Genomic DNA, 55,485 nt, shown 5'->3' with positions numbered 1-55,485 from the left:
CACAGCGTCAGAGAGGCTGACCCGACCATGTCCAGACTCCTTGCGGCAGCGCTGACCATCGCTGCCGCCGCCGCACTCGCCGTGGGCGCGGCCTTCGCCATCGTGGCCCTGCTGAACGCCACCCCGGACCAGCCCAATGTGCCGCTGATCAGTTACGAGTCGGCGACGCCACGGAAGTGACCGCAGTGGACGGGGGACGCAGCATGGCCGACGCCTCGGCGTGGGACGACGTACCCCGGCTCCAGTTACGCCGGTTCACCGACCGCGCCATGCGCGAGGTCCCCTCGCTCGCCCAGGAAATCCTCGACGCCATCCGCCGCGAATACCCACGGCTGCCTGTCGTCCACGACGAATCCGGCGAGCTCATGGCACTCGTGGGCATCCGCCGTGCCCTCGAAGACTTCGTGCAGCACCTCGTCCAGGGGGAAGGCCGTCCGCGCGTCCATCTCGAAGTCTTCCAGGAGTTCGGCCGCGGCGAAGGGCTGCACGGCCGCTCGCTCGACTCCCTCCAGGCCATCTACCGGCTCGGCGTCCGCCTCGCCTGGCGGCGCCTTGCCGAAATCGGCCAGCAGGTACGTATCCCGCCACCCGCGATGTACGAACTCGCCGAATCCGGATTCGCCTATCTGGACGGCCTGGTGGACCAGTCGGTACGCGGCTACGCCGAGGCCGCCGCCCGTGAGGCCGGTGAACGTCTGCGTCTGCAAAGAAAGTTGACGCAGGCGCTGATCGACGAGCACCGCCTGCCCAACGACCCCGCCCGCACCCGCTCCCTCGCCGAGCACGCCGCCCGCATCCGCTGGACGCTGCCCGAGCGCGTCGCCGTCGGCGTGCTCCTGCGCCCGGCCCGCGAGTCCGTCGCACCGGCCGTGGGGCAGGGCGTACTGCTCGACATGGAGAGCGAGCAGCCCCTCGTGATCGTCCCCGACCCGTCCCTCGCCGGGCGGCCCGAACTGCTGCGCCGGGCCATGAAGGGCTGGTCGGGGGCGATCGGGCCGACCGTACCGCTGACGGAGGCGGCGAAGTCGCTGCGCTGGGCGGCGGCCGCCGTACGCCTCATGGAGCGGGGGCTGCTGCCGTCGGGGCGGCTGCTGCACTGCACCGAGTACACGGAGGCGCTGGTCCTGCTGCCGCCCGAGGAGCTGATCGAGGACCTGACGCGCCGCTGCCTCGCACCCCTCGCCGACTGCGGGCCCACGCAGGGCCGCCGGCTCGCGGAGACACTGCTGGCCTGGCTGGAGACCAGGGGCGGAGCGCCGGAAGTGGCCGCCAGGCTCGGCGTACATCCGCAGACCGTGCGCTATCGGATGCGGCAGATACGTGAACTGTGGGGCGACGAGGTCGACGACCCCGACCGCCGCTTCGAGCTCGAACTGGTGCTGCGGGCCCAGCGGTTGCGCGGTGAGCTGTCGGAGCCGATCCGCTGAACCGGCTCCGAGAACACCTCCGCCCCCGGTTCTGTGCGGTACCGGGGGCGGAGCTGTGAGAGCGGGCCGGACTCAGCCGCGCAGCTGCTCGTACGCGGGCAGCGTGAGGAAGTCCGCGTAGTCCTCGTCGAGCGAGACCGTCAGCAGCAGGTCGTGCGCCTGCTGCCACTTGCCGGCCGCGAAGGCCTCCTCGCCGACCTCCGCGCGGATCGCTGCCAGCTCCTCGGCGGCGATCCTGCGGGCCAGCTCCGGCGTGGCCTCCTGGCCGTTCTCGAAGACGACACCCGCGTTGATCCACTGCCAGATCTGGGAGCGGGAGATCTCCGCGGTGGCCGCGTCCTCCATCAGGTTGAAGATCGCGACGGCGCCGAGACCGCGCAGCCACGCCTCGATGTAGCGGATGCCGACCTGGACCGCCGAGACCAGACCCTGGTACGTCGGCCTGGCGTCCAGCGAGTCGATGGCGATCAGGTCGCCGGGCGCCACCGACACGTCCTCGCGCAGCCGCTCCTTCTGGTTCGGCTTCTCGCCCAGCACCGCGTCGAACGAGGCCATCGCGATCGGCACCAGGTCCGGGTGGGCCACCCAGGAGCCGTCGAAGCCGTCGGCGGCCTCCCGGTCCTTGTCGGCCTTGACCTTCTCGAAGGCGACCTTGTTGACCTCGGCGTCGCGCCGGGACGGGATGAAGGCCGCCATGCCGCCGATGGCGTGCGCGCCGCGCTTGTGGCACGTACGCACCAGCAGCTCGGTGTACGCCCGCATGAAGGGGGCGGTCATCGTCACGGCGTTGCGGTCGGGAAGAACGAACTTCTCCCCGCCGTCACGGAAGTTCTTGACGATGGAGAAGAGGTAGTCCCAGCGCCCGGCGTTGAGCCCGGCCGCGTGGTCGCGCAGCTCGTAGAGGATCTCCTCCATCTCGTAGGCCGCCGTGATCGTCTCGATCAGGACGGTCGCGCGGACGGTGCCCTGCGGGATCCCGACATAGTCCTGCGCGAAGACGAAGATCTCGTTCCACAGGCGGGCTTCGAGGTGCGACTCGGTCTTCGGAAGGTAGAAGTACGGGCCCTTGCCGAGCTCGATGAGGCGCTTGGCGTTGTGGAAGAAGTACAGCCCGAAGTCGACGAGGGCGCCCGGAACCGGGCGGTCGCCGAACCTGAGGTGACGCTCGTCGAGATGCCAGCCGCGCGGCCGCATCACGACGGTCGCAAGCTCCTCGGCCGGCTTCAGGGCGTACGTCTTGCCGGACGCGGGGTCGGTGAAGTCGATCCGGCGCGTGTACGCGTCGATCAGATTGCGCTGGCCGAGGACGACGTTCTCCCAGGTGGGAGCCGATGCGTCCTCGAAGTCGGCGAGCCAGACCTTCGCGCCCGAGTTGAGCGCGTTGATGGTCATCTTGCGGTCGGTCGGACCGGTGATCTCCACGCGGCGGTCGTTGAGCGCGGCCGGGGCCGGCGCGACCTTCCAGTCGCCCTCACGGATCTGTGCGGTATCCGGGAGGAAATCGAGCGTGGATGTGCGGGCGATCTCGGCGCGGCGCTCGGCGCGGCGGGCGAGTAGCTCGTCGCGGCGGGGCGTAAACCGCCGGTGCAGCTCGGCCACGAAGGCCAGGGCCGCATCGGTCAGGACCTCGTCCTGCCTCGGCAGGGGCTCGGCATCGACGATGGCCAGCGGGGACGGCGCTGGTGCGGACATGAGCTGTCACTCCTTCGCAGGCGACGCCTTACGGCCGCCGGGTCGCCTGCGAACGGCACAGAGTGCCATGGCTCCGAGGTACGGTCGCGGGCGCCGCTGGTGGTACAGGGCGCTTCTGACGTGTGGATACTAGTTTCCTCATGGTGGAAGTTCAACGGTCTGTTGATATCGAGATTCTCCGGATCGACAGAAGTCGTCTCTGAGTGCCAGGTCGGTCACTCCAAGTGGAACAGGTCCTCGGCGGTGTCGATGTCGTACGCCTCGGCCACGTCGCCGCACTCGACCGGCGTGATCGAAGCCTCGTGCTCCTTCAGATAAGCGCGTGCCCCGCGGTCGCCCGTCGCAGTCGCCGCGACCGCCGCCCACCGCTGGGCGCCGAAGAGCACCGGATGCCCGCGCTTCCCGTCGTACGTCGCCGCCACGAGGCTCGCGGGTGAGCGGTACGCCGCCACCACCCGGCCCACCGCCGCCGCGCCGATCCCCGGCTGGTCGACCAGCGAGACGAGCGCCGCAGGCGCCCCCGTACCGGCCAGGGACGCGAGACCCGCGCGCAGCGACGACCCCATCCCCTCCTCCCAATCCGGGTTGTCGACCAGTACGCACCCGGTCAGGTCGGCCCGTTCCCGTACGTCCGCTGCCGCCGCCCCCAGCACCACATGGACAGGGCCGCAGCCGCCCTCGCGCAGTACCCGTACCGCGTGCTCGACCAGCGGCCGGCCCCGGTGTTCGAGCAGCGCTTTCGGCCGCCCGCCGAGCCGCCGTCCACCGCCCGCGGCGAGCAGCAGCCCCGCGACAGCCGGAACTTCATAATCCGTCATATGCGCCATGGGTCTTGGATACCTCAAGTTGGATAGGGTGCCGTTCGATATCGGCGTTCAGTGTGGGAGACATGAGTTTGATGAGTGGTCAGCAGTCGGACCGGGGCAGTGCCTCTCAGGTATTCCAACCGCTGGAAGGGGACGACCCGACCACCATCGCCGGATACCGGCTGGCGGCCAAGCTCGGCGCGGGCGGTATGGGCAAGGTCTACCTCTCGTACACGCCCGGCGGCCGCCCTGTCGCCATCAAGGTGATCCGTCCCGAATTCGGTGAAGATGCCGAGTTCCGGCGCCGGTTCGCCCAGGAAGTGCAGTCCGCGCAGCGGGTTCAGGGCCTGTACACCGCACCCGTCATCGACGCCGACACCGACGGCGCGCAGCCCTGGCTGGCCACCGCGTACGTGCCCGGGCCCTCCCTCGCCGACGCCGTTGTCGCCCACGGGGCACTGCCCGTCGAGGCCGTGCTGCTGCTGATCGCGGGCATGGCCGAGGCGCTGCACGTCATCCACGGTGCGGGCATCGTGCACCGCGACCTCAAGCCGTCCAACGTGCTGCTCGCCGCCGACGGCCCCCGCGTCATCGACTTCGGCATCGCCTACGCCGCCGACGCGACCTCGCTCACCGGCAGCGGCGTCACCATCGGCACCCCCTCGTTCATGGCGCCGGAACAGGCGGCGGGGCGGAAGGTGACCCCGGCCACCGACATCTTCGCGCTGGGCCAGGTCGCGGCGTACGCGGCGACCGGCAGCCCCGCCTTCGGCGAGGGCACCTCGCACGGGGTGCTCTACCGCATCGTCCACGAGGAGCCCGACCTCACCGGGGTCCCGGAGCGGCTGATGGAGCTGGTCACCCGCTGCCTCGACAAGGACCCGGCGGCCAGGCCCTCGGTCGCCGAGGTCATCGGGCTGTGCCAGTCCGCCAACGCCGAGACGGTGCTGCGCCGCCCCGAGGACTGGCTGCCGGGCGCGGTCGCCGCCGACATCACGGTACGGGCGGCCGCCCCCGCACCGGCCCAGACCCCGCCGCCCCCGGCGGCGGCCCCCGCCACCGCCCCGCCCGCGGCCTACTCGCCCACTGCGGCCGCGGCGCCGGCCACCCCGCCCCCCGGTTTCGGCCCGGCGGCGGCCCCTCAGCAGCCGCACCAGCCCCAGCCCCAGCCCCAGCAGCACCAGCCCCAGCATCACCAGCGGCCGTACCAGCCCCAGCCGCAGATGCATGCGCAGGCCCCCACTCAGGTGCCGACGCAGGTGCCGATGTACAACCAGGGGCACCCCATGCACCACACGCCCCCGGCCGCCCCCAAGCGTTCGGGCAAGCGGGGAGTCGTCATCGCACTGGTGGCCGCACTTGCCTTCGGCGTCGCGGGCGGCGGCACGGCGTACGTCCTGCTGAAGGACGACGGCAAGGAGACCCAGGCCCAGCAGGACGATCGGCCCAAGGGTGGCGACAAGGCGGGCGGCACCGGCGGCACCGCCGCCGACCCCACCGACACCCCCAAGCCCGACGCCGACCCGTCGAAGAACGAGGCTCTGCCCGACCCGGAGCCCGTCGACTTCAAGGACATCGACCTGACCGCCGGGTACCACCTGACGCTCGCGGACGAAGACGTACGGCCGCAGAAGGGCGAGGACGGGGCGTACGAAATCTCCTACGACACAGGGGGGTACCTCGACGCGGAGAGCGACGGCGGGACCCTGGTGCTGCTCGACCCCGGGCAGCAGGGATCGCTGGAGGCCTGCCGTGCGGAGACCCGGTTCACCGAGACGATCTATGTGGACAAGCTGTCGAAGGGGCGCCAGGTCTGTGTCACCACGGGGACGGGACACATGGGCCTCGTGACCATCCAGGGGTTCTCGCCCGAGGAGTCGCCGAGCGACTACATGTCCCTGGACCTGACGGTCTGGCGCCACGCGGTCACCACCTCGCCGACGGACTGAGACGGACTCAGACGGGCTGATTCGGCTGACGTCAACCGCCAAGTGGCGCACAGCGCCTCGATTGGCGTTAACTGACCCCGGCCCTGTTCTGCGACGTCCGACCAACGTCGCCGAGGGCGAAAAGAGGGGGAAGAAGCATTGTTGAGAAGTGCGGAGCAGAGGTGCGTGACCGGCGACGGTGAGGACCCGCGAGTGACGGAGCTGCGTGCTGCCGTCTCGCGACTTCGCCGGGAACTCGCCGGTCACCCCGCCGAGTTGCCCGACCGCGGCGTGGCGGAGGACGAACTGGCGTCGCTGCACGCCATGGCGCGCAGCGGCGTACCCGAGATCATGCGGTTGCGCCGGTCCTTGCTGCTGGTCGTGGGTTCGGTCGGCTCGGTGAGCGCGCTCGCGGAAGCAATGACGCAGGTGCGCAACGCCGTTGAGCTCTTCGGGCGGCGCGACTGACGCGTCACATCGCCGCACGTCGTCGGCGGCGTCGGCGGGCCAGCAGGGCCAGCGCCGTCAGGGCGACAATCCCGGCCGATTCGACCGCGATGGTGGGCTTCACCAGTTCCGCGTCGAGGGTCTCCTCGAAGCCGAAGAGGCCGGTGGTGAGGCTGACCACCAGAGCGGCCAGGGTGCCGGCCGTGAAGAGCGCTCCGAGTACGGCCACAACGCCGATGTAACGGGTGGGGGCGGCCAGCAGCGCAAGCGCCAGCAGGCCGCCGCCGATGCCGTTGAGCAGGAAAAGCACGCCGATGGTTTCGAGGTCCCGGTACCCGTCGTCCCACAGGTAGAGGTGGATCGCGGCCATCGCCACGGTCAGCGCGGCACTTACCAGTCTCAGAGCGATCATGATGCCTCACGCTCAGTAGCCATTGGTCTTCGGCGGGGTCTCGTTCACTGGCGAGTCGCCGCCACCCACGGTGATCTCCGTCTTCATGCCCAGGTCCTTGTGGCCGCCGACGGGGCAGTAGACCTCGTGCGTGCCGGACTTCAGGGTCACCTTGAGCGTCTCGGAGGCTCCGGGTTCGAGAACCTTGGTGCTGTGCTCTCCGCTGGGGCCTTCGATCTCCAGGGCGTGGTCGTGCTTGCCGTTGTTCTTGGCGACGAAGCTGTAGTCACCCGCCTTGAACGTCTTCTCCGACAGTGCGATGCGGAAGTCGGTCATGTCCGCGTTCACCCTCGTCACTCCCGGTTCGGTGTTCTGCTCCGGGGGTGGTGTGGGTGTCGACGTATCGTCGCCGTTTCCACCCCCACAGCCGGCGAGCACGCCCGCCAGCGCTCCGGCCGCCAGCCCCAGCCCCACGCGGCTCCTGGTGAGTGTCTTTGCCATGGCTCAGCCCTCCGCAGAGATTCCGCCGTGCAATGGATACGGATGAACCGCGCCAAGGGATTGGCAGGTCGGAGAATAGGAGCGTGACTTCCCGTGGAACCGGGGCAATCCCTCCGGGGAGGGCGAACGTATCCACTGGTATGCAGAGGATGGGCCTCCCCCTCGGGCGCGCAACGGACGAGGCGCTGCTGTCCGGCCTGACGACGGGCGATCCCGAGATCGCCGTGGCTTTCGTGCGCCGCTTCCAGCGCACGGTCTTCGGCGTCGCCATCGCCGTCGTCGGCGACCCCCAGCTGGCCGAGGACATCGCGCAGCAGACGTTCGAGCGGGCGTGGCGGCACGCTCAGATCTACGACTCCCGCCGCGGGTCGGTGAAGACCTGGCTGACGACCATCGCGCACAACCTGGCCATCGACGCGGTCCGCGCGCGCAGAGCCAGCCCCGTCGCACCGGAGGACCTGGAGGCCCTCCTCGACATCGTGACCGACACCCCCGAACAGCAGGCGCTCGCCGACGAGACGTCCGCCCGGGTACGTTCCGCGGTCGCGGCCCTGCCGAGGGAACAGGCCCGCGCCCTCGTGATGGCGGGGATCTACGGGATGACCGCCCAGCAGATCGCCGAGTTCGAGCGGATTCCCCTGGGCACCGCCAAGACACGGATCAGGACGGCGATGCGGAAGCTGCGTACGACCCTCGGGACCGAGGCGAGCCGACGATGAGCGACATGACCTGCGACCGGCTGAAGGAGCTGGCCCCGGAGCTGGCGCTGGGGGTTCTCCCCGCCCAGGAGCGGGCCCGGGCGGTCGCACACCTGGACCGCTGTCCCGGCTGCCGGGAGTACGTCGAACAGCTGACCCTCGTCGGAGACGGCCTGCTCGGTCTGCTTCCGGGCACCGAGCCGCCGGTCGGCTTCGAGACCCGCGTCGTTAACCGGCTGTCCCCGTCCCGGCTGCCCCCGTCCCGCCCGGCGCCGCCCCGGCGCCTGCGACTGCGTCTGCGGGTCGCGGCCGCCGCGGCTGCCCTGGCGTGCGCGTTCGGCTTCGGCGGCTGGGCCGTCGGCACGGCCCTCGACGACGACCCGGCGCCCTCGACGGCGCAGGACCAGCGGCACCCGGCTCTCCTGCAGGCGGCCCTCGTCGCGGACGGCCGCGAGGTGGGCCGGATATTCGCATACCCCGGTTCGCCGGGCTGGGTGTACATGTCCGTCGACCTGGTCGGCCTGGAGGAGGGCGCCGACGGAAAGGTCCACTGCCGGCTGGAACGCTCCGACGGCACCACCGTTCCCGTCGGCTCGTTCACCCTCAAGGGCGGCTACGGCTACTGGGGCGCCCCGGCCCCCGTGGACGCCGCGACGGTCTCCGGCGCGCAGCTGCTGGCCGCCGACGGATCGGTCCTCGCCACTGCGCACTTCCCGCCGCGCAATGCCCCGTCCTGATGCCGGCGACGGGTCGGCCGAGTCCTATTGCTTCAGTCCGATGGCTTCGGCGGCGTTGATCTCGAAGTATTCGTTGACGGAGATGCCGACCGTCGGAGGATCGACGAAATTGCGCACGTCGTCGATCGACGCTGCCTCCCACAGGCAGTGACAGCGTGTCCCGTCCACCGACGGGAGTACGTGATGGCTGGTGAGGCCCGCCGGGATCTTCCCCGACGATTCCCTGACACCGGCGAAGAACTTCTCCGGATCCGAAATGGTGTGAGTCACTCCGATCAGCATGGCTCCTCATTTCTGCGGCTTTCCGCGGCCGGACTGCGTTCACACGGTCTGAATTCAGTTTCGGCCACACCGAGCCGGGCCGCTCGTCATGCCGTCCGGGCACCCTCGTCCCGTCAGCGGCGGATCAGCCTGCGCGCCGTCGCCGCGGCCACCGCGGACGTACGCGAGTCGACGCCCAACTTGGCGTAGATATGCACCAGATGGGACTTGACGGTCGCCTGGCTGAGGAAGAGCGCCTTGCTGATCTGCAGGTTCGACAGGCCGTCCCCGACCAGCTGAAGCACCTCCAGCTCCCGTCGCGTCAGCGCCTCCGCAGGCGTCCGCATCCGGTCCATCAGCCGGTGCGCCACGGCCGGAGCGAGCGCCGACTGCCCGGCCGCCGCCGTACGCACCGCGCTCGCCAGCTCCTCCGGCGGCGCGTCCTTCAGCAGGTAGCCGCTCGCGCCCGCCTCCACCGCCGCCAGAATGTCGGCGTCCGTGTCGTACGTCGTGAGGACGAGCACCCGGGGCGAGCCCGGCCGCGCGGTGATCGCGGCGGTGGCCTCCGAACCGTGCATCCTGCCCGGCCCGAACTGGAGGTCCATCAGTACGACGTCGAAGTCGTCCAGCGCCGCAAGCTCCACCGCCCGCTCCGCCGTCGCAGCCTCCGCCACGACGAGGAAGTCCCGCTCGGTGTCGAGCACGGCGCGCAGGCCCGCCCGTACGACGGGATGGTCGTCGGCGAGCAGCAGACGTACGGGCGATCCCGGGGCACTCATACGGCGTCTCCGGCCGGAAGGGGCAGCGTGATCGCGACGGCCGTGCCCTGGCCCGGCGCCGACTCGACGCTCAGCGTGCCGCCGAGCGAGCGCGCCCGCGAGCGCATCGCGGGCAGCCCGAAACCGCCGCCCGCCCCGGGGCTCGGCGCCACCGGGTCGAAGCCCGAACCGTCGTCGACGACGTCCAGCGCCACCGAGGTGTCCATGAAACTGAGGGTGATCTCGGCCCGGCCGGCGTCCGCGTGCCGCACCGTGTTGGCGAGCGCGGACTGGGCGATGCGCAGCAGCGCCACCTCGTACGGAGTGGGCAGCTCCACCGGCGTACCGCTCACCCCGAACTGCACGTCGGGCCCCGGCGCCGCCGCGCACAGCCGCTCCAAAGCCGCCGCCAGCGAGCCGTGCTCCAGATCGGGCGGGGTCAGCGCACGTACGAAACGCCGCGCCTCGGCGAGATTGTCCTGCGCCGCCTCCCGCGCCCGGCGCACATGGACCGCGGCCGGATCGCCGTCGGGCAGCGTCCGCTCGGCTGCGCGCAGCAGCAGTTGAATGCTGGACAGGCCCTGGGCCAGCGTGTCGTGGATCTCGCGGGCCAGGCGCTCACGCTCGGCCAGCGTCCCCGCCGTCCGCTCGGCGTCGGCGAGCTCCGCACGCGTCGCGATCAGCTCGTCGATGAGCTCGCGGCGCCGCTCGCTCTCGCGGTACAGCGCCTGATAGCCGAGGACCGTGGCGACGGCGACGGCCGCGCCGAGGAGCGGCCCGATGAAGCCGCCGGGTGTGACGGCCTGCCCGTGCAGGACGAAGCCGGTGATCGCCGCGGCCGCCGTCGCGGCGACCGCGGGCAGGCCCCAGCGCATCGGCAGCAGATGCAGCTGGAGGAAGTACAGGGGGAACGCCGCCCACAGGCCGTCGGGGGAGAGGGCGAGCAGCACCAGCCAGGCGATGCCGAGCGCGCCGAGCCACAGGGCGGCCACCCGTGGAGACCGGCGCACGGCGGGGCTCAGCGCCCCCGCGCTGTAGACGGCGGCCATCGCGAGCGCTGCCGTGACCACGGCGTACGGGTGCGGGGAGCCGCCGCCCGCCACGGCCTTGACGGCGGCGAGTGCGAGCAGACCGGCGAGCAGCGCGTGCAGGCACAGGCGCAGGGCGCGCAGCACGGGAGTGAGGGCGCGGGGAGGGCGGGAGGGGCGGGGGTCCATGGCCCGTCCAGCGTAAGTGGCGGGCGCTGCCGCCTCGTCAATCGAAAGTTTGATGTCCGGGCGATCCGTGGCGCGATGTTTTCGCGGGCGAGCGCGACCAGGCTTGGGGCCATGTTCGTCGCATGGAGAGATCTCCGGTTCGCCAGGGGCCGGTTCGCGCTCATGGGCACGGTCGTGGTGCTGATCACGCTGCTCGTCGGGTTGCTGTCGGGACTCACGGCCGGGCTGGCCAGGGACAACACCTCGGCCATCACCTCGCTGCCCGTCGACCGGCTGGCCTTCGCCGCGCCGCCCGAGGGCCAGAAGGTGTCGTTCACCAATTCCTCGGTGACGGAGAGCGTCTGGCAGAAGTGGGCGCGGCAGCCCGGCATCACCGGCGCCCGGCCGCTCGGCATCCGGATGGCCAACGCCGGCGCCGGGGACCGGACGGCGGCGGTCGCGGCGTTCGGTGTCGAGCCCGCCTCGGGTCTCGCGCCGACCAGGGACTTCGGCTCAGGAAGCGTCGTCGTGTCCGCGCAGGCGGCGGAGGATCTGGGCGTCCGGGCCGGTGACAAGGTGCGGATCGGCAGCGTGGAGGAGACCGTCGCAGCCGTCGCGGGGGAGGACTCGTACAGCCACGCGCCGGTGGTGTGGACGTCGCTCGACGACTGGCAGCGGCTCGGCCACAGCGGCACCACCATGGAGGAGCAGGCCACTGTCGTCGCCCTGACGACGGGCGCAGGCGCGGATCTCGCGGCGGGCGACAAGGCGGCGGGCACCGAGACCCGCACCCTCGACGGCTCGCTGACCGCTCTCGCCTCCTACCAGGCGGAGAACGGTTCGCTCCAGCTGATGCGCGGTTTCCTCTTCGTCATCTCGGCGCTCGTCGTCGGCGCGTTCTTCACGGTCTGGACGATCCAGCGCAGCGGCGACATCGCCGTACTGAAGGCGCTCGGCGCCTCCACCCCCTACCTGCTGCGCGACGCGCTCGGCCAGGCGGTCCTGATGCTCTGCGCGGGTACGGTCCTCGGCACGGCGCTCGCGACCCTGATCGGCGGCCTGGTCGACGGCGCGGTCCCCTTCGTACTCGAACCGGCGACGCTGCTCGTCCCCGCCGCCGTCATAGTCGCCCTCGGCGTCGTCGGCGCGGCCCTGTCCGTCCGGCGCATCACCGCCGTCGACCCCCTCATCGCACTCGGGAGCGCCCGATGACCCTGTCCCTCGCGGATGTGACCCTCACCTACCCCGACGGTGACGCCCGCCTGACCGCCCTCGACGGCGTCTGTCTCGATGTCCCCGCGGGCTCGCTCACAGCGGTGGTCGGCCCGTCGGGCTCCGGCAAGTCCAGCCTGCTCGCGGTCGCTGCGACTCTCGTCTCCCCAGACCGCGGACGGGTCGTCGTCGACGGTACGGACACGGGCGCCCTGAGCCGGGCCGAGAAGGCGGAGCTCCGGCGCGAGCGCATCGGCATCGTCTTCCAGCAGCCGAACCTGCTGCCGTCGCTCACCTCGGCCGAGCAGCTCCAGGTGATGGCCCACCTGTCCGGCCGGCCGCCCCGTCAAGTGCTGGACAGGGCACGGCAGTTGCTCGATGCGGTGGGTCTGGCCGACAAGGCGGACCGCCGCCCGCACGAGCTGTCGGGCGGTCAGCGTCAGCGCGTGAACATCGCCCGCGCGCTGATGAACGAGCCCGCCGTGCTCCTGGTCGACGAGCCGACCAGCGCCCTCGACCACGAACGCGGCGCCGCGATACTCGACCTGCTGGTCGGGCTGACGCGCGAGCGCGGAACGGCGACGGTACTGGTCACCCACGACCGTGCGCACCTGGAGCGGATGGATGCCACGGTGACGATGGCGGACGGCCGGCTGCCGGCCGCCCACGACGCGGCCGCCTGATCAGGCCCGGCCGTTGCTTCAGCCCTGGCCGTTGTTGCCGTTGCCGGCGTTGGTGAGCACCACCGAGAGGTCCTTGGCGACCTCCTGGAGTATCGGGACGATCCGGTCCGTCGCCGTCTCCGTCACCCGGCCCGCCGGGCCCGAGATCGAAATGGCGGCGGCCGTGGGGGAGTCGGGGACCGAGACCGCCAGGCAGCGGACGCCGACCTCCTGCTCGCTGTCGTCCACCGCGTAACCGACGCGGCGGACGTGCTCCAGGGCCTCCAGGAAGCCCTCCGGCGTGGTGATCGTCTTCTCGGTGGCGGCAGGCATGCCCGTACGGGCGAGCAGGGCGCGCACCTCGTCCGGCTCGGTGTGCGCGAGGAGTGCCTTGCCGACGCCCGTCGAGTGCGGGAGGACGCGGCGCCCGACCTCGGTGAACATCCGCATCGAGTGCTTCGAGGGCACCTGCGCGACGTACACGATCTCGTCGCCGTCGAGCAGCGCCATGTTCGCCGTCTCCCCGGTCTCCTCGACCAGGCGCGCGAGATACGGGCGGGCCCAGGTGCCGAGCAGCCGGGACGCGCTCTCGCCCAGGCGGATCAGGCGCGGGCCCAGCGAGTAGCGGCGGTTCGTCTGCTGGCGTACGTAGCCGCAGGCGACCAGGGTGCGCATCAGGCGGTGGATCGTGGGCAGCGGCAGCCCGCTGCTGGCGGAGAGCTCGCTGAGGCCTACCTCGCCGCCCGCGTCGGCCATCCGCTCCAGCAGGTCGAAGGCGCGCTCCAGGGACTGGACACCACCGGCGGCGGCAGCGGGCTTGGAAGCGTCGGTGGTGGCGTTGGACGACGGCACGTCAACGGTCCTTTCGCGGCGGGAGGGCAAGGCAGCAGCCTACCCGGCGGCTGCGCCGGGTACAGGGTTCTCGTCAAGCCGTCCTCCCCGGTCAGAGGGCGTTTGTCCCTGTGTCGCCCGTCACTTCCGACGATCTACGGGTGCGGCCTTTGTGCATAGCTACCTTCTGCTTGTCGAAATTCTACTTCCACTTCATGGAAACCTCTAAGTGATCCCCGTGCAGGTCAGAGGCGTACGTGGTGGTCTTGACGGAGTGGACCCCGGAGTGAAGACTCCTTCAACAGTTCGTTGAATTTCTTCGTACGTCATGCGTAACGCCATAACGGAAGTAACGCCATAACGGAAGTGAGGGACAGGGTGCCCGACGTGGACCTCGTACTGCGCTCGACGCGCGTCATCACCCCCGAGGGGGCGCGCGCCGCATCGGTGACCGTCGCCGCCGGGAAGATCACGGCCGTGCTGCCGTACGACGCCGAGGTGCCGGCCGGAGCCCTGCTGGAGGACTTCGGGGACGACGCCCTGCTCCCCGGCCTCGTCGACACCCACGTTCACGTGAACGACCCCGGCCGCACCGAGTGGGAGGGTTTCTGGACTGCCACCCGCGCGGCCGCGGCCGGCGGCATCACCACGCTGCTCGACATGCCGCTGAACTCCCTGCCGCCGACCACCACCGTCGACCACCTGCGCACCAAGCAGGACGTGGCGCGCAGCAAGGCGCACATCGACGTCGGCTTCTGGGGCGGCGCGATCCCGTCCAACGTCAAGGACCTGCGGCCGCTGTACGACGCCGGGGTCTTCGGCTTCAAGTGCTTCCTCTCGCCCTCCGGCGTGGAGGAATTCCCGGAGCTCGACCAGGAGCAGCTGGCCCGCTCCATGGCCGAGATCGTCGGCTTCGGCGGGCAGCTGATCGTGCACGCCGAGGACCCGCACCACCTGGAGGCGGCCCCGCAGAAGAGCGGTCCCGCGTACGCCGACTTCCTCGCCTCCCGGCCCCGCGACGCCGAGAACACCGCGATCGAGGGCCTCATCGCGCACGCCAAGCGCCTCGGCGCCCGCGTCCACGTGCTGCACCTGTCGTCCTCGGACGCGCTGCCGCTCATCGCCGCCGCCAAGCGCGACGGTGTACGCATCACGGTCGAGTCCTGCCCCCACTTCCTCACCCTCACGGCCGAGGAAGTCCCGGACGGGGCAACCGAGTTCAAGTGCTGCCCGCCGATCCGCGAGGCCGAGAACCAGGACGCGCTGTGGGAGGGCCTGGCCGACGGCACGATCGACTGCATCGTCTCCGACCACTCGCCCTGCACCACCGACCTCAAGACCCCCGACTTCGCCTCCGCCTGGGGCGGCATCTCCTCGCTCCAGCTGGGCCTCCCGGCGATCTGGACCGAGGCGAGGCGCCGCGGACGCTCCCTGGAGGACGTCGTCCGCTGGATGGCCGCCGCACCCGCCGAACTCGCGGGCCTCACCCAGAAGGGCGCCATCGAGGCCGGCCGTGACGCCGACTTCGCGGTGCTCGCCCCCGACGAGACCTTCACGGTCGACCCCGCGGAGCTGCACCACCGGAATCAGGTGACGGCGTACGCGGGCAAGACCCTGCACGGCGTCGTCAGGTCGACGTGGCTGCGCGGCGTACGCATCGCCGACAACGGCACCCTCGCCGAGCCGACAGGCCGGCTGCTCGAAAGGAACAACTGACCGTGGCGACCCCGTCTTTCACCGGTGACGCGAACCCCTACGGCGGCGGCGACCCGTACGCCGACTACCGCACCGCCGACTTCGACTTCACGCACTTCGCCGACCTCGCCGACCGGCGGCTCGGCGCGGGTGTGATCGCCGCCAACGACGAGTTCTTCGCCGAGCGCGAGAACATGCTGCGGCCCGAGCCGGCGGAGTTCGACCCCGAGCACTTCGGGCACAAGGGCAAGATCATGGACGGCTGGGAGACGCGCCGCCGCCGCGGCGTCGGCGCCGAGCAGCCGCACCCGACGGCCGAGGACCACGACTGGGCGCTCGTACGCCTCGGCGCCCCCGGTGTCGTACGCGGAATCGTCATCGACACCGCCCACTTCCGCGGCAACTACCCGCAGGCCGTCTCCGTCGAGGCCACCTCGGTACCGGGCTCGCCCTCGCCCGAGGACCTCCTCTCCGGCGATGTGAAGTGGACAACGCTCGTACCCCGTACGGCAGTCGGCGGCCACGCGGCCAACGGCTTCGCCGTCGACGTCGAGCAGCGCTTCACGCACCTGCGCGTCAACCAGCACCCGGACGGCGGCATCGCCCGCCTGCGCGTGTACGGCGAAGTCGTGCCCGACCCGGCGTGGCTGGCCACCCTCGGTACGTTCGACCTCGTCGCCCTGGAGAACGGCGGCCAGGTCGAGGACGCCTCCGACCGCTTCTACTCCCCGGCCACGAACACCATTCAGCCGGGCCGCTCCCGCAAGATGGACGACGGCTGGGAGACCCGCCGTCGCCGGGACAAGGGCAACGACTGGATCCGCTACCAGCTGGTCGAGCAGTCCGAGATACGCGCGGTCGAGATCGACACGGCGTACCTCAAGGGCAACTCGGCGGGCTGGGCGGCCCTTTCCGTCAAGGACGGCGAAGAGGGCGAGTGGGTACAGATCCTGCCGCGCACCCGGCTCCAGCCCGACACGAACCACCGCTTCGTGCTCGCCTCGGCCCCGGCCGCGACCCACGTCCGTATCGACATCTTCCCGGACGGCGGCATATCGCGCCTGCGCCTCTTCGGCTCGCTGACGGAGGCGGGCGCGTCCCGTCTGGCGGCACGCCACCAGGAGCTCGGCGGCTGACGCGGATCGTTTGAGCCGGTTGACGGGTGGTGCCCACAGGTGGGCACCACCCGTCGCCGTTATGCGGCGTGGCCGCCGTCGACGAGGACCTCGGACCCCGTCATGTACGACGCCTCCTCGCTCGCCAAGTAGGCGACCAGCGAGGCGACTTCGTCCGCGCTGCCGAACCGGCCCAGGGCCGTCATGGCGCTCTGCGGCTCGGCGTACGGGCCGTCGGCCGGGTTCATGTCCGTGTCGATCGGGCCCGGGTGGACAAGGTTCGCGGTGATGCCACGACCGCCCAGCTCCCTCGCCAGCGCCTTCGTCAGGCCCGACAGTGCGGCCTTGCTCGTCGCGTAGAGCGTCCCGCCGGGGCCCGGCACGCGCGCGGCCATGCAGCTGCCGATCGTGACGATCCGGCCGCCGCGCTCCATCTTCGCGGCCGCCGCCTGCGAGGCCAGGAAGGCCGCCCGTACATTCACCTGCAGGACCTGGTCGATGTCCGCGAGCGTGAGGCTCTCGATCGGGCCGAGAACGCCGACACCCGCATTGTTGACCAGGATGTCGAGCCGCCCGAGCTCGGCGGCGGCCCGGTCCACGGCGGCGGTGACCGCCGCGGCGTCCGCCGCGTCGGCGCGCAGCGCGATGCCGCGCCGCCCGGCCGCCTCGATCTTCTGTACGACGTCGTGGGCGGCCTCCTCGCCCCGTACGTACGTGATCGCCACATCCGCACCGTCCTGCGCGAGCCGCAGCGCGATCGCCGCGCCCATGCCGCGGCTGCCGCCGGTCACCAGGGCGGCCGTCCTGCCGGTCATTGAAGACATCGGGGTTCCTCACATCCGTAGTGGTTACGGATTCAAGGAAACCGGTGCGAGGGGCCCGCCGCTGGCGGCAAACGGACGCGGCGATGAGTTCCGTGGGAGCGTGGAGTCAGAGCTGGTGACATTCATTGAGTCCATACCGACATACGGACATACGGACCGGAGAAGGGCGCAGGACATGAAGATCACGCTCACCACGTTTCTCACACTCGACGGCGTCATGCAGGCCCCGGGCGGTCCCACCGAGGACACCAGCGGCGGCTTCGAGCAGGGCGGCTGGCTGGTCCCCTATGCCGACGAAGGCATGGGCCGTTTCATGGAGAAGGTCTTCGACCGCGTAGACGCCTTCCTCCTCGGCCGTCGTACGTACGACATCTTCGCGGCCTTCTGGCCGCAGGTCACCGACGAGAACGACCCGATCGCGAGCCGCCTCAACAACCTCCCGAAATACGTCGTGTCCACGACCCTGGACAAGGCCGAATGGAACAACTCCACGGTCATCGGGAGCGACGTGGCGGGCGAGATCGCACGGCTCAAGCAGCAGCCCGGCCGCGAGCTCCAGATCCACGGCAGTGGCACGCTCGCCAGGTCCCTCATGACGGAGGACCTCATCGACGAGTACAACCTTCTGGTCTACCCGGTCGTACTGGGCGCCGGACAGCGGCTGTTCGAGCAGGGCTCCCGGCCGACCTCTTTCGCACTCACCGACTCCAGCACCACGGAATCCGGCGTGACGATCCAGACCTACCGGCCCACCGGGAGGCCGGAGTACGGCAGTTTCCTGCTCGACCAGTGAGGCACGCGCGGGTACGGTGATCGCTCCGCGTGCGAGCCGCCGACGTCTCCACACCACCCGTCCCGGGGGAGACCGCGCCAGTGGCCGCCGCAGCACCGACCGCCGTACCCGTCACCGTCACGCCGCCGTCGCCGAGCCGCGCGGCCTGGCTCACCGACCTGCCCGTGCTGCTGGTGGCGGTCGTCTGGGGCGCCAGCTATCTGGCAGCCAAGGGCATCACGACCACGCAGACCGTCGTAGCCGTCCTGGTGCTGCGCTTCGGCATCGTGCTGCCCGTGCTGGCGGCCGCCGGATGGCGCAAGCTGCGCGCGCTGAACGCCGCGCAGTGGCGGGGCGCGGGGGTGCTCGGGCTCGTACTCAGCGGGATCTTCCTGCTGGAGACGTACGGCGTCGTGCACACGTCGGCGACGAACGCGGGCCTCATCATCAGCCTCACCATGATCTTCACCCCGCTGGCCGAGGCGGCGGTGACCAGGGTCAGGCCGCCCCGCGCCTTCATGGGCGCGGCGGCTCTCTCGGTCGCCGGTGTGGTGCTGCTGACCCAGGGCGGCGGCTTCACGACCCCGTCGCTCGGCGATCTGCTGATGCTCCTGGCGGCGCTGGCCCGTACGGTGCATGTGCTCGCGATGGCGAGGATCAAGGCCGTACAGAACGCGGACGCGCTCTCCCTCACCACCGTCCAACTGGCCGGCGCAGTCGCGGTGTTCGCGCTCCTGGCGGCGACCCCCGGGACGGGCCCGGCCCCTTGGACGGTCGCGGCCGGCTTCGGACCGCGCGAGTGGGCGGGCCTGGTCTTCCTCTCCGTCTTCTGCACACTGTTCGCCTTCTTCGTGCAGATGTGGGCGGTACGCCGCACGTCCCCGTCCCGAGTCAGCCTGCTGCTGGGCACGGAACCGCTGTGGGCGGCGGCGGCAGGCATCGCGATCGGCGGCGAACGGCTGGGGCTGGTGGGGCTGCTGGGCGGAATGCTGGTGCTGGCCGGCACAACGTGGGGCCGGCGAGCTGCGGAACAGCGGTAGGCAACCCGCACCCCCGCTGCGCCTGCCGCACCACAGTCGTAAGCACCGTCCCGCCCGCGAGAAGTGATCGCCCCGCGTCAGCCTGCGTCGCCCGCTCCCTCGACGAGGCCCGCGTCGTGCACCAACAGGGCAATCTGAACACGGTTGTTGAGACCCAGCTTGGCCAGCACGCGTGACACGTGCGTCTTGACCGTCGCCACGCTCATGTACAGCGCGGCGGCGATCTCCGCGTTGGACTGACCGTGCCCGACGGCGACCGCGACCTCCCGTTCCCGTTCGGCGAGCCCGGACAGCCGCCGGGCCGCGCGAGTCCTGCGGTCGTCGGGGGCGCCGGAGCCCGCGACATGCGTGATGAGCTGCTGGGTCACGGCCGGGGAGAGGACCGGGTCGCCCGCCGCGACGCGGCGTACCGCCGCGACGATCTCGGCGGGCGGGGTGTCCTTGAGTACGAAACCGGCGGCGCCCACGCGCAGTGCGCGCAGCACCTGTTCGTCGGCGTGGAAGGTGGTGAGGACGATGACCTCGGGCGCGTCGGGCCTGCGGCGCAGTTCCTCGGTCGCGGTGAGGCCGTCCATGACGGGCATCCGGATGTCCATCAGGACCACGTCGGGCCGGTGCAGGTCGGTTGCCGCGGCCGCTTCGGAGCCGTCGGCCGCCTCCCCGACGATCTCGATGCCGTCGGCCCCGCCGAGCATGAAGGTGAGTCCGGCGCGGACGAGCGGATCGTCGTCGACGATGAGCAGCCTGATGGTCATGGCGCCCACGGTAGCCAGGCGCTGACACGGAATCCGCCGCCGGGAGTGAATCCGTGTTCGAAGCGACCGCCGGCGAGCGTGGCACGCTCGGTCAGGCCGATGAGGCCCTGGCCGGATCCGGGGACGGCGGGGACTTCGCGCCCGGGTGCGGGATTGCGTACCTCGATGGTGAGTCCGTCGCCCGGTGCGCCGGTGACCGTCACGGTGACTTCGGCACCGGGCGCGTGTTTACGGGCGTTGGTCAGGCCCTCCTGGGCGATGCGGTAGGCGTTGCGTCCGGTGGCGGCGGGCACGTCTGCGGGCCGGTCGATGCGGTGGTCGAGGGTGACCTTCATGCCGGCTTCGCGGGATTCGGCGACGAGGGCGTCGAGGGTGGCGAGGGTGGGCTGCGGGCGGTTGTCGTCGCCGGAGCCGTCGACCGGGGCCGGTGCACGGAGTACGCCGATGACGTCGCGCAGGTCCTGCAGCGCCTCGTGCGCGCTGTCGCGGATCACTCCGGCGGCGCGGGCGACCTCGGCCGGGGGCGCGTCGGGCCGGAACTCCAGCGCGCCCGCGTGCACGCTGAGCAGCGTCAGCCGGTGGGCGAGTACGTCGTGCATCTCGCGGGCGATGGCCTCGCGGGCCAGCCGCTGCGCCTGTTCGGCACGGAGGTCGGCCTCCGTCTCGGCGCGGCGGGCGCGCTCGCGCAGCGACACGACGAGCTGGCGGCGGGAGCGTACGAACATGCCCCAGCCGACGACCAGAAGGACGATCACGAGCGAGGCGACGGCGGAGGCCCGGAAGGAGACGGTCGGGTCGGGGCGCAGGACCGCCTGGACGAGTGCGCCGGCGAGGGACGCGGAGGCGACGACGGCGACCGTCTTGAAGGGCCGGTGCACCGTCAGGCTGAACAGCGCGACGATCATGGCTCCGCCGGCGACGGGTGCCACGGTCGACACGACGACCAGGACGACCGCGAGCCCCACCGGCCACCGCCGCCGCACCCAGAGCGCGCAGCAGGCCGCCGCGCCCGCCAGCTGGTCGAGGAAGACGACAACGTCGGGGTTGCCGACGCTGCCGGTGGTGTCGGCCGCGAGCAGTCCGATGCCGGCGGCGAAGAGGAACGCCGCGATGTCGACGATCCAGTCCCGCGCGGTACGTCGCCGCCGTCCGCCCCCGCGATCGCCCGGGAGGTCGGGGTCGGCCATCGCCGATGGCAGCAGCCAGCGGTACTCCTGATCGGTCATGTCGACAAAACTACGCAGGCGGAGGCGGTGGAGCGCGCACGCGGCCGAAGGAAACGACCAAAGTCGGGGAGGCTCAGACTTTCGGCGCTGCGGTGCAGCCTGACGGCCGACGCGGGAGCGCGGAGGGCCGCGCCACGATCGCCGTATGAAGAAGATTCTCGAAGTGGTGGGGTTCGTACTGTTCGTGGCGGGGGTGTCGGGGTTGGTGCATGAGCTGACGGGCTGGTTGCCGCAGTTCTTCGGCTTCGTGCGGATCCTGGATTCCCTCGATTTCCTCAAGGGGCGTGAGCTCTACACGAACATCGTGCTGGCGGTCGTGGGCGTAGCAGTGATGGCGTCGGCGGATCGCTTCCGGCGGATTTAGCGTGCGAGTGGGGGTGCGCGGGTTGCCTGCGGCGCTTTCCCCACCCCGCCCTTCCCGAAACTGGGGGCAAGCCCCCAGACCCCCGGACGCCCTTGGGGGTCTCCCCGGACGAAGTCTGGGGGAGTGTATACAAACGCCGGACGGGCTGAATTGAGCCCGTCCGGCGTTCGCCGCAGGCCCTCCCGCGCCCGCCCTACGCCGCGACCGCCTCAGCAAACCCCTCCGGGTCCTCCGCCCACGGCATATGGCCCGCCCCCTCCAGCCTCACCCGCCGAACGTTGCGCAACGCCCGCTCCAGGGAGTCCACCGCCTCCCTCGGCCGTATGTCCTGCGCGCCGTCCACTATCACCACCGGGACCCTCAACACCCCGCACGCAGCGCGCATTTGATGCGCGCTGTGGCTCCGCAGCTCCGCGTTGACGGCCGCATTGCATTCGAAGTTGACGCCCCGCCACGGCGTGGCCATCCGCTCGGCCAGGGCGCGCGCCCGCTCGCGGTCGGGGCCCGCGAAGTCCGCCGACCACTGGAGCACGCACATCTCGCGTTCCTCCGCCTCCGTACGCGAGGCCCGCGTCCTCAGTGCATCCCAGCGCGGCAGACCGTCGCCGAGCGCGGCGCGCAGGTTGCGGGCGTACTGCGGGTACCAGTCGGCTTCCGCGTCTATTCCGGTGCCGGACACATAGACCAGCCGGGTCACTCGCTCCGGGTGCGCGAGCGCGTAGTGCAGGGCGAGCCTGGCGCCCCAGGAGTGGCCCAGCAGCGTCATCGATTCCAGCCCGAAATGGCGGCGTACCGCATCGAGATCGGCCACCGACCAGGTCACCGAGTACGGCCCGCGCCGCTCGGAACGCCCGCATCCGCGCTGGTCCCACCGGTACACCGCCGCCCGCTCCGCGAACAGCTCGGCCACGTCCTCCAGGGTGTCCCAGAGGCCGGGCCCGCCATGGCACAGGACGAGCGGATCGGTGTCGGCCTCGCCCGACCGCGTCGCCCACAGCCGCACCCCGTCGTCCGTCCGCACCGTCTCCGTCAGCGTCGACGTCATGAAGCGGGGATCTCCTCCATCCGCACCGGCCGCCGCTCCCGGCGCGACAGTTCGCAGGCCTCCGCGATCCGCAGCGCGTGCAGCGCCTCTCTGCCGTCGCAGGGGTTGGCCAGTTCGCCCAGCGCGACCCGGACGAAGGCGTCCAGTTCCGCCTCGTACGCCGGGGCGAACCGCTCCAGGAACCCCGGCCACGGATTCTCGGCGGCCGGCGCCCCCTTCGGCTCCGTCGAGGTGATCGGTGTGCGGTCGTCGAGGCCGACGGACACCTGGTCGAGCTCGCCCGCCAGCTCCATCCGTACGTCGTAACCGGCCCCGTTGCAGCGCGTCGCCGTGGCGGTGGCGAGCGTGCCGTCGTCGAGGGTGAGGATCGCGGCCGCCGTGCTCACGTCGCCCGCGTCGCGGAACATGTCGGGCCCCCCGTCGGACCCGACCGCGTACACCTCGACGACCTCGCGGCCCGTCACCCACCGCAGGATGTCGAAGTCGTGGACCAGGCAGTCCCGGTAGAGGCCGCCGGACAGCGGCAGGTACGCGGCGGGCGGCGGCGCGGGGTCGGAGGTGATCGCCCGGACGGTGTGCAGCCTGCCGAGGCTGCCCGACCGTACGAGCTCGCGCGCCGTCGTGTAACCGGCGTCGAAGCGGCGCATGAAGCCGAGCTGGAGTACGTTCCCCGCCGCGTCGACCTCCCGCAGCGCGCCCAGCGTTCCCGGCAGGTCCAGTGCGATCGGCTTCTCGCAGAAGGTCGGGAGACCGGCGCGCGCCGCCCGGCCGATCAGGTCCGCGTGGGCGGAGGTGGCGGAGGCGATGACCACGGCGTCGACGCCCCACGCGAAGATCTCGTCGACCGACGGAGCGGCGGTCACGCCGAGCCGGTCGGCGACCGCGACGGCCCGCGCCGCATCCGTGTCGGTGACAAGCAGAGCACCCACTTCGCGATGGCGGCTGAGCACTCCAGCGTGGAAGGAACCAATACGACCCGTGCCGATGAGTCCGATGCGCATGGGCCCAAACTCGCGCGACGCCCGCCACCCTGTCAAGCGTTTGTCCGGACAACCGGACTACAGGACTTCCAGTGGTCATTACCTGGGGCTACGCTCACTGGCGTGTCAAAACACGCGGCTGACCCCACCATCTCCCTGCAGCTCGGCGTCGACCGGAACAGCCCGGTCCCGCTCTACTTCCAGCTGTCGCAGCAGCTGGAGGCGGCAATCGAGAAGGGCCGGCTCGCCCCCGGAAGTCTCCTCGGCAACGAGATCGAGCTGGCGGGCCGCCTCGGCCTGTCCCGCCCCACCGTCCGCCAGGCCATCCAGTCGCTCGTCGACAAGGGCCTGCTGGTCCGCCGCCGAGGCGTCGGCACCCAGGTCGTGCACAGCCAGGTCAAGCGCCCGCTCGAACTGAGCAGCCTGTACGACGACCTCGAAGCCGCAGGTCAGCGGCCTGCGACCAAGGTCTTGCGGAACGCCGTCGAACCGGCCACGGCCGAGGTCGCGGCGGCGCTCGGCGTGCCGGAGGGCAGCGACGTACACCTCATAGAACGGCTGCGTCTCGCGCACAACGAACCCATGGCACGCCTGGTCAACCACCTGCCCGCCGGACTGCTCGCACTCGACACCGAGTACCTGGAAGCCACCGGCCTGTACCGGATGATGCGCTCCGCGGGCATCACGCTGCACAGCGCCCGCCAGACGGTCGGGGCGCGTGCGGCCGGGGCGGACGAGGCGCGGCAGCTGGGGGAGGCGGAGGGGGCGCCCCTGCTGACGATGCAGCGGACGACGTTCGACGACACCGGGCGGGCGGTCGAGTTCGGCTCGCACATCTACCGGGCCTCGCGGTACGCCTTCGAATTCCAGCTGCTCGTCAGGCCGTAAGCAAACCATCCCGCGTAAGAATGTTCGGACAAAGTCTTGACGGGGCCGTGCGTACGCCGCTAGAACTCCCCCCAGCCGCAACGGGGCGGCCGGGAGACAAGGCGGAACCCACGATGCGTACCCACCGCAAGGCCCGTAAGGCAGCAGCCCTCCTCGCCATCTGCGCACTCGCACTCGCCGGATGCAGCGGCTCGGGCGGCAAGGATTCGGAAGAGGACACCGGCGACGACGGCGCCGGTGGCGGCAAGGGCGTCAGCACCAAGCGCCTGAAGATCGCCATGGTGACCCACTCCGGCGAGGGCGACACCTTCTGGGACATCGTCCAGAGCGGCGCCAAACAGGCCGCGTCCAAGGACAACGTCGAGTTCCTGTACGCCGCCAACAAGGAAGGCAAGGAACAGGCGCAGCTCATCGACTCCTACGTCGCCAAGAAGGTCGACGGGATCGTGGTGACCCTCGCCAAGCCCGAAGCGGTGAGAGCCGCGGTCGAGAAGGCCGTCGCGGCGGGCATACCCGTCGTCACGATCAACTCGGGCGGCGAACACTCCGAGGCGGCGGGCGCGCTCAGCCACATCGGCCAGGAAGAGTCCGTCGCCGGCGAGGCGGTCGGTGAGGAACTCAACAAGCGCGGCAAGAAGAAGGCGCTCTGCGTCATCCACGAGCAGGGCAATGTCTCGCTCGAAGCGCGCTGCGCGGGTGTGAAGAAGACCTTCGGCGGGTCGGTCGAGAACCTCAACATCGAAGGCACCAACATGCCCGCTTCGACGTCGTCCATCGAGGCGAAGCTGGAGAGCGGCAAGGACATCGACACCGTCGTCACCCTCGGCGCACCCTTCGCGGCCGCCACCGTCAAGGCCAAGCAGGGGGCGGGCAGTTCGGCGGAGGTCAACACCTTCGACCTCAACGCCGAAGTGGTCAAGCAGCTCAAGGCCAAGGAGATCGGCTTCGCCGTCGACCAGCAGCCGTACCTCCAGGGCTACCTCGCCATCGACGAGCTGTGGCTCTACGCGACCAACGGGAACGTCCTCGGCGGCGGAAAGCCCGTCCTGACCGGACCGGCGCTGGTCACGGACAAGGACGTACCGGCGCTGGAGAAGTACACGGCCCGCGGTACCCGATGAAAAGCGCGCGAACAGCGGTAACCGATACTTGGTCGGCCGGGGGCGCTCTGAATGATCCCCGGCCGCACCGAGGAGTACGGCAAGAAGGGCACGGCGTCGTGGCAAGGGTTCGGACAGGGGTACGCGCCGTCGGCGCGGTGCTGGCGGCGGTGCTCGGGGCTTCCCTCGCGGGCTGCAGCAGTACGGGCGGCAAGCGCGCCGAAGAGCGGGCCGAGCAGGCCGCGGCCCAGGGCGGGTCCGCGGTGAACACGCCCCGCTGGACCATCGGCATGGTGACCCACTCGGGCGACGGCGACACCTTCTGGGACATCGTGCAGAGCGGCGCAGAGCAGGCCGCGGCGAAGGACAACATCAAGTTCCTGTACGCCCACAGCGACGAGGGTCAGCAGCAGGCGCAGCTGGTCGACTCGTACATCGACAAGAAGGTCGACGGTCTGATCGTCACGCTGGCCAAGCCGGACGCGATGAAGGCGGCCGTGGCCAAGGCGACCAAGGCCGGTATCCCGGTGATCACCGTCAACTCGGGCTCGGCCGAGTCGAAGAAATTCGGCGCGCTCACCCACATCGGGCAGGACGAGACGATCGCCGGTGAGGCCGTCGGCGACGAGCTCGACAAGCGCGGCCGGAAGAAAGCCCTGTGCGTCCTGCACGAACAGGGCAACGTCGGCCACGAACAGCGCTGCGCCGGAGCCAGGAAGACCTTCGACGGCGAGATGCAGAACCTCTACGTCGACGGTACGAACATGCCCGACGTACAGGCGTCGATCGAGGCGAAGCTCCAGTCCGCCAAGGACATCGACGCCGTCGTGACCCTCGGCGCCCCCTTCGCGGACGCCGCGGTCAAGGCGAAGGAGCAGGCCGCCAGCAAGGCCGAGATCGACACCTTCGACCTCAACGCGAAGGTCGCGAGCGCGCTCCAGGCCGACGCGCTCGGCTTCGCCGTCGACCAGCAGCCGTACCTCCAGGGGTACGAGGCCGTGGACCTGCTGTGGCTCTACAAGTACAACGCCGATGCGCTCGGCGGCGGCAAGCCGGTCCTCACAGGGCCCCAGATCATCACCAAGCAGGACGCCGCCGAGCTGGAGGAATTCACGAAGCGGGGGACCCGATGACCGCGACCGCACCAGCACAGGCGCCGACACCCGGCCGTAAGACGGCCGACGACGAGCGACTGCTCAAGACGTCGCCGCTGCGCAAGGTGCTCCGCCGGCCCGAGCTCGGAGCGGTGGTCGGCGCGGTCGCCGTCTTCCTCTTCTTCGCGGTCGCGGCGGACAGCTTCCTGCGGGCGTCCAGCTTCGGCACGGTCCTGTACGCCGCGTCGACGATCGGCATCATGGCCGTACCGGTGGCGCTGCTGATGATCGGCGGCGAGTTCGACCTGTCGGCCGGTGTCCTGGTGACCAGCTCCGCGCTGGTCTCCTCTATGTTCAGCTACCAGATGACCGCCAACGTCTGGGTCGGCGTCCTCGTGTCGCTGCTGGTCACGCTCGCCATCGGGGTCTTCAACGGCTTCATGCTGACCCGCACCAAACTCCCGAGCTTCATCATCACGCTCGGTACGTTCCTGATGCTGACCGGCCTGAACCTGGGCCTCACCAAAATGATCAGCGGCACCGTGTCGACCAAGACCATCGGCGACATGGAGGGCTTCGAGTCCGCCAGGAAGGTCTTCGCCTCTCAGCTCACCATCGGCGGCGTCAACTTTAAGGTCACCATCCTGTGGTGGGTGGCGCTGGTGGGCATCGCAACCTGGATCCTGCTGCGCACCCGCGCGGGCAACTGGATCTTCGCGGTCGGCGGCGAGGCGGACGCGGCCCGCGCGGTCGGCGTCCCGGTCAACAAGACCAGGATCGGGCTCTACATGGGCGTCGGCTTCGCCGCCTGGGTATCCGGCCAGCACCTGCTCTTCTCGTTCGACGTCGTGCAGTCCGGCGAGGGCGTCGGCAGCGAGCTGATCTACATCATCGCGGCCGTCATCGGCGGCTGCCTGATCACCGGCGGCTACGGCTCGGCGATCGGCTCCGCGGTCGGTGCGTTCATCTTCGGCATGACCAGCAAGGGCATCGTGTACGCGGAGTGGGACCCCGACTGGTTCAAGTTCTTCCTCGGAGCGATGCTCCTTCTGGCCACCCTGCTCAACGCATGGGTACGCAAGCGCGCGGAGGCGACAAAGTGACAGCCCTCGTAGAGCTCGACGACGTCAGCAAGTTCTACGGCAGCATCAAGGCCCTGGAAGGCGTCTCCCTCGAAGTCCACGCGGGCGAGATCAGCTGCGTACTGGGCGACAACGGCGCGGGCAAGTCCACTCTCATCAAGATCATCGCCGGTCTGCACCAGCACGACGCCGGTACCTTCCTGATCGACGGCGAGGAGACCAGGCTCGCCAACCCGCGCGACGCGCTGGACCGGGGCATCGCCACCGTCTACCAGGACCTCGCCGTCGTACCCCTGATGCCGGTCTGGCGGAACTTCTTCCTCGGCTCCGAGCCGACGAAGGGCGCGGGCCCGTTCAAGCGCCTCGACGTCGACCTGATGCGCGAGACCACCCGCTCCGAGCTGCTGCGCATGGGCATCGACCTGCGCGACGTCGACCAGCCCATCGGCACACTCTCGGGCGGCGAACGCCAGTGCGTGGCCATCGCGCGCGCCGTCTATTTCGGGGCGAAGGTACTGGTGCTCGACGAGCCGACCGCCGCCCTCGGCGTCAAGCAGTCGGGCGTCGTCCTGAAGTACGTCGCCGCGGCGCGTGACGCGGGCCTCGGTGTTGTCCTCATCACCCACAACCCGCACCACGCGTACCTCGTCGGTGATCGTTTCGTACTCCTCAAGCGCGGCGCGATGTCCGGCAGCCACACCCGGGACGGGATCACCCTCGACGAGCTCACCCGCCAGATGGCGGGCGGCAGCGAGCTGGAGGAGCTCAGCCACGAACTGGAACGGGCCCCCGCCCCGACCCGCCTCGGCGGCCACGAGTGACCCCCTGAGGACTGCCGTTCTCTGGGGGGTCGGGGCGGCCTGCCGACCGCGGCCGTCCCGCACCCCGCCCCACCGGGTGGCAGAATCGGCTTCCTGACCGCCACCGGCCCCACGACCCCGCAGGGGACATGAGCACGTACCGAGACTTCGCGCACCGCGGCTCCGCCCGCGCCACTGTCCTGCGCACCGTCGGGACCCGTGAGCGGCGCTCGCACCTCAGCGCGCCCCGGGTGCCGACCGTCGGGATCGACATCGGCGGTACGAAGGTGATGGCCGGTGTCGTCGACGCCGACGGCGTCATCCTGGAGAAGGTCCGCACCGAGACGCCGGACAAGTCCAAGAGCGCCAAGGTCGTCGAGGACACCATCGTCGAGCTGGTCCTGGACCTCTCCGACCGCCACGACGTCCACGCGGTGGGCATCGGCGCCGCGGGCTGGGTCGACGCCGACCGCTCCACGGTGCTCTTCGCCCCCCACCTGGCCTGGCGCAACGAACCCCTCCGCGACGCCATCTCGGCACGTCTCGCCGTCCCCGTCCTGGTCGACAACGACGCCAACACCGCCGCCTGGGCGGAGTGGCGCTTCGGTGCGGGCCGCGGCGAGGACCACCTCGTCATGATCACGCTGGGCACCGGCATCGGCGGCGCGATCCTCGAAGACGGCCAGGTCAAGCGCGGCAAGTACGGCGTCGCCGGCGAATTCGGCCATATGCAGGTCGTGCCCGGCGGCCACCGCTGCCCGTGCGGAAACCGCGGCTGCTGGGAGCAGTACAGCTCCGGCAACGCGCTCGTCCGCGAGGCCCGCGAGCTCGCCGCCGCCGACTCCCCGGTCGCGTACAGCCTCATCGAGCGCGTCGGCGGCAACATCCACGAGATCACCGGACCACTGATCACCGAGCTCGCCCGCGAGGGCGACGCGATGTGCGTCGAGCTGCTCCAGGACATCGGCCAGTGGCTCGGCGTCGGCATCGCCAACCTCGCCGCCGCGCTCGACCCCTCCTGCTTCGTCATCGGCGGTGGCGTCAGCGCCGCCGACGACCTCCTCATCGGCCCGGCCCGCGACGCCTTCAAGCGCCACCTCACCGGCCGGGGATACCGCCCCGAGGCGCGTATCGCCAAGGCCCAGCTCGGCCCCGAGGCCGGCATGGTCGGCGCCGCCGACCTCGCCCGCCTCGTCGCGCGCCGCTTCCGCCGCGCCAACCGCCGCCGCGTGGAGCGCTACGAACGGTACGAGCGCTACGCCCAGGCCATCCGCACCACCACCCAGGGACCCCAGTAATGACCCCGCACGTGCCCCGCCAGTCCGCGTCCCCCGACGAGGGCGGCAACCCCGGACCCGCCGAGAACCGCCGCCACATGATCGCCCGCCGCTGGCTGACGGCGATCACCATCGTGCTGCTCATCGGCATTCCGGCGGGCTATCTGCTGATCTCCGCCGAGCAGAGCCGCGACAGTGGCCGCGACAAGGCGAAGGTGGCCTCCGCCACCGGTCTCACCGAGGGCTTCCCGTCCCGGATGCATCGCCGTATCTACGACGTGCCGATCCCGAACGCGGGCAAGGACGTCGCGTTCTACGAGACGAACAACTGGAAGACCAGCCGCTTCTACGTCCAATTCCGCACGATACCGGCGGACTTCGACTGGTTCCTGAATGACCTCGGGATCAACCGCGCCGCCCTCAAGGACGACCGCATCACCATCGGCAAACGGGACGCCGAGATCGCCGGCTGGACCTTCGACCGCAGCCGCGACTGGGCAGGAACCACGGTCAGGCAGAAGGCTCCGCAGCCCACCGTCGACATCACCGTCGACCGCACCGACCCGGCCCGTCCCTTCGTCTACGTCGTCTCCACCGCCACCCCCTGACCCTCTGGCGACGCCCCCCTTGAGGACGGCGGCTCACCCCCTCGCTAATCTGGAGCGAGTGAGCCAAGAGACTGACACGAAGCCCCCGCAGCCCCTGCAGTACCGTTTCGACGGTCCTGAGGACGCCCCCGTCCTGATCCTGGGCCCCTCGCTGGGTACGACCTGGCACAGGTAGGCCGAACCGTCTTCTGGTGTCCACGTGGTCCAGGTCGGGAGCGTTTGGCCTGGTCAGGTCCTTGTGGCGTAGCTGCGTCGACCCTGTTGGTGACACGTATGTGACCGCTGTGACTGTTGTGGACCCCTGCCGACTCGTTCCGGCGGGGGTCTCTGCGTTCGGGGATGGGCCCGGTTGAGCAGTGGTCGATGAGGTTTGCTCTGCTCCGGTTCGCTGTTCCGGACTGCGAGGCGCGCGTCGCTGTAGCGCCGCCGCGCGGAGCGGGGCACAGGGCTAGCGTTCAGCGGTGACGCAGGAGCCTCATAGGTATGGCGCGGACCTTGAGCGCGTGCCATCGAAGTTGAGCGGCATGTGGGTTAGCGCCCTCGCATAACGAGGTGGAGCAGTGTCACCACGGCAACACCGACGACGAGGGCGGTGCCGTGAGCATTACGACCCCTTCCGTGCGACGGCGAAAACCCGGCGGAATGGAAACACGGTGCCGTGCGGACCCGGCGGATATGCCCTACGGAGCAGGTCGCGGTACTGGGCCAGGAATTCGTGCACGGCCGCGGAGTCGTCCGCGAGTTCGGTGAGGACAGGGCGCAGCGCCGTGCCCTTCACCCAGTCGAGCACCGGGTCCTCCCCGGTGAGTAGTTGGTAGTACGTCGTATCCCAGGTATCCGTCTCACAGCCGATGCCGACGAGGCGGGCAAGGTAATCGTCCGGCTCCAGGATGTGGACGTACCGCCGCCCGTGATCTCCGAGGCGGCTGCGCCACTGCGGGGTTTCACAGAGTTCGCCGAGGAGGGCATGGCTGGGGGAGGTGAAATTGGCGGGAACCTGGAAGGCGAGGGTGCCGCCGGGGGTAAGGCCCTCGATCCACAGGGGGAGGGACGCGGGATGGTTGGGCACCCACTGTAATGCGGCGTTGGAGACGATCAGGTCGTACGGCTCGTCGGGCATCCAGTGCGCAGCGTCGGCGGACCTGAAATCCAGCCAGCCACCGCCGGCCGTGGTGCCCGCGTACTCCTTCTCGGCCAGTGCGAGCATCTCGGGCGAGAGGTCGAAGCCGGTGATATGGGCGGTGGGCCAGCGCTCGGCGAGCAGTGTGGTGACATTGCCCGGGCCGCAGCCGATGTCGGCGATACGGGCCGGACGGTCGCCATTGGGCAGTTCTGATATCCGGGCGAGCAGGTCGAGGAAAGGACGGGTGCGATGGCCGGCGTGGCGCAGGTACTGGTGCGGATCCCAGGTTGATGCGGAATGCATGTTCGAGCCCCCTTGCAGGAACGGTGCGCCGAAGCGGAACGGAGTTCCAGCCCGACCATGCCCAAGCTTGCCGCTGAATATATCTTGAGGTCAAGAGACTTCATGCCTCGGCGGCAACTGGAACACCAGCGAGCAGATCCTCTTCGCCCTGCTCCACCTCGAGCCGCACGACGAGCAGCAGGCCGGCACGCTCCTCGCCCAGGTCCGCCGACAGGTGGGCCTGCCCGCTCCCCGTGGAGAATCCGCCAGCTGAGGCAACCACCCGCCACGGCGCGGCCGACAGCCGCCCCCTGAGCGACGCCCACCAACCGCGATCCCGGGTCGTCCGGTGTGAATTCAGCTACCGCACCTACCCGGCTGGCGAAGCCCGCGCCCGCCACCAGCGCCTGGCCAGCGACCACCACGGCGACGTCCGGTTCCTGACCGATCTGCCCGAACTCCCCGACCTGATCGAGAACGCGCTCGGCACGCTCACCCACGGCGCTCTCCGTACGGCTGCGGGCCCCCGCTCCGGTCGTCGGCGGGGAGCGCTGACCGGCCACGACGCCGTCCCCCTGGCGGTGATGGGCGTCTGCTGCACCACCGGCACCGACGAGAGCGCCACCGTCGCCGTGAAGCCCGCCAACCTCGCACAGTTCCGTGTCTTCACCGCGCTCGGCCCCCCGGCCCGGCTGCTGACCTGCACCGGCAGCGGTGACATCGCCACCGGTGAACTGCACGTGCCCGCCCACTGGATCACCCGCACACCAGGAGTACACCTGTGAGCCCCGACATCTTCGGCGATGCCCTCGCCCATCCCGGCACGGGCCCGCTGCTCGTCGACGACGGCCACACCAGCACTACCGATCTCGGCTGGTGGCTTCACCAGTACGAGGCCCGTCCCCCCGGCGACCTCGCCGCCCTCGACTGGGCCGGGCCCGGCACCGCCGAGGATATTGGCTGCTGCACCGGCCGCCACCTGAAGCACCTGGCCGCACGCGGGATCGGCGCCCACGGCATCGACACCTGCGAAGCGGCCGTCACCCGGGCACGCGAGGCCGGGACCTGTGCGGACGTCGCGGACGCGCACACCTACACCCCCGCCGCAGCCGGTGGACACAGTCATCGCCCTCGGTGGCGGTCCCGGCATCGCCGGAACCCTGGGGGCGGTCCCGGCCTTCCTCGGCCGGCTCGCCTCGTGGCTGGCCCTCGGCGGTCAGCTCATCGTCTCCAGCGTCGACTGGACCGCCACCGCAGACCAGCACCGCACATGGGTCGACCAGGCCACCAGCGACGGCCGATCCCCGGAGACATCCGCCTGCGCCTGCGCCACGGCGAGCAAACCGGCGACTGGTTCGACTGGGTATGGCTCGACCCCGACACCCTGGAGAAGACCGCCGGGCAGGCCGGTCTGCGCGTCGCCGAGGTCCGCCGCTTCGGCCCCGCCTGGTACGCGGCCACCCTGCACCGGACCACACCGTGACCTGCGTACGCGTCATCACCGGCGCCAGCGGCATGGTCGGCACCGCCCTCACCCGCCACCTCGCCCAGCTCCCCGGCACTCTCCTGGCCGTCGACACCCACCCCGGCGAACCGGCCCCGGCCCACCCCGTGACCCTCGCCGACATCACCAGCCAGGACTTCGCCGACCTCCTCGCCGACCAGCTGCACGGAGCGGACCGCGCCGAGCTCTACCACACCGCGGGCCACGTCCCCGGCCTCAACCGGATCACCGACACCCCGGTCGAGGACTTCACCCGTACAGTCGCCGACAACCTCACCGCCACCTACTCCGCGCTGCGTGCCTTCGCCCTGGCCTCCCGTCAGGCGGGGGTGCCCGCGGCCGCCGTACTGCTCAGCTCCATCGGCGCGACCCGCGCCCACCGCTACCTCGTCGGCTACGACGCGGCCAAGGCCGGGACCGAATGCCTGGCCCGGTCCTTCACCCTGGAGTTCGGCGAACACCTCGCGGTGCGAGCCGTCGCCCTCGGTCCCATCGCACAGTCCGCGACCACGGCCGCCGACGGTGAGCGGAGCTCCGGGGATGGTGCGTTGTCGGTGCTGGGCCGGCGGGGCGTGTCCCGATAGGGGCCTGCCGATTGTTGTGGCGTCCTCACGATTCTGACCGCCCGACACGGCCCAGTACCGGCAACGCGACGCGCCGACGGGCCGGAAAGGGGAACGGGCATGTCCAGATCGACCATGTCCAGTACGCCGCCTGCTCCGCAGACCCGTCGTCGCCCTGTGGGGGAGGTGGTTTTGGGAGTGGACACGCACCGGGATGCCCATGTGGCTGCGGTGCTGTCTGTGACGGGGCCAGTGCTTGGCACCGGCGAGTTCCCGGCGACCGGGGCGGGATACCGCGATCTGCTGAAGTGGGCGAGGAAGTGGGGGAGCCGTGCGGCGGCCCGGGAAGTCTTCCACCTGGTCAGGAGCACAGAACCAGACCCCCGGTCATAGGGGCTGTCGTGACAGATGAGAGGGTCGGACGGGTGAGCGAGACACCGAAGAACACCCTGCAATACCGCTTTGACGGGCCAGAAGACGCTCCTGTCCTGATCTTGGGTCCCTCGCTTGGTACCACATGGCACATGTGGGACCGGCAGATACCCGAGCTGACCCGCCACTGGCGCGTATTCCGCTTCGATCTGCCCGGCCACGGCGGCGCCCCCGCGCACCCGGCCTCCTCGATGACCGAGCTCGCCGAGCGTCTGCTGGCGACCCTCGACAGCCTTGGCGTACAGCGCTTCGGTTACGCGGGCTGCTCCATCGGCGGCGCGATCGGCATGGAGCTGGCGCTGCGCCACCCGGAACGGCTCGCCTCGCTCGGTCTTGTCGCCGCCTCGCCCCGGTTCGGCACCGCCGACGAGTTCCGCCAGCGCGGCGTGATCGTACGGACCAACGGCCTGGAGCCGATGGCGGCCACCGCGCCCGCCCGCTGGTTCACCCAGGGCTTCGCCGCCTCCCAGCCCGCGATCGTGGAGTGGGCCGTCCAGATGGTCCGCACCACCGACCCCGGCTGCTACATCGCCGCCTGCGAGGCGCTGGCCGCCTTCGACGTACGTGTCGACCTGCGCCGCGTCGGCGTCCCGACCCTCGTCCTGGTCGGCTCCGAGGACCAGGTCACCGGGCCCGCCGAGGCCCGCACCCTGGTCGCCGGCATCCCGGACGCCCGCCTTGCCCTGGTCCCCGGCGCCTCCCACCTGGCTCCCGTCGAGCAGCCCGCGGCCGTGACGGACCTGCTCGTACGCCACTTCTCCACCGCCTGGCAGCCCGTACCGGGGTCGACCACGGGTGTGCAGGCGATCCCCGCGGCGCCCGTGAAGCCCGCGATCTCCGCACCCACCACCCCGGTCGCCGAGATCAGCCCGGCCGCGCAGCCCGTCGCCGTGCCGGGGCAGGGCGGCCGCCCCGATCCGTACGACGCGGGCCTGAAGGTCCGCCGCGAGGTCCTGGGCGACGCCCATGTGGACCGCGCCCTCGGCTCCGCCGACGCCTTCACCAGCGACTTCCAGGAGCTGATCACCCGCTACGCGTGGGGCGAGGTCTGGACCCGGGAAGGCCTAGACCGGCGCACGCGCAGCTGCGTCACCCTCACCGCGCTGGTCGCGGGCGGTCACCTGGACGAGCTGGCGTTCCACACCCGCGCCGCCCTGCGCAACGGTCTGACGCCCGCCGAGATCAAGGAAGTGCTGATCCAGACCGCTGTGTACTGCGGCGTCCCGGCGGCGAACTCGGCGTTCAAGGTGGCCCAGGCCGTCATCCAGGAGGAGACCACGCCGCAGGCGTAACAGGACGCCCCGGGGCAGGATGGCCAGGAGGAGGATCACGCCATGAAGCTGACCAAGAAGTCCCACGCCTGCATCAGCCTGAAGAAGGACGGCCGGACACTCGTCATCGACCCGGGCGGCTTCAGCGAGGACGACGCAGCGATCGGCGCCGACGCCATCCTCGTGACCCACGAGCACCCCGACCACTTCGACGAGTACCGGCTGCGGGCCGGCATGGAGAACAACCCCGCAGCCGAGATCTGGACCCTGCGCAGCGTCGCCGGCCGGCTCTCGACCGCCTTTCCGGGGCGCGTCCACACCGTCGGCCACGGCGACACCTTCTCGGCCGCCGGTTTCGACGTACAGGTGCACGGCGAGTTGCACGCCGTCATCCACCCCGACATCCCGCGCATCACCAACGTCGGTTACGTGGTGGACGGTTCGCTCTTCCACCCCGGCGACGCGCTCACCGTCCCCGGGCAGCCCGTCGAGACGCTGATGCTCCCTGTGATGGCCCCCTGGTCCAAGATCTCGGAAGTCATCGACTACGTACGCGAGGTCAAGCCGCAGCGCGCCATCGACATCCACGACGCGCTGCTCACCGACCTCGCCAGGCCGATCTACGACCGCCAGATCGGCGCGCTCGGCGGCGCGGAGCACAGCCGCCTGACGCCGGGCGACTCGACCGAACTGTGACTGTCGGACCCCGCGACTAGGCTGTGCCACATGCGCATCGCCACCTGGAACGTCAACTCGATCACCGCCCGGCTGCCCCGGCTGCTGGCCTGGCTGGAGAGCACCGGCACCGACGTGCTGTGCATCCAGGAGACCAAGACCACCGCCGAGGGTTTCCCCGCCGACGAGCTGCGCGAACTCGGTTACGAGTCCGCGATCAACGCCTCGGGCCGGTGGAGCGGCGTGGCTCTGATCTCCAAGATCGGCCTGGAAAACGCCGCCATGGGCCTGCCCGGCGGGCCCGACTACGGGGGCGTCCAGGAGCCTCGGGCCATCTCCGCCGACTGCGGCCCGCTCCGCCTCTGGTCGGTGTACGTGCCGAACGGCCGCGAGGTCGCGCACGAGCACTATGCGTACAAGCTGCGCTGGCTCGAAGCGCTCCACAAGGCCGTGGCCAACGACGCGGTGGGGCAGCGACCGTTCGCCGTCCTCGGCGACTTCAACATCGCCCCGGCCGACGAGGACGTCTGGGACCCCGCGGTCTTCGAGGGCTCCACGCATGTCACCCCGGCCGAGCGGGCGGCGCTCGGCGCGCTGCAGGAGGCCGGTCTCTCCGACGTGAAGCCGCGCCCGCTCAAGTACGAACACCCGTACACCTACTGGGACTACCGCCAGCTGTGTTTCCCCAAGAACAGGGGCATGCGCATCGACCTCGTCTACGGCAACACCCCCTTCACCGCAGCCATCAAGGACAGCTACGTGGACCGAGAGGAGCGCAAGGGCAAGGGCGCGTCCGACCACGCACCGGTGGTCGTCGACCTCGACCTCTGACGCCGATGGATCTCCGCGCGCCTGTGGTGCACATGGCGATAGGAATGCGAGGCTGAGCGGTATGAACATCCCCTTTCTGGACAACTGGCGTAAGCGCCGCGACATGGAGCACGGCACGGCGGTGTTCGCGGCCGGCGAGGACGGCGACGCCGAGGGGCTGGCGGAGCTTCTCGCCGAGTGCGAGCTGCTGCGTGTCCGGGCGGGGGATGCCGGTCTCGAACTCGACGACTCCCCGGCCTCGTTGGAGGCGCTCGACCAGCTGATGCCGCGCTGGCGCGACGACCCCGAGGAGCTGCCCTGGCTGGGCAATGACGCGGGCCTCTACCTCGGTTCCGTCATTGTGCGCACGGTCCCCGGGGCGGGCTGGCATCTGTGGCCGAGCGGCCAGCCGGTGGTCCGGCTGGCCTCGGGCCGCGAGATCAATGTGGTGGAAGCCGGCCTGGACTGGGCGGTCAACGGCGCGCCCGAGCTCTCCCAGATGTATGCAGAGGCCTCCGAGCACTGACCGCCCGGAACTCTTTAGTGCGCCTTATGTCCCATTTAGGCGTGTCGGGTGCGAAGTCCCTTGTCGGGATGGATAGTTTGCGCTGACCTTGACACAGCTGAGAGTGGGTAGAGCAGCGTATGGCCGTCGATCCGTTGACCGGGCAGCGTCCAATCTCGACTACGATTTGCCGTTCATCCCCGTAGTGCTGGTGATCTGGCGGCTGCCGGGCGTGCGTTGGTTCAAAAGGGCACATGCCTGCCCGGCAGCAGCCGGAGATCACTTGTCGCGCAATGGGACCGACACGTATGACGGGTCGGACTCGGGCGACGAGAAGGTCAGCTGCGCGCCGGACGGGTTGTGTTCGATGTAAAGCGGGTCGACGGTGTCGACCACCAGAGCCAGTCGGTGGCCGGCCGGTACGTCGTAGGCGGTGGAGAACAGCTCCAGGTCTACGGGGAACGGCTTGCCGGGCGTCCGGCCGTGGAAGGTGTACGGCGCATTGCTGACCAGCTTGCCGAGGCCGAGCGGGCCCACGTCGTAGAGGTATGCGACGAGGGTGCCGCTCTCCTTGGTGCTCGACACCGTGGTGTGCAGCTCGGCCGTGCCGCGCACGCGCTGCGTGGAGCCGTACCGCTCGGACTGCCACACGGCGGCGTACGAGCGCGGCAGCAGCGGGATGGACGCCATCGGGGGCAGTCTGAGGAACTGGTCGAGGGTGCTGGACAGCATCACGATCCCGCCGTTGGCGCCGGAGTCGACGTTCGTCCGGATCTGCTTGCCGACGCCCAGGTCGATTTTCCGCTTGTCCGCGCCGACCGACTTCCAGTCGGGGTAGCTCTCGTACGCGTCGGTGGAGCGGGACTTGATCTGGACCGGCTGCTCGCGGTCGATGCCGTTGTCGGCGCCGGCCAGATGGTGGTCGAACCAGCGCCGGGTGTTGGTCCAGACGTCGTTGGGGAGCCCCAGCAGGCCGGTGGCCTCCGCGGTGGCGTGGTCGCCGGGACGGAACTCCAGGCGCTTGGGGCCGGACAGCTTCTCGTAGAACTTCGCGTACTGGTTGGGCGGGAAGATGGTGTCGCCCCAGGCGTTGCCCAGCATGATCGCCGCGCCGTTGCTGTTGATCCGATCGAGGTAGGTGGCGGGGGAGCGCTTCTTCCCCCACTCGATCATCTCCTGCTCCTTGGCCAGGTTGGAGCCGAGGAAGTCCTTCATGGTCTGCTGGAGTTCGGGGCCGGGGCGGCCGGTCAGATAGCCGGCGCCGCTCAGCAGCCCGGCGGCCTGGAGGTGCTGGGTGCGGCCGCTGTAGATCGATTCGATGAGGTCGGCCCAGCCGCTCATCGCGACAACCGCCTTGATCCGCTTGTCGTGTCCGGCGGCCAGCAGGCTGATCCCGGCGCCGTACGAGACGCCCGCCATGCCCACCTTCTGCGGATCGGCGGGGGTGTTGGCGAGCGCCCAGTCGATGACCTTGGAGGCGTCGGCGATGTCCCGGGGGCCCGCCACCTCGATCTCGCCGCCGGACTGCCAGAAGCCGCGCGAGTTGTAACTGACGACCACATAGCCGGAGTCGGCGAGCTTCTTGGCCTGGGCGACGTATTCGATCTGCGGCATGGCCCAGCTGGTCGGCAGCACGATCACGGGATAGGTGTGCTTGCCGTCGGCGCCTGCCGGGGTGAAGACATTGGCTTTGAGTACGGTGCCTCCGTCGCCGACGATGTCGACGAACCGTACGCCCGAGGTCGTGGCGGCAGAGGCGGACGCAGGGGTGGAGGCGTGGGCGGTGGGAGCCAGGCCGGTGGCCGTCCCTGCGAGCAGCACGGCGGTGGCGGCGCCTGCCGTGGTGCTGCGACGCAGGGACTTGTGGGGGTGTCTCACGGGTCACTCCTCACTCGTTGCTTCTTCAAGTGCAAAGTGACCCGACGGTAACCTGCGTCACTTACCTCTGGTAACTCTTCGGTAAGTTACGTGCGGGTAACGATTGTTGGACGAGACGTCAGCAGGGTCTCAGCGCAGGGCACTCTTCGCCTGCCAGTCCGCCCAGGAGATGTTCCAGTCGCCGTAGCCGTTGTTGAGGGCAACCGTGCCCTTGGCGTCGTTCCCCGTGATCTCGAAGGGGTCGCCGACCTGGACCGCGCCGTATACGGCCGAGGCGTCGCCGTCGCTCATGCCGACACAGCCGGAGCTGTGGTTGGTGTTGCCGAAGTAGGCGGCATTCCAGGGCGCGGCGTGCGCGTACATCCCGGACCAGGTGAGCCGCATCGAGTAGTCGACCATCTTGTCGTACGCGTCGCCGAGGCCCACGGTCTCGGAGCGCATGTTGATCGTGCCCTCCTTGGACATCAGGACGGCGGTGCCGCGCCAGGACGCCTTGTCGCCGCCGGGGGTGCCCGCCGACATCGGGACGTCCTTGACCAGCTGCCCGTCGCGCATCAGCTTGAGCCGGTGGTTGTCGAGATCGACCTTGACGACCTGCTTCTTGCCGATGGTGAGGTTCGTGGCGTAGTCGCGTACGAACCAGCCGCCGTCGCCCGAGTCGATGCCGTTGAGGTCGGCCTTCAGGGAGACCTTCGTGCCCGGCTTCCAGTACTCCTTGGGGCGCCAGTCGACGCGGTCCTTGCCCGAGTAGTCCTGCATCCAGCCCCAGGAGCCCTCGGTGTTGTCGGAGGTGCTGACCTTGAGGTGCTTCTCGACGTAGGCCTTGTTCTCGACCGGGCTGTCGAAGACGATCGACAGCGGATGGGCGATGCCGACCGTGGTGTTCTTGCCGGGCGCCAGCGTGAGCTTGTTGACCCTGTCGGCGGCCGCCGTGGCGAAGTCCGCCTCGGCGCTGCCACCGCCCTCGGCCGTGGCCCGGACGGTGTAGCCCGTGCCGGGGGCCGCGTTGCGGCCGGACGTCCAGGACTTTCCGTCCGCCGACACCTTGCCGTCGAGCTTCCCGCCCTCGGTGTCGGTGACCGTGACCTGCTTCAGCCGGCCGTCGGCGAGGGTCACCTTCACCGGCTCGCCCGCCTTGGCCTGCTTCCCCCGGAGGTTCACCGAGATCTCGGTGCTCTTCCCGGACGTGTCGGCCGCGTCGGCCTTGCCGGTCCCGCCGCCGGAGCAGGCGGTGAGCGCGGCGGCGAGCGTCGCGGTGCCGACCAGCAGGGTGCGGGTGCGTATGCGGCTCAACTGAAAAACCTCCGGTGCGATGTCTGTCACCGGGACAGAGCCGATTCCGGGAGGCCGGGTTGCGTGAATTCCGCATGATTTCGCCGAATCCGGCTGTGACAAGGACCGCACGCCGTTCCCACATAGCGCCCCCCCGCGCGGTCTTGCCGTGCGCGGCAGCCTGGGCCAACGTAATGGCCGACCGTCGTACCTCCCGATCGGAGACGCCATGGCCCCCAACGCACTTCCGCACACGCTGCTCGGGGAGGGACCCCACCGGGTCGTCGCCGTGCACGGCTGGCTCGCCGACCGCAGCGCCTACGCCGCCGTGCTGCCGGACCTCGACACGCGCGCCTTCACCTACGCCGTCGTCGACCTGCGCGGCTACGGCGCGGCGAAGGAGACGCCGGGGCAGTACACGACCAGCGAGGGCGCGGCGGACGTGCTCGCGCTCGCCGACCGGCTCGGCTGGGACACCTTCTCGCTCATCGGGCACTCCATGGGAGGATCCGTCGCCCAGCGCGTAGTGGCCGCCGCCCCGCAGCGCGTCCGGCGGCTCGTCGGCGTATCGCCGGTGCCCGCGAGCGGGCTGCCGATGCCGCCGGAACAATGGGAGCTGTTCGCCGAAGCGGCCGACCGGCACGAGAACCGGCGCATCATCTTCGACTCCACGACCGGCGGGAACCGCCCGGCCGCCTGGCTCGACCGCATGGTGCGCCAGTCGGTCGAGCAGAGCGACCCCAAGGCCTTCCGCGCCTGGTTCGAATCCTGGGCGGGCGAGGACTTCCACGCCGAGATCGAGGGTTCCGACGTGCCGGCGCTGGCGGTGGCCGGGGCGCTGGATCCGGCGCTCAGCACTGAGCTGATGCGGCAGACCTGGCTGGCCTGGTTCCGCCGCGGTGAGGTGGCCGAGCTCCCGGGCGCCGGTCATTACGCGATGGACGAGACCCCGCTCCAGCTCATCCGTACGGTCGAGGACTTCCTGCGCGCATGAGCGGAATGGCTCGTATTCCGGATGTGTTCGACCCCCGGCTGTACGGCGCCGGGCTCCCGCACGAGGCCTACCGGGTGCTGCGCGACAGGTTCCCGGTGGCCTGGCAGGAGGAGTACGAGGTGCTGGGCTGGCCGCCGGGACCCGGCTTCTGGGCGGTCACGCGCCACCGCGACGTCGTCGCCGTACTCAAGGACTCCCGCACCTTCTCGTCCGAGATCGGCGCCACCCAGATCCGCGACCCCGACCCGGCCGACCTGCCGTTCATCCGGCGCATGATGCTGAACCAGGACCCTTCCCCAAGCTCTCAACTTCGTTCGAGCAGGGGAGACCCCACTCCAAGCTCTCAACTTGGTTCGAGCAGGGGAGACCCCACTCCAAGCTCTCAACTTGGTTCGAGCAGGGGAGACCCCACTCCAAGCTCTCAACTTGGTTCGAGCAGGGGAGACCCCACTGGCCACGGCCGGCTGCGGCGGCTGGTCAGCAGGGCCTTCACCCCGGGCCGTATCGACCGCTTCGAGGCGTCCGCGCGGGCGCGGGCACGGTCGCTGCTCGGCGCGGCCCGGAAGAGCGGCCCAGTCTTCGACCTGGTCACCACCGTCACCGACGACTACGCCCTGCTCAACCTCGCCGATCTGCTGGGCGTACCGGAGAGCGACCGCGGGCTGCTGCTCAAGTGGACCGAACGCGTCATCGCCTACCAGGATCCCGAGGAGCCGCCGGTCCTCGGGCCGGAGGGCAAGCCGGTCAATCCGCGCTCGCCCGCCATGCTCCAGGAGATGTTCGATTACGCGCAGCAGCTCGCGGCGTACAAGCGACGCCAGCCGGCCGACGACATCATGACCTCACTTGCCGTCTCCGAACTCCGTGATGCCGAGCTGGAGATGTTCTTCTTCCTGCTGACCGTGGCAGGCAACGACACCGTGCGCAGCGCCGCCCCCGGCGGCTTCCTCGCGCTGGCCGAGCACCCGGACCAGCAACGCAGGCTGCGCGCCGGCGAGGTGCCCGTGCCCCTGGCGGTCGAGGAGCTGCTGCGCACGCACCCGCCCGTCCTCACCTTCCGCCGCACCGCCGCCCGGGACACCGAACTGGCCGGTCAGCGGGTGCGTGCGGGCGACAAGGTCGTCGTATTCCACGCCTCCGCCAACCACGACGAGCGGATCTTCGACGCCCCGCACCGGCTCGACCTGTCCCGCTCCCCGAACCCGCATGTGTCCTTCGGCGACGGCCCACACGTCTGCCTGGGCGCACACTTCGCCCGGCTCCAGCTGCGTGTTCTCCACGAGGAGGCACTGCGCCTGCTCCCCGAACTGACGCTCGAGGCCCTGCCGCGTCGCCTCGTGTCCAACTTCATCAACGGCATCAAGTCCCTGCCGCTGCGCGCAGGAACATGAGTTGGGCACACTGGCCTTCATGCCGCTGTCACTGCACCACATCGTCATCGACACCCACGACCTGCCTGGCCTCGCCCGTTTCTGGGCCGAGGTCCTGGACTGGCGGATCCTCTCCGAGCGTGAGCGGGAAGTCGTCATCGGCACCGACGAGAACGCGCCGGTGGGCATCTGCTTCATGCCGGTGACCGATGAGAAGAAGGTCAAGAACCGGCTTCACCTCGACCTGACGTCCGATCCGGACGACCGGGACACCGAGATCGAGCGCATCATCGCGCTGGGCGCGCGCAGGGTCGACGTCGGGCAGACGGGCGACGAGTCATGGACCGTACTCGCGGATCCCGAAGGGAACGAATTCTGCGTGGTGCGGTCCAAGAAGACCCTCATCGGCTGAGGAGGACCTATGTCGTCGCCCGGTGCGAAGTGCGCGGCGCGGGCAGCGGGGACTGTGCCGCCCGGGTCACGTCGGCGATCTCCTCCACCACGTCCGGCCCGTACGCCTGCGAGTTGACGACCTTCAGCAGCAGGCAGAAGGAGCCGTTGCTGCCGTGCTTGCGGGCCAGCCGCTCGTGGTTACGGGCCAGATAGCGGGTCGCCGCCTGGTTGGTGATCGCGCGCTGGCCGCAGAAGAGGAACACCGGTCTGGCGTCCTGGCCGACGGTCAGGCGCGCGAGCAGGACGTACTCCGCGACGCCCGGCTCGAGCCGGTAGCGCTCGCTGCCGATCTGGAAGGCGGCGCGGTCGGGGCCCGGTTCGGCGTCCGTATTGATCCGGACGCCGGGGAGCAGGGAGTGCAGGTGGGCGGTCATCCGGCGATTTGAGCCCGGACCGCCCACGCAGTACTCCGTGCGCTCGCCGAAGCCCTGCTGCGCGACGTCGTGCGAGAGGATCTGGGCGTGCGCCCCGCAGTCCTTGATGAGGGCCGAGAGTTCGAGGAGCGCGAAGACGTCGTAACGGTGCACCGCGCTGTCGCTGCCGCCCGGCTCGCGGTTCACCACGAGCAGCGACTCGGAGTTCGTGGGCAGCCCGAGGAAGACCTGCTTTCGGCGCAGCTTGCGCCGCCACAGGTACGTACGGGCGAGCCAGCCGAGAGAAGCGCTGATCCCGGCCGCGATCACGCCCAGCACGATGTTGCGTAGGTCGTCAGTCATGGGGCGGCATGGTAGCGGCCCGGCGCACCGGTGTTCGAGGCGGTCCTGACGGGCGGGGCATGTGAAGTTACGCTGCCCGGACACGTGTTGACTGGAGGTACGGATGCGCCGCTCCACGGTACGGATTCTGTCGTTCTGGGCTGTTACGGCAGCAGTGGTCTCGGTAAGCGCCACCGCCACGCCCGCCACCGCCCCCTCGACATCCCCGCCGCCACCGGTCAAAACACCGGTCGCCGTCGGCTACGGGGGAGCGGTCGCCAGCGTCGACGCCGACGCCTCGGCCGCCGGGATCGAGGTGCTGAAGCGCGGCGGCAACGCGGTCGACGCGGCGGTCGCCACGGCGGCGGCGCTCGGCGTCACCGAGCCGTACTCGGCGGGCATCGGCGGTGGCGGCTACTTCGTCTATTACGACGCCAAGGCCCGTACCGTACGCACGGTCGACGGGCGCGAGACCGCGCCGCTGAGCGCCGACGAGTCGCTCTTCCTGGAGAACGGCAAGCCGGTCCCGTTCGACCAGGCCATGACGAGCGGCCGCGGAGTCGGCACGCCCGGCACCCCGGCCACCTGGGACACGGTCCTCGACGAATGGGGCAGCAAGCCGCTGCGCACCCTGCTCGAACCGGCCGAGAAGCTCGCGCGGGACGGCTTCACCGTCGACGCCACCTTCCGCTCGCAGACCGAGGCCAACGAGGCACGGTTCAGGGACTTCCCGGACACGGCCGAGCTGTTCCTGCCGGGCGGAAAGCTGCCGGTGGTGGGGTCCACCATCAAGAACCCCGATCTCGCGCGTACGTACGCGAAACTGGGCCGCAGCGGCGTCGGCGAGATGTACCGCGGCGACATCGCCCGCGACATCGTCCGTACGGTGCGCAAGCCGCCGGTGGATCCCGGGGCGACCAGGGTGGTGAGATCCGGCGATCTGACGGCGAAGGACCTCAGGAAGTACCGCACACTGCGCCAGGCCCCGACGAAGGTCTCCTACCGGGGACTCGACGTGTACGGCATGGCGCCGTCCTCCTCGGGCGGTACGAGCGTGGGCGAGGCACTCAACATCCTTGAGCGGAGCGACCTTTCGGTCGAGGCCGCGTCCGAGGCGGAGTACCTGCACCGCTACATCGAGGCGAGCCGGATCGCGTTCGCGGACCGGGGGCGGTGGGTCGGCGACCCGGCCTTCGAGGACGTGCCCGTGAAGGGCCTGCTGTCGCAGCGGTTCGCCGACTCGCGGGAGTGCCTCATCAAGGACGACGCGGTGCTGAAAGCCCCGCTCGCGCCGGGCGACCCGCGAAAGCCCGCGTCGTGCTCCACCGGCGGCCCTGCCGCCCCCACGACGTACGAGGGCGAGAACACGACGCACCTGACGGCGGCCGACAAGTGGGGCAACGTCGTGGCGTACACGCTGACGATCGAGTCAACCGGTGGCAGCGGCATCACGGTGCCGGGCCGGGGCTTCATCCTCAACAACGAGCTGACGGACTTCTCCTTCGCGCCGGCCGCCCCGGCGGTCCACGACCCGAACCTTCCCGGTCCCGGGAAGCGCCCGAGGTCCTCGATGTCCCCGACGATCGTGCTGGAGAACGGCCGCCCGCTGCTCGCGCTCGGCTCGCCGGGCGGCGCGACCATCATCACGACGGTGCTCCAGACCCTGACGGGTCACCTCGACCGGGGGCTGCCGCTGGTCGATGCGATCGCGGCGCCGCGGGCGAGTCAGCGGAACGCGGCGCTGACGGAGCTCGAACCTGGCCTGTGGAACAGCCCGTTGCAGGCGGAACTCGAAGCGATCGGCCACGCCTTCAAGAGGAACCCGGAGATCGGGGCGGCGACGGGCGTGCAGCGGCTGCCGGACGGGCGGTGGGTCGCGGCGGCGGAGAAGGTACGCAGGGGCGGCGGCTCGGCGATGGTGGTGCGACCGGCGGGCACGCCGTAGCCCTGGCGGGGCTTTTCCTTCTCAGGCGTGAGGTGCATGTGCCTCACGACGTAGTCTCGCGGGCATGACACTTGACCAGGACCGGATCGAACTGTTCGGCCGCAGCCCGTACATCAGCCTGACCACGTTCCGCAAGGACGGCACCGGGGTCGCCACACCGGTGTGGGTCGCCACCGACGGCGCCGAGCTCTACGTATGGACCAAATCCGACTCCTGGAAGGTCAAGCGCATCCGCAACAACAGCCGGGTCGTCGTGACGGTCTGCGACGTGCGCGGCCGGGTCAAGGAGGACGCGCCGTCCGTGGAGGGCACCGCACGGCTGCTGGACGCGGACGGCCTGCGCAAGGCGCGCAAGCTCCTTGCTCGCAAGTACACCTGGCAGTTCTGGCTCACCGATGTGCCCGCCACGATCGTCCGTCTCGGAAAGCGCCCGCACACCGCCATCGCGGTCAGTGTCTGAAATCCGACCGTCCGGTCCGAAGAATTGAGCCGTTCGAGGTCCCCGTGAAAACTGCGCGTAGCAGCGCCGTAACACAACTGCGGTCGAATGCCTGCGGACCGGCTGGTCCCAAGTCGGCGGCGGCAATGTGGCAGGGGCGACTATGACGGTGGGCCAACTCCCGGTAGAAGCCGGGGCGTTCGTACGCTACCTCCGTGACCTCACGGCGCTGCTCGACAAGGGTGAAGGCTGGTGCGCGGTCTTCTGGCAGCGCGACCCGGACGGTATGCGGGCCTGCCTCGACGGCGCCGAACTCCCGCCCTGGGACGTACTGGAAGCCCTGCTTCACGATCTGGCCGCCCAGCACGGGACCGAGGCCGCCGAGCACGAGACTGTACGGGCGCGAGCCCTGCACACGGCTGCGGCCGCCGCGCACGACCGGCGTCCGGGCGCTCGTGAGGGGCTGGTGGAGCGGCTCGGGGCGATGCGACGCGAGCGGGCGTACGCCGCCCAGCGCGAACGGGAGCTGACGCAGCGGCTGCGGGGGGTGGCCGACGGTGCGGAGGCGGAGGGGCTCGGGCTCGAACTCGCCTGGGCGCGGGACGACCACGAACGCGCGACGGCCCGTTGCGGGGAGCTCGGTGCGCGCCTGGAGGCCCTGGAGACTCTGCCCTCACCGTCCAGGCCTGCGCGCCCCCCGGCTCCGGACTCCTGGTTCCGCGCGGAGGCCCCCGAGGCCGACGAAGAGCCTTTCCTTCCCCACCCCGCTCCTTCCCGCGGTGACACTTTGCGGCTGCCGCCACGTGGGGGCTCCGCCCCAGACCTCGCTCCTCAAGCTCCCCCAGACTTCGTCCGGGGGGACCCCCAGGGGCTGAATTCAGCCCCTCCGGCGCTTGAGGACTTCGGGAAGGGGCGGGGTGGGGAAAAGCCCCGGCGGACCCCCAAGCGGCGGCCCCGCGGCGCCCGTTACGCCGGGCTCGACGCCGACGCCGGCGGGAGCGCCGTCACGCTACCCACGAGTGACGTCGCCACGCCCCGCGGCGCCCGCTACGCCGGCGTGGAGGAGAAGACCGCCGCGCCGCCGCCCGTCGTGGCCGAGGCCGCCCACCTGGTCGAGGACGGGCGTGCCGTCACCGGCGCGGTCGCCGCGCTCGTACAACTGCGTGCCCAGGGCCGTACCGGCGAAGCGCACGTGCTCCTCTGCGAGGCCGCCGCCTGGCCCGCGGGGCGGCTGCCGATGCTGGCCGGGGCCCTGCACCGGGCGGGGCTCGGCGCCGACTGGGCCACCCTCCTCTGGGAGCTGGCCTCGCTGCCGGTGGACCGGGTCGCCGCCGTGTCCGGCGCACTGCACGGCGCCGGGCTCGGCGAGGACGGCAGGCAACTGCTCCGGCAGGGCGTCGCACGCCCCGCCCCCGAGATCGCGGCCGGCCTGCTGGCCCTGGTCGACGTCGGCCGGGAGCGCGAAGTGCGGGCCCTGGTCGACGCGTTCGTACGCGTGCGTACGCCCGAGGACGCCGCCCGGGTCGCGCAGAACGATCCGCCCCGGCTGGCGCCGCTGCTTCTCGACGCCGCGCGGCAGGTGTCGCAGGGGCGGTACTGGGACGTGGTCCACGCCCTGCGCGTGGCCGGCGCCGCCCCGTGAGCCGGGCGTGAACTCTGTTGACCCTCGGCTGTCACCCCCTCGGGTGCGAAACATGATCGACTCTGCGGGTTGACGACGATGGTCTTGCCCCACTCCCCGCCGGGGCTTACGTTCATCCCTCTACGTCCCGAATCTACGGGCGTAGAAGGTCTCTGACGTCCCGTTGAAGGAGACAAGTCATGGCCAAAGTCGTACGCGCCGCACTCGTCCAGGCAACCTGGACAGGCGACACCGAATCCATGATCGCCAAGCATGAGGAGTACGCCCGAGCGGCGGCCCGCGACGGCGCGAAGATCATAGGGTTCCAGGAAGTCTTCAACGCCCCGTACTTCTGCCAGGTGCAGGAGCCCGAGCACTACCGGTGGGCGGAATCCGTCCCCGAAGGCCCGACCGTCCGCCGCATGCAGGACCTCGCCCGCGAGACCGGCATGGTCATCGTCGTCCCCGTCTTCGAGCGCGAGCAGTCCGGTTTCTACTTCAACACCGCCGCCGTGATCGACGCCGACGGCAGCTACCTCGGCAAGTACCGCAAGCACCACATCCCCCAGGTCAAGGGCTTCTGGGAGAAGTACTACTTCAAGCCCGGCAATCTGGGCTGGCCCGTCTTCGACACGGCAGTCGGCAAGGTCGGCGTCTACATCTGCTACGACCGTCACTTCCCGGAAGGCTGGCGCCAACTCGGCCTGAACGGCGCCGAGATTGTCTACAACCCCTCCGCCACATCCCGCGGCCTGTCCGCCCACCTCTGGCAGCTGGAACAGCCCGCCGCCGCCGTAGCCAACGAGTACTTCGTCGCCGCCATCAACCGGGTCGGCGAGGAGGAGTACGGCGACAACGACTTCTACGGCACCAGCTACTTCGTCGACCCGCGCGGCCAGTTCGTCGGCGAGACCGCGAGCGACAAGGCCGAGGAACTGGTCGTACGCGACCTGGACTTCGACCTCATTGAGGAAGTACGCCAACAGTGGGCGTTCTACCGCGACCGCCGCCCCGACGCGTACGAAGGACTGGTGCAGCCGTGACACCTCTTCCCCCGCCCGATGCCCGCCCGAGCCTCCACGACCGCCACAAAGCCGTAATCCCCGACTGGGTGAGCCTCTACTACCGCCGGCCGATCGAGATCACGGACGGCGAAGGCCGCCACGTCTGGGACGCCGACGGAAAGAAGTACCTCGACTTCTTCGGCGGCATCCTCACCACCATGACCGCCCACGCCCTCCCCGAGGTCACCAAGGCCGTCAGCGAGCAGGCCGGCCGCATCATCCACTCCTCGACGCTCTACCTCAACCGCCCCATGGTCGAGCTCGCCGAGCGCATCGCGACCCTCTCCGGCATCCCCGACGCCCGGGTCTTCTTCACCACGTCCGGCACCGAGGCCAACGACACGGCCCTGCTGCTCGCCACGTCGTACCGCAGCTCCAACCAGATCCTGGCGATGCGCAACAGCTACCACGGCCGGTCCTTCTCCGCCGTCTCCATCACCGGCAACCGCAGCTGGTCACCGACCAGCCTGTCCCCGCTCCAAACGCTGTACGTCCACGGGGGCGTCCGCAGCCGCGGCCCCTACGCGCAGCTGTCCGACGCGCAGTTCATCGAGGCGTGCGTCGCCGACCTCGAAGACCTCCTCGGCCAGACCGGCGGGCGCATCGCGGCGCTCATCGCCGAACCCGTGCAGGGCGTCGGTGGGTTCACTTCACCGCCCGACGGCCTGTACGCCGCGTTCCGCGAGGTCCTCGACCGGCACGGCATCCTGTGGATCTCCGACGAGGTGCAGACCGGCTGGGGGCGTACGGGCGACCACTTCTGGGGCTGGCAGGCGCACGCCGAGAACGGCCCGCCCGACATCCTCACCTTCGCGAAGGGCATCGGCAACGGCATGTCCATCGGCGGTGTCGTCGCCCGCGCCGATGTCATGAACTGCCTGGATGCCAACTCCATTTCGACCTTCGGCGGCAGCCCCGTGACGATGGCGGCGGGTGTCGCCAACCTCGCGTACCTGCTGGAGCACGACCTCCAGGGCAACGCCCGGCGCGTCGGCGGACTGCTCCTGGAACGGCTGCGCGCCATCACCGCGAGCGTGCCGTCCGTACGCGAAGTGCGCGGCCGCGGACTGATGGCCGGCATCGAACTGGTCAAGCCCGGCACCGATGAAGCAGCGCCGGACAAGGCCGCTGCCGTACTCGAAGCGGCCCGCGAAGGCGGCCTGCTGATCGGCAAGGGCGGCGGCCACAACACCGCCGTACTGCGCATCGCCCCGCCCCTGTCGCTCACCGTGGCGGAGGCGGAAGAGGGCGCGTCCATCCTCGAACACGCCCTGCACACCGTGTAGTCGGCGCACGTACGACCCGGAGGGAGCGCACCGCATGACCCATCCCCGCACCCTGATCCGCGGCGGACTCGTCGTCACCGCGACCGACGAGATCCACGCGGACGTACTGATCGAGGACGGCCGGATCGCCGCCCTCGCCGCACACGCCTCCAGCGCGGCCGATGCCTGGACGGCGGACCGTACGATCGACGCCACAGGGAAGTACGTCATCCCGGGCGGCGTCGACGCACACACCCACATGGAGCTGCCCTTCGGCGGCACCGCCGCCTCCGACACCTTCGAGACGGGCACCCGGGCGGCCGCCTGGGGCGGCACCACCACCATCGTCGACTTCGCGGTCCAGTCCGTCGGACGCGCCCTGCGCGAAGGGCTCGACGCCTGGTACGCGAAGGCCGACGGCAAGTGCGCCGTCGACTACGCCTTCCACATGATCCTCTCCGACGTCAACGAGTCGTCGCTCAAGGAGATGGACCTGCTGGTGGCCGAGGGGATCACCTCCTTCAAGCTGTTCATGGCGTACCCCGGCGTTTTCTACAGCGACGACGGCAAGATCCTGCGCGCCATGCAGCAGTCCTCCCGCAACGGCGGCCTGATCATGATGCATGCCGAGAACGGCATCGCCATCGACGTACTCGTAGAACAGGCTCTCGCCGAGGGCAGGACCGATCCCCGCTACCACGGGGAAGTGCGCAAGGTCCTCCTGGAGGCCGAGGCGACCCACCGGGCCATCCAGCTCGCGCGCGTCGCCGACGCCCCGCTGTACGTCGTGCACGTATCGGCCGAGGAGGCGGTCGCCGAGATCGCCGCCGCCCGCGACAAGGGCCTCAACGTCTTCGGCGAGACCTGCCCGCAGTACCTCTTCCTCTCCACCGACAACCTCGCCGAGCCCGGCTTCGAGGGCGCCAAGTACGTCTGCAGTACGCCACTTCGGCCGCGCGAGCACCAGGCGGCGCTGTGGCGTGGCCTGCGGACCAATGACCTTCAGGTCGTGTCGACGGACCACTGCCCCTTCTGCTTCTCCGGGCAGAAGGAGCTGGGCCGCGGCGACTTCTCGAAGATCCCGAACGGGCTGCCGGGCGTGGAGAACCGCATGGACCTCCTCCACCAGGCCGTCGTCGACGGGCACATCACGCGCCGGCGCTGGATCGAGATCGCCTGCGCGGCCCCGGCCCGCATGTTCGGCCTCTATCCGAAGAAGGGAACGATCGCGCCGGGCGCCGACGCCGATGTCGTCATCTACGACCCGCACGCCGAGCAGACCATCTCCGCCGAAACCCACCACATGAACGTCGACTACTCGGCCTACGAGGGCAAGCGCGTCACCGGGCAGGTGGAGACCGTGCTCTCACGCGGTGAACTCGTCATCGACAACCGGAAGTTCACCGGCCGGGCGGGACACGGCATCTATACACCCCGATCCACCTGCCAGAACCTGAACTAGGAGGTCCACGTGGACTTCGGACTCGTCCTGCAGACCGACCCGCCCGCGTCGGAGGTCATCAGCCTGATGCGGCGCGCGGAGCGCAACGGCTTCAGCTACGGCTGGACCTTCGATTCCGCCGTGCTCTGGCAGGAGCCCTTCGTCATCTACAGCCGCATCCTCGAACACACCGAGCGGCTGATCGTCGGCCCGATGGTGACCAACCCCGGCACCCGCACCTGGGAGGTCACCGCCTCCACCTTCGCCACCCTCAACGACATGTTCGGCAACCGGACGGTCTGCGGCATCGGACGCGGCGACTCCGCGATGCGCGTCGCGGGCCGCAAACCCAACACCCTGGCGCGGCTCGGCGAGGCGATCGGCGTCATCCGTGACCTGGCGGAGGGCCGCGAGGCGCAGGTCGACGGGCAGACGGTCAGGATCCCCTGGGTGAAGAACGGCAGCCTGCCCGTGTGGATGGGGGCGTACGGGCCGAAGGCGCTGGCCCTGGCCGGGCAGCAGGCCGACGGGTTCATCCTCCAGCTCGCCGACCCGTACCTCACGGAGTGGATGATCAAGGCGGTACGCACCGCCGCGTCGGACGCCGGCCGGGACCCGGCGTCCATCACGATCTGTGTCGCGGCCCCGGCATACGTCAGCGACGACCTGGCGCACGCACGGGAGCAGTGCCGGTGGTTCGGCGGGATGGTCGGCAACCATGTGGCCGACCTGGTCGGCCGGTACGGGGAGCACTCCGGGCTGGTGCCGGAGGCGTTGACCGAGTACATCAAACAACGGCAGGGATACGACTACAGCCATCACGGGCGCGCTGGGAACCCGGACACCGCGTTCGTACCCGACGAGATCGTCGACCGCTTCTGCCTGCTGGGACCGGCCGAGGCGCACATCGAGAAGCTCAAGGCACTGCGCGAGCTCGGCGTCGACCAGTTCGCGGTCTACGACATGCACGACGCGCGCGAAGCGACGATCGACGCGTACGGCGCCGAGATCATCCCCGCACTCACGTCCTGAGCCACCAGCGAAGGGTCCCGACGCCATGACCGCAACCGTTCCCAGCGACGCCCCGATATCCGGACCCGACGCGGAAGGCCGCGTCGGGCTCGCGCCCGGCGCGGCCGGCTCCGACAGCCGCTTCGTCAACGACGACCTGCTGCCCGTACCGGTGGAAGGGCGGCGCTGGACCACGTACAACTTCGCGGCCCTGTGGGTCGGCATGGCCCACAACATCCCGTCGTGGATGCTCGCCTCGGGCCTCGTCGCCCTCGGCATGGACTGGAAACAGGCCGTCTTCACGATCGCGCTGGCCAATGTGATCGTGCTGCTGCCGATGCTGCTCACGGGCCATGCGGGCCCCAAGTACGGCATCCCCTTCCCGGTGCTCGCACGCGCCTCCTTCGGACTGCGCGGGGCCAACCTGCCCGCGCTGATCCGGGCCGCCGTCGCGTGCGCCTGGTTCGGCATCCAGACCTGGATCGGCGGCCAGGGCATCTTCATCCTGCTCGGGAAGATCTTCGGCGGGTGGGCGGAGGCGTCGCGGATCGGCGGCCAGCCGTGGACGCTGTGGGTCTGCTTCGTACTCTTCTGGGCGCTCGAACTGGCCATCATCTACCGGGGCATGGAAACCCTGCGGCGCTTCGAGAACTGGGCGGCGCCGTTCGTCATCGTCGGCGCGGTGGTGCTGCTGGTCTGGATCACGGTGAAGGCGGGCGGCGTGGGCCCGCTGCTCGACCAGCCCTCGAAACTGGGCTGGGGGAGTGACTTCTGGCCCGTCTTCTTCCCGTCGCTGATGGGCATGATCGCCTTTTGGTCGACCTTGAGTTTGAACATCCCCGACTTCACCCGGTTCGCGGCCGGTCAACGGGCCCAGATCTGGGGCCAGTCGCTGGGCCTGCCGACCACGATGACCCTGTTCGCGCTGCTGTCGGTCTTCGTGACCTCGGGCTCCCAGGCGGTGTACGGCGTACCCCTCTGGGACCCGGTCGCGCTCGCCGCGAAGACGGACAACGTCTTCGGGTTGCTGTTCGCCCTGGTGACCGTGCTGATCGCGACGATCTCGGTGAACCTGGCGGCGAACGTCGTCTCACCGGCCTACGACCTGGCCAACGTGGCGCCGAAGATCATCAACTTCCGTACGGGCGCGCTCATTACAGGCGTGGTGGGCGTCCTGATCATGCCGTGGAAGCTCACCGCCACCCCCGAGCTGTACATCTTCACCTGGCTGGGGGTGGTGGGCGGCCTGCTCGGCACGGTCGCGGGCATCCTGATCGCCGACTACTGGATCATCCGCCGTACCGTGCTCGAACTGGCCGACCTGTACCGGCCCGAGGGCCGCTACTGGTACACGGCGGGCTGGAACTGGCGGGCGGTGGCGGCCTTCGCGGTGGGAGGCGTCCTGGCGGTGGGCGGCTCGCACTCGGCACCGGGGAAGGGCCCGTTCCCGGAGGACGGCCTGATCCCGTTCCTGAAGCCGCTCGCCGATTACGGGTGGGCGGTGGGTCTGGGGTGTGCGCTGGTGCTGTACGTGGGGTTGATGCGGATGGGGGCGGGGAGCGGGCGAGGGGCTAGGCGCGTGCGTTCGTCTTGTGGACGGACTTGATCGTGCACTTCCCTATCAGGGTCTCCATGTCATTGGCGTAGCTCAGGGCCGTGGCATGGACGCGGCCGGTCTCGGTCTTTCCCGGGGCCAGGTTCCTGACCGAGTACTGGGCGGTGGCAAGGACTGTCCCGTCCGACTTCTTCACGAACTCGAGGGTGCCGTTGTAGTTCGCGTACTGACGGGAATTGCCGTTGGTGATGCGGTACGTGAAGAGGACGTCGCCCTCGGTCGCGGAGTCCCGCCTGATCTGGCAGCGGTCGAGCCAGAAGTCCTCCTTGGCCTCGGTCGTGGTCCCGCGGCTCGAGTCGCTGTCCCGGCTCCCGCTGACGCCCGAGGGCTTGCGGGGGGTCGACGAGGAGCCGGGGCTTGAGCTGCCGCTGCTGCTGGTGTCGCCCGAGCTGTACCCGCCGCTCGAGCTGTACCCGTCGTCCGAGCCGAACCCGCCGCTCGACGAGCTGGAGCTGGAGCTGCTGCTCTTGTTGTCGTCGCAGCCACCACCACTGTCACCGCCGCGGCGGGCTCCGGTCAGGGCAACCAGGACCACGGCGACTACGGCTACGGAACGGACATGGCGAAGCTTCATGTTTTCAACCCCCGTTGAAAGGTGTCGGGATGCGCAGCGGAATGCGTCCGAATGCGAAGGGGAGTTCCCTCAAGGGCCTGAACCACCTTGACGGGCGCACGACACCTTAACAGCGGCCTCCGAGCACTTCGAATCAGCGGCCCACCCCGCCCACCGGGGCCTTCGTGCTCACAGGGTTTCCTCGATGCGCTCGACGGCGAGGATCGCGCCGTACGCGATCAGGTGGACCGTGCAGTGGTCGGAGTGCTGAGGGGTCTTCCAGGCCTGCACGTCCTCGGCAGTGATCCGGTTCGGGGCGAGGGCGGCCAGCAGGGCGAGACGGGCGCCCGCGCTCGGGGCCTCCGGCAGGGACGGATGCGTCGTGATGCCGTCCCAGTCGGCCACCACCTTCCGTACAAACGCCTGATCGCTGTCGGAGAGCAGTCCCGCGCCCATCGCTCCGGCCTCGCGCAGCGCTCCGTACGCTGCACC

57 protein-coding genes (1 of these 57 cut by a window edge) are annotated in these 55,485 nt (G+C 70.2%); 38 read left to right on the top strand and 19 right to left on the bottom strand.

Going from position 1 to position 55,485, the window contains the following annotated elements; genetic code table 11:
• Nucleotides 1–27 precede the first annotated feature (27 nt).
• Nucleotides 28–180 (top strand): hypothetical protein, encoded by a 153-nt coding sequence (locus J7I98_RS24785; protein ID WP_214925625.1) that lies wholly within the window; start codon nt 28–30, stop codon nt 178–180.
• Between the two features lie 23 nt (nt 181–203).
• Nucleotides 204–1,427 (top strand): helix-turn-helix domain-containing protein, encoded by a 1,224-nt coding sequence (locus J7I98_RS24780; protein ID WP_214925753.1) that lies wholly within the window; start codon nt 204–206, stop codon nt 1,425–1,427.
• Nucleotides 1,428–1,499: 72 nt separating this feature from the next.
• Here J7I98_RS24780 and aceB read toward each other — a convergent pair whose 3' ends face one another.
• Nucleotides 1,500–3,119: a malate synthase A gene (gene aceB / locus J7I98_RS24775; RefSeq protein WP_214925623.1), complete on the bottom strand. Its 1,620-nt coding sequence runs from the start codon at nt 3,117–3,119 to the stop codon at nt 1,500–1,502.
• Nucleotides 3,120–3,334: 215 nt separating this feature from the next.
• Complete coding sequence (locus J7I98_RS24770) at nt 3,335–3,937, bottom strand: NTP transferase domain-containing protein (protein WP_214925621.1); 603 nt, start codon at nt 3,935–3,937, stop codon at nt 3,335–3,337.
• Nucleotides 3,938–4,017: 80 nt separating this feature from the next.
• On the opposite strand from J7I98_RS24770, the gene J7I98_RS24765 reads away from it, so the two are divergent.
• Nucleotides 4,018–5,874, top strand: coding sequence for a serine/threonine-protein kinase (locus J7I98_RS24765; RefSeq protein ID WP_214925750.1), 1,857 nt, complete (start codon nt 4,018–4,020; stop codon nt 5,872–5,874).
• A 138-nt stretch (nt 5,875–6,012) separates the two neighbouring features.
• Nucleotides 6,013–6,321: a DUF5955 family protein gene (locus tag J7I98_RS24760; RefSeq protein WP_214925616.1), complete on the top strand. Its 309-nt coding sequence runs from the start codon at nt 6,013–6,015 to the stop codon at nt 6,319–6,321.
• Nucleotides 6,322–6,325: 4 nt separating this feature from the next.
• Here the strand turns inward: J7I98_RS24760 and J7I98_RS24755 are convergent, their stop codons facing one another.
• Together J7I98_RS24755 and J7I98_RS24750 are read right to left on the bottom strand one after the other, a co-directional pair.
• Nucleotides 6,326–6,712, bottom strand: coding sequence for a hypothetical protein (locus J7I98_RS24755; protein WP_214925614.1), 387 nt, complete (start codon nt 6,710–6,712; stop codon nt 6,326–6,328).
• Between the two features lie 12 nt (nt 6,713–6,724).
• Complete coding sequence (locus J7I98_RS24750; protein WP_214925611.1) at nt 6,725–7,192, bottom strand: copper-binding protein; 468 nt, start codon at nt 7,190–7,192, stop codon at nt 6,725–6,727.
• Between the two features lie 140 nt (nt 7,193–7,332).
• Here J7I98_RS24750 and J7I98_RS24745 point away from each other — a divergent pair, with 140 nt between their 5' ends.
• Both J7I98_RS24745 and J7I98_RS24740 read left to right on the top strand, forming a co-directional pair.
• Nucleotides 7,333–7,911, top strand: coding sequence for an RNA polymerase sigma factor (locus J7I98_RS24745; RefSeq protein ID WP_214925609.1), 579 nt, complete (start codon nt 7,333–7,335; stop codon nt 7,909–7,911).
• Entirely contained in the window at nt 7,908–8,627 is a 720-nt protein-coding gene (locus J7I98_RS24740; RefSeq protein ID WP_214925608.1) for a zf-HC2 domain-containing protein, read from the top strand. Before J7I98_RS24745 ends, J7I98_RS24740 begins: the two co-directional genes overlap by 4 nt.
• A 24-nt stretch (nt 8,628–8,651) precedes the next feature.
• Here the strand turns inward: J7I98_RS24740 and J7I98_RS24735 are convergent, their stop codons facing one another.
• From J7I98_RS24735 to J7I98_RS24725, 3 genes are all read right to left on the bottom strand, one after another.
• On the bottom strand, nt 8,652–8,897 hold the full coding sequence (locus tag J7I98_RS24735; protein ID WP_214925604.1) for a hypothetical protein: 246 nt from the start codon (nt 8,895–8,897) through the stop codon (nt 8,652–8,654).
• Nucleotides 8,898–9,022: 125 nt separating this feature from the next.
• Complete coding sequence (locus tag J7I98_RS24730; RefSeq protein WP_214925601.1) at nt 9,023–9,667, bottom strand: response regulator transcription factor; 645 nt, start codon at nt 9,665–9,667, stop codon at nt 9,023–9,025.
• Nucleotides 9,664–10,863, bottom strand: coding sequence for a sensor histidine kinase (locus tag J7I98_RS24725; protein ID WP_214925598.1), 1,200 nt, complete (start codon nt 10,861–10,863; stop codon nt 9,664–9,666). Before J7I98_RS24725 ends, J7I98_RS24730 begins: the two co-directional genes overlap by 4 nt.
• A gap of 111 nt (nt 10,864–10,974) precedes the next feature.
• On the opposite strand from J7I98_RS24725, the gene J7I98_RS24720 reads away from it, so the two are divergent.
• Together J7I98_RS24720 and J7I98_RS24715 are read left to right on the top strand one after the other, a co-directional pair.
• Nucleotides 10,975–12,054, top strand: coding sequence for an ABC transporter permease (locus J7I98_RS24720; protein WP_214925595.1), 1,080 nt, complete (start codon nt 10,975–10,977; stop codon nt 12,052–12,054).
• Nucleotides 12,051–12,737 carry an ABC transporter ATP-binding protein gene (locus J7I98_RS24715; RefSeq protein WP_214925592.1) on the top strand — a complete coding sequence of 229 codons (687 nt, stop codon included), beginning with the start codon at nt 12,051–12,053 and terminating at the stop codon, nt 12,735–12,737. The genes J7I98_RS24720 and J7I98_RS24715 overlap by 4 nt, the downstream gene beginning before the upstream one ends.
• Before the next feature lie 18 nt (nt 12,738–12,755).
• Here the strand turns inward: J7I98_RS24715 and J7I98_RS24710 are convergent, their stop codons facing one another.
• Nucleotides 12,756–13,568 carry an IclR family transcriptional regulator gene (locus tag J7I98_RS24710; RefSeq protein WP_214925589.1) on the bottom strand — a complete coding sequence of 271 codons (813 nt, stop codon included), beginning with the start codon at nt 13,566–13,568 and terminating at the stop codon, nt 12,756–12,758.
• 357 nt (nt 13,569–13,925) lie between these two features.
• Here J7I98_RS24710 and allB point away from each other — a divergent pair, with 357 nt between their 5' ends.
• Entirely contained in the window at nt 13,926–15,263 is a 1,338-nt protein-coding gene (allB, locus tag J7I98_RS24705) for an allantoinase AllB (RefSeq protein WP_214925586.1), read from the top strand.
• A complete protein-coding gene (gene alc / locus J7I98_RS24700; protein WP_214925747.1) occupies nt 15,260–16,378 on the top strand; it encodes an allantoicase in 1,119 nt (372 codons plus the stop codon). Before allB ends, alc begins: the two co-directional genes overlap by 4 nt.
• A gap of 59 nt (nt 16,379–16,437) precedes the next feature.
• On the opposite strand, the gene J7I98_RS24695 is transcribed toward alc, so the two are convergent.
• Nucleotides 16,438–17,172: an SDR family oxidoreductase gene (locus J7I98_RS24695; RefSeq protein WP_214925744.1), complete on the bottom strand. Its 735-nt coding sequence runs from the start codon at nt 17,170–17,172 to the stop codon at nt 16,438–16,440.
• 184 nt (nt 17,173–17,356) lie between these two features.
• Here J7I98_RS24695 and J7I98_RS24690 point away from each other — a divergent pair, with 184 nt between their 5' ends.
• Nucleotides 17,357–17,974, top strand: coding sequence for a dihydrofolate reductase family protein (locus J7I98_RS24690; RefSeq protein ID WP_214925585.1), 618 nt, complete (start codon nt 17,357–17,359; stop codon nt 17,972–17,974).
• Between the two features lie 80 nt (nt 17,975–18,054).
• Nucleotides 18,055–18,993, top strand: a complete 939-nt coding sequence (locus tag J7I98_RS24685) for a DMT family transporter (protein WP_214925584.1) — start codon at nt 18,055–18,057, stop codon at nt 18,991–18,993.
• A 77-nt stretch (nt 18,994–19,070) separates the two neighbouring features.
• Here J7I98_RS24685 and J7I98_RS24680 read toward each other — a convergent pair whose 3' ends face one another.
• Complete coding sequence (locus tag J7I98_RS24680; protein ID WP_214925582.1) at nt 19,071–19,748, bottom strand: response regulator transcription factor; 678 nt, start codon at nt 19,746–19,748, stop codon at nt 19,071–19,073.
• On the bottom strand, nt 19,745–20,974 hold the full coding sequence (locus J7I98_RS24675; protein WP_214925579.1) for a sensor histidine kinase: 1,230 nt from the start codon (nt 20,972–20,974) through the stop codon (nt 19,745–19,747). Before J7I98_RS24675 ends, J7I98_RS24680 begins: the two co-directional genes overlap by 4 nt.
• 145 nt (nt 20,975–21,119) lie before the next feature.
• On the opposite strand from J7I98_RS24675, the gene J7I98_RS24670 reads away from it, so the two are divergent.
• Entirely contained in the window at nt 21,120–21,338 is a 219-nt protein-coding gene (locus tag J7I98_RS24670) for a hypothetical protein (protein ID WP_214925577.1), read from the top strand.
• A 193-nt stretch (nt 21,339–21,531) separates the two neighbouring features.
• On the opposite strand, the gene J7I98_RS24665 is transcribed toward J7I98_RS24670, so the two are convergent.
• Nucleotides 21,532–22,383, bottom strand: a complete 852-nt coding sequence (locus tag J7I98_RS24665; protein ID WP_214925570.1) for an alpha/beta fold hydrolase — start codon at nt 22,381–22,383, stop codon at nt 21,532–21,534.
• Entirely contained in the window at nt 22,380–23,384 is a 1,005-nt protein-coding gene (locus tag J7I98_RS24660; protein ID WP_214925561.1) for a Gfo/Idh/MocA family oxidoreductase, read from the bottom strand. The genes J7I98_RS24665 and J7I98_RS24660 overlap by 4 nt, the downstream gene beginning before the upstream one ends.
• Nucleotides 23,385–23,486: 102 nt before the next feature.
• Between J7I98_RS24660 and J7I98_RS24655 the strand changes: the two genes are divergently transcribed.
• The 7 genes from J7I98_RS24655 (at nt 23,487) to J7I98_RS24625 (ending at nt 30,212) form a co-directional block, all read left to right on the top strand.
• A complete protein-coding gene (locus J7I98_RS24655; protein WP_308377920.1) occupies nt 23,487–24,251 on the top strand; it encodes a GntR family transcriptional regulator in 765 nt (254 codons plus the stop codon).
• Nucleotides 24,252–24,364: 113 nt separating this feature from the next.
• Nucleotides 24,365–25,372: a sugar ABC transporter substrate-binding protein gene (locus tag J7I98_RS24650; RefSeq protein ID WP_214925558.1), complete on the top strand. Its 1,008-nt coding sequence runs from the start codon at nt 24,365–24,367 to the stop codon at nt 25,370–25,372.
• 98 nt (nt 25,373–25,470) lie between these two features.
• On the top strand, nt 25,471–26,484 hold the full coding sequence (locus J7I98_RS24645) for a substrate-binding domain-containing protein (protein WP_308377919.1): 1,014 nt from the start codon (nt 25,471–25,473) through the stop codon (nt 26,482–26,484).
• Nucleotides 26,481–27,548, top strand: a complete 1,068-nt coding sequence (locus J7I98_RS24640; RefSeq protein WP_214925553.1) for an ABC transporter permease — start codon at nt 26,481–26,483, stop codon at nt 27,546–27,548. The genes J7I98_RS24645 and J7I98_RS24640 overlap by 4 nt, the downstream gene beginning before the upstream one ends.
• Nucleotides 27,515–28,348, top strand: coding sequence for an ATP-binding cassette domain-containing protein (locus J7I98_RS24635; protein ID WP_214925551.1), 834 nt, complete (start codon nt 27,515–27,517; stop codon nt 28,346–28,348). Before J7I98_RS24640 ends, J7I98_RS24635 begins: the two co-directional genes overlap by 34 nt.
• A 128-nt stretch (nt 28,349–28,476) precedes the next feature.
• Complete coding sequence (locus J7I98_RS24630; RefSeq protein ID WP_214925549.1) at nt 28,477–29,625, top strand: ROK family glucokinase; 1,149 nt, start codon at nt 28,477–28,479, stop codon at nt 29,623–29,625.
• Complete coding sequence (locus J7I98_RS24625) at nt 29,625–30,212, top strand: hypothetical protein (RefSeq protein ID WP_214925547.1); 588 nt, start codon at nt 29,625–29,627, stop codon at nt 30,210–30,212. The genes J7I98_RS24630 and J7I98_RS24625 overlap by 1 nt, the downstream gene beginning before the upstream one ends.
• A gap of 604 nt (nt 30,213–30,816) precedes the next feature.
• Here the strand turns inward: J7I98_RS24625 and J7I98_RS24620 are convergent.
• Nucleotides 30,817–31,638: a trans-aconitate 2-methyltransferase gene (locus tag J7I98_RS24620; RefSeq protein WP_214925545.1), complete on the bottom strand. Its 822-nt coding sequence runs from the start codon at nt 31,636–31,638 to the stop codon at nt 30,817–30,819.
• 233 nt (nt 31,639–31,871) lie between these two features.
• Here J7I98_RS24620 and J7I98_RS24615 point away from each other — a divergent pair, with 233 nt between their 5' ends.
• The 7 genes from J7I98_RS24615 (at nt 31,872) to J7I98_RS24585 (ending at nt 37,398) form a co-directional block, all read left to right on the top strand.
• Entirely contained in the window at nt 31,872–32,402 is a 531-nt protein-coding gene (locus tag J7I98_RS24615; RefSeq protein WP_214925542.1) for a hypothetical protein, read from the top strand.
• Nucleotides 32,399–33,100: a class I SAM-dependent methyltransferase gene (locus J7I98_RS24610; RefSeq protein WP_214925540.1), complete on the top strand. Its 702-nt coding sequence runs from the start codon at nt 32,399–32,401 to the stop codon at nt 33,098–33,100. Before J7I98_RS24615 ends, J7I98_RS24610 begins: the two co-directional genes overlap by 4 nt.
• Nucleotides 33,097–33,705 carry an SDR family oxidoreductase gene (locus J7I98_RS24605; protein WP_214925537.1) on the top strand — a complete coding sequence of 203 codons (609 nt, stop codon included), beginning with the start codon at nt 33,097–33,099 and terminating at the stop codon, nt 33,703–33,705. The genes J7I98_RS24610 and J7I98_RS24605 overlap by 4 nt, the downstream gene beginning before the upstream one ends.
• Nucleotides 33,706–34,109: 404 nt before the next feature.
• Nucleotides 34,110–35,408, top strand: coding sequence for a 4-carboxymuconolactone decarboxylase (gene pcaC / locus J7I98_RS24600; protein ID WP_214925534.1), 1,299 nt, complete (start codon nt 34,110–34,112; stop codon nt 35,406–35,408).
• Nucleotides 35,409–35,450: 42 nt separating this feature from the next.
• On the top strand, nt 35,451–36,083 hold the full coding sequence (locus J7I98_RS24595; protein WP_214925530.1) for an MBL fold metallo-hydrolase: 633 nt from the start codon (nt 35,451–35,453) through the stop codon (nt 36,081–36,083).
• A gap of 30 nt (nt 36,084–36,113) precedes the next feature.
• Nucleotides 36,114–36,893, top strand: coding sequence for an exodeoxyribonuclease III (locus tag J7I98_RS24590; RefSeq protein WP_214925527.1), 780 nt, complete (start codon nt 36,114–36,116; stop codon nt 36,891–36,893).
• A 61-nt stretch (nt 36,894–36,954) separates the two neighbouring features.
• Nucleotides 36,955–37,398 (top strand): DUF6278 family protein, encoded by a 444-nt coding sequence (locus tag J7I98_RS24585; protein WP_214925523.1) that lies wholly within the window; start codon nt 36,955–36,957, stop codon nt 37,396–37,398.
• Nucleotides 37,399–37,656: 258 nt separating this feature from the next.
• Here the strand turns inward: J7I98_RS24585 and J7I98_RS24580 are convergent, their stop codons facing one another.
• On the bottom strand, nt 37,657–39,255 hold the full coding sequence (locus tag J7I98_RS24580; protein ID WP_214925521.1) for a CocE/NonD family hydrolase: 1,599 nt from the start codon (nt 39,253–39,255) through the stop codon (nt 37,657–37,659).
• A 129-nt stretch (nt 39,256–39,384) separates the two neighbouring features.
• On the bottom strand, nt 39,385–40,548 hold the full coding sequence (locus tag J7I98_RS24575) for an Ig-like domain-containing protein (protein ID WP_251021103.1): 1,164 nt from the start codon (nt 40,546–40,548) through the stop codon (nt 39,385–39,387).
• A 208-nt stretch (nt 40,549–40,756) separates the two neighbouring features.
• Here J7I98_RS24575 and J7I98_RS24570 point away from each other — a divergent pair, with 208 nt between their 5' ends.
• The 3 genes from J7I98_RS24570 to J7I98_RS24560 are packed head-to-tail and all read left to right on the top strand — an operon-like array spanning nt 40,757 to nt 43,303.
• Nucleotides 40,757–41,521 carry an alpha/beta fold hydrolase gene (locus tag J7I98_RS24570; protein WP_214925507.1) on the top strand — a complete coding sequence of 255 codons (765 nt, stop codon included), beginning with the start codon at nt 40,757–40,759 and terminating at the stop codon, nt 41,519–41,521.
• Complete coding sequence (locus tag J7I98_RS24565) at nt 41,518–42,912, top strand: cytochrome P450 (protein WP_251021102.1); 1,395 nt, start codon at nt 41,518–41,520, stop codon at nt 42,910–42,912. The genes J7I98_RS24570 and J7I98_RS24565 overlap by 4 nt, the downstream gene beginning before the upstream one ends.
• Before the next feature lie 19 nt (nt 42,913–42,931).
• A complete protein-coding gene (locus J7I98_RS24560) occupies nt 42,932–43,303 on the top strand; it encodes a VOC family protein (RefSeq protein ID WP_214925504.1) in 372 nt (123 codons plus the stop codon).
• A 7-nt stretch (nt 43,304–43,310) separates the two neighbouring features.
• Here the strand turns inward: J7I98_RS24560 and J7I98_RS24555 are convergent, their stop codons facing one another.
• Nucleotides 43,311–44,060 carry a hypothetical protein gene (locus J7I98_RS24555; RefSeq protein ID WP_214925501.1) on the bottom strand — a complete coding sequence of 250 codons (750 nt, stop codon included), beginning with the start codon at nt 44,058–44,060 and terminating at the stop codon, nt 43,311–43,313.
• Between the two features lie 103 nt (nt 44,061–44,163).
• Between J7I98_RS24555 and ggt the strand changes: the two genes are divergently transcribed.
• The 8 genes from ggt (at nt 44,164) to J7I98_RS24515 (ending at nt 54,431) form a co-directional block, all read left to right on the top strand.
• A complete protein-coding gene (ggt, locus tag J7I98_RS24550; RefSeq protein ID WP_214925499.1) occupies nt 44,164–45,984 on the top strand; it encodes a gamma-glutamyltransferase in 1,821 nt (606 codons plus the stop codon).
• 64 nt (nt 45,985–46,048) lie between these two features.
• Nucleotides 46,049–46,444, top strand: a complete 396-nt coding sequence (locus tag J7I98_RS24545) for a PPOX class F420-dependent oxidoreductase (RefSeq protein ID WP_214925496.1) — start codon at nt 46,049–46,051, stop codon at nt 46,442–46,444.
• Nucleotides 46,445–46,586: 142 nt separating this feature from the next.
• On the top strand, nt 46,587–48,065 hold the full coding sequence (locus J7I98_RS24540; protein ID WP_214925493.1) for a hypothetical protein: 1,479 nt from the start codon (nt 46,587–46,589) through the stop codon (nt 48,063–48,065).
• 179 nt (nt 48,066–48,244) lie between these two features.
• Nucleotides 48,245–49,087, top strand: a complete 843-nt coding sequence (locus tag J7I98_RS24535; protein WP_214925489.1) for a nitrilase-related carbon-nitrogen hydrolase — start codon at nt 48,245–48,247, stop codon at nt 49,085–49,087.
• Nucleotides 49,084–50,394: an aspartate aminotransferase family protein gene (locus J7I98_RS24530; RefSeq protein WP_214925486.1), complete on the top strand. Its 1,311-nt coding sequence runs from the start codon at nt 49,084–49,086 to the stop codon at nt 50,392–50,394. Before J7I98_RS24535 ends, J7I98_RS24530 begins: the two co-directional genes overlap by 4 nt.
• Before the next feature lie 34 nt (nt 50,395–50,428).
• Complete coding sequence (gene hydA / locus J7I98_RS24525) at nt 50,429–51,835, top strand: dihydropyrimidinase (RefSeq protein ID WP_214925482.1); 1,407 nt, start codon at nt 50,429–50,431, stop codon at nt 51,833–51,835.
• 9 nt (nt 51,836–51,844) lie between these two features.
• Entirely contained in the window at nt 51,845–52,846 is a 1,002-nt protein-coding gene (locus J7I98_RS24520) for a TIGR03842 family LLM class F420-dependent oxidoreductase (RefSeq protein WP_214925472.1), read from the top strand.
• Nucleotides 52,847–52,871: 25 nt separating this feature from the next.
• A complete protein-coding gene (locus J7I98_RS24515) occupies nt 52,872–54,431 on the top strand; it encodes an NCS1 family nucleobase:cation symporter-1 (protein ID WP_214925470.1) in 1,560 nt (519 codons plus the stop codon).
• On the opposite strand, the gene J7I98_RS24510 is transcribed toward J7I98_RS24515, so the two are convergent.
• Nucleotides 54,397–55,014, bottom strand: coding sequence for a hypothetical protein (locus J7I98_RS24510; protein ID WP_214925467.1), 618 nt, complete (start codon nt 55,012–55,014; stop codon nt 54,397–54,399). The genes J7I98_RS24515 and J7I98_RS24510 overlap by 35 nt on opposite strands.
• A 168-nt stretch (nt 55,015–55,182) precedes the next feature.
• Nucleotides 55,183–55,485, bottom strand: partial view of a carboxymuconolactone decarboxylase family protein gene (locus J7I98_RS24505; protein ID WP_214925464.1) — the end only. Its footprint extends 729 nt past the window's final position; the window shows 303 of its 1,032 coding nt (coding positions 730–1,032); its start codon lies beyond the right edge, outside the window — the gene reads right to left on this strand; the stop codon is at nt 55,183–55,185.

It is taken from the genome of Streptomyces sp. ISL-98 (genome assembly GCF_018614055.1).
Classification (GTDB): domain Bacteria; phylum Actinomycetota; class Actinomycetes; order Streptomycetales; family Streptomycetaceae; genus Streptomyces; species Streptomyces spiramyceticus.
The sequence above is the reverse complement of the archived record's forward strand: the minus strand, read 5'-3'. Positions and strand labels throughout refer to the sequence as shown.

Excerpts from the sequence above, each read along its gene's own strand:
- J7I98_RS24555 (WP_214925501.1), bottom strand. The coding sequence starts at position 44,060 with ATGACTGACGACCTACGCAACATCGTGCTGGGCGTGATCGCGGCCGGG.
- J7I98_RS24640 (WP_214925553.1), top strand. The coding sequence starts at position 26,481 with ATGACCGCGACCGCACCAGCACAGGCGCCGACACCCGGCCGTAAGACG.
- J7I98_RS24730 (WP_214925601.1), bottom strand. The coding sequence starts at position 9,667 with ATGAGTGCCCCGGGATCGCCCGTACGTCTGCTGCTCGCCGACGACCAT.
- J7I98_RS24665 (WP_214925570.1), bottom strand. The coding sequence starts at position 22,383 with ATGACGTCGACGCTGACGGAGACGGTGCGGACGGACGACGGGGTGCGG.
- J7I98_RS24635 (WP_214925551.1), top strand. The coding sequence starts at position 27,515 with ATGGGTACGCAAGCGCGCGGAGGCGACAAAGTGACAGCCCTCGTAGAG.
- hydA (WP_214925482.1), top strand. The coding sequence starts at position 50,429 with ATGACCCATCCCCGCACCCTGATCCGCGGCGGACTCGTCGTCACCGCG.
- J7I98_RS24560 (WP_214925504.1), top strand. The coding sequence starts at position 42,932 with ATGCCGCTGTCACTGCACCACATCGTCATCGACACCCACGACCTGCCT.
- J7I98_RS24670 (WP_214925577.1), top strand. The coding sequence starts at position 21,120 with ATGAAGAAGATTCTCGAAGTGGTGGGGTTCGTACTGTTCGTGGCGGGG.
- J7I98_RS24680 (WP_214925582.1), bottom strand. The coding sequence starts at position 19,748 with ATGACCATCAGGCTGCTCATCGTCGACGACGATCCGCTCGTCCGCGCC.
- J7I98_RS24690 (WP_214925585.1), top strand. The coding sequence starts at position 17,357 with ATGAAGATCACGCTCACCACGTTTCTCACACTCGACGGCGTCATGCAG.
- J7I98_RS24725 (WP_214925598.1), bottom strand. The coding sequence starts at position 10,863 with ATGGACCCCCGCCCCTCCCGCCCTCCCCGCGCCCTCACTCCCGTGCTG.
- J7I98_RS24660 (WP_214925561.1), bottom strand. The coding sequence starts at position 23,384 with ATGCGCATCGGACTCATCGGCACGGGTCGTATTGGTTCCTTCCACGCT.
- J7I98_RS24540 (WP_214925493.1), top strand. The coding sequence starts at position 46,587 with ATGACGGTGGGCCAACTCCCGGTAGAAGCCGGGGCGTTCGTACGCTAC.
- J7I98_RS24750 (WP_214925611.1), bottom strand. The coding sequence starts at position 7,192 with ATGGCAAAGACACTCACCAGGAGCCGCGTGGGGCTGGGGCTGGCGGCC.
- J7I98_RS24770 (WP_214925621.1), bottom strand. The coding sequence starts at position 3,937 with ATGACGGATTATGAAGTTCCGGCTGTCGCGGGGCTGCTGCTCGCCGCG.
- J7I98_RS24740 (WP_214925608.1), top strand. The coding sequence starts at position 7,908 with ATGAGCGACATGACCTGCGACCGGCTGAAGGAGCTGGCCCCGGAGCTG.
- J7I98_RS24785 (WP_214925625.1), top strand. The coding sequence starts at position 28 with ATGTCCAGACTCCTTGCGGCAGCGCTGACCATCGCTGCCGCCGCCGCA.
- J7I98_RS24535 (WP_214925489.1), top strand. The coding sequence starts at position 48,245 with ATGGCCAAAGTCGTACGCGCCGCACTCGTCCAGGCAACCTGGACAGGC.
- J7I98_RS24595 (WP_214925530.1), top strand. The coding sequence starts at position 35,451 with ATGAAGCTGACCAAGAAGTCCCACGCCTGCATCAGCCTGAAGAAGGAC.
- J7I98_RS24625 (WP_214925547.1), top strand. The coding sequence starts at position 29,625 with ATGACCCCGCACGTGCCCCGCCAGTCCGCGTCCCCCGACGAGGGCGGC.
- J7I98_RS24765 (WP_214925750.1), top strand. The coding sequence starts at position 4,018 with ATGAGTGGTCAGCAGTCGGACCGGGGCAGTGCCTCTCAGGTATTCCAA.
- J7I98_RS24780 (WP_214925753.1), top strand. The coding sequence starts at position 204 with ATGGCCGACGCCTCGGCGTGGGACGACGTACCCCGGCTCCAGTTACGC.
- J7I98_RS24590 (WP_214925527.1), top strand. The coding sequence starts at position 36,114 with ATGCGCATCGCCACCTGGAACGTCAACTCGATCACCGCCCGGCTGCCC.
- J7I98_RS24630 (WP_214925549.1), top strand. The coding sequence starts at position 28,477 with ATGAGCACGTACCGAGACTTCGCGCACCGCGGCTCCGCCCGCGCCACT.
- ggt (WP_214925499.1), top strand. The coding sequence starts at position 44,164 with ATGCGCCGCTCCACGGTACGGATTCTGTCGTTCTGGGCTGTTACGGCA.
- J7I98_RS24675 (WP_214925579.1), bottom strand. The coding sequence starts at position 20,974 with ATGACCGATCAGGAGTACCGCTGGCTGCTGCCATCGGCGATGGCCGAC.
- J7I98_RS24745 (WP_214925609.1), top strand. The coding sequence starts at position 7,333 with ATGCAGAGGATGGGCCTCCCCCTCGGGCGCGCAACGGACGAGGCGCTG.
- J7I98_RS24720 (WP_214925595.1), top strand. The coding sequence starts at position 10,975 with ATGTTCGTCGCATGGAGAGATCTCCGGTTCGCCAGGGGCCGGTTCGCG.
- J7I98_RS24755 (WP_214925614.1), bottom strand. The coding sequence starts at position 6,712 with ATGATCGCTCTGAGACTGGTAAGTGCCGCGCTGACCGTGGCGATGGCC.
- J7I98_RS24620 (WP_214925545.1), bottom strand. The coding sequence starts at position 31,638 with ATGCATTCCGCATCAACCTGGGATCCGCACCAGTACCTGCGCCACGCC.
- J7I98_RS24585 (WP_214925523.1), top strand. The coding sequence starts at position 36,955 with ATGAACATCCCCTTTCTGGACAACTGGCGTAAGCGCCGCGACATGGAG.
- J7I98_RS24545 (WP_214925496.1), top strand. The coding sequence starts at position 46,049 with ATGACACTTGACCAGGACCGGATCGAACTGTTCGGCCGCAGCCCGTAC.
- J7I98_RS24715 (WP_214925592.1), top strand. The coding sequence starts at position 12,051 with ATGACCCTGTCCCTCGCGGATGTGACCCTCACCTACCCCGACGGTGAC.
- J7I98_RS24570 (WP_214925507.1), top strand. The coding sequence starts at position 40,757 with ATGGCCCCCAACGCACTTCCGCACACGCTGCTCGGGGAGGGACCCCAC.
- J7I98_RS24515 (WP_214925470.1), top strand. The coding sequence starts at position 52,872 with ATGACCGCAACCGTTCCCAGCGACGCCCCGATATCCGGACCCGACGCG.
- J7I98_RS24510 (WP_214925467.1), bottom strand. The coding sequence starts at position 55,014 with ATGAAGCTTCGCCATGTCCGTTCCGTAGCCGTAGTCGCCGTGGTCCTG.
- J7I98_RS24695 (WP_214925744.1), bottom strand. The coding sequence starts at position 17,172 with ATGACCGGCAGGACGGCCGCCCTGGTGACCGGCGGCAGCCGCGGCATG.
- J7I98_RS24650 (WP_214925558.1), top strand. The coding sequence starts at position 24,365 with ATGCGTACCCACCGCAAGGCCCGTAAGGCAGCAGCCCTCCTCGCCATC.
- J7I98_RS24565 (WP_251021102.1), top strand. The coding sequence starts at position 41,518 with ATGAGCGGAATGGCTCGTATTCCGGATGTGTTCGACCCCCGGCTGTAC.
- aceB (WP_214925623.1), bottom strand. The coding sequence starts at position 3,119 with ATGTCCGCACCAGCGCCGTCCCCGCTGGCCATCGTCGATGCCGAGCCC.